This is a genomic window from Flavobacterium sp. CLA17 (assembly GCF_013112255.2).
GTDB lineage: Bacteria > Bacteroidota > Bacteroidia > Flavobacteriales > Flavobacteriaceae > Flavobacterium > Flavobacterium circumlabens.
The window spans coordinates 57,672-115,342 of record NZ_CP068294.1; the positions used below are offsets into that span (position 1 = coordinate 57,672).

The window sequence follows — 57,671 nt, forward strand, 5'->3', positions numbered from 1 at the left end:
AGGAGTTAGCGAAAAACTATTAGCCCCGGCCATATTTTTAATTCCATCGAATTCGATGGAATTAAAATCAGGATTGTTGAATTTTTCCCACAAGCCAATAAATTCAATGGTGCTTCTGTTTCTCATCCAGTTTTGTAAGATATAGTCACTACGTTCATCATCACGGTGTCTTGCAATATCTGTCAGGGAAATAAAATCCTCTTTATTATCCTCAAACAAAGCAACATCAATGCCTTTTACATTTATTTCTTATTTTTCGCCATTGTTTTTTTGAAAGAAAAGTATTAAACAATTTAGTGGCCAAATATACATCTTTATCTAAATGATTAATTTTTTTAAAAGATGAAAGTTTTAAAAAACTAAAAAAAAAAGCGCCACAATCTCTTGCAGCGCTTTTATATATTCTAAAATCAAGATAAACTTACACTCCTAACTTCTTGGCAATCTCAGCAGGAATTCCGCCTTTGTTTACCAACAAAGCGGTAGTTTTATATTTCACGAAATTTTTGGTTACAAACAAGAAACCTTTGTAGTCGTTTGTTTCTCCCCAGGAGTTTTTTACGATGTAATATTCTCTTCCGGTCTGATCTTTAGCAAGACCTATAATGTGCATTCCGTGGTCGTCTGTAGTGGTGTAATTGTCAAATGCAGCCTGACGCATTTCAGGTGTGATTTCCGGTTCCGGTTTTGGTCCGTTAAACATGTCTGCTTTTTCTTCGGCAGTCATATCATCGAATTTTTTGGTCGGAACATACGCAACACCATTTTTCCAGCTAAAGCTTTTTTCACTTACATCCGTTGCCCAGGCTACTGTGTATCCTTTTTTCAAAGCATTGTCGATAACGTCTGTCATATCGTTTACTTTTACATTGTACACCTGATCAAAAGACCAGTTGTCCGGCACAGCCATTAGTGTTTTTTGGTAATACGGCGCTGTTGTAAACGATGACATTTCGATATAATCATCAGGATTGATTCCTACTACTTCTTTCGCAAAAGATTGTGGCGTGTAATTTTTTCCTTTGTACGTAAAATTATCCGGCACTTTTCCTAAATACGAATCAATAACCGCTGCATACGCTTTTTGCCAGTTGGGTGTTAATTCTCCGTTTGGATTTTTTACCACAGCCGCCAAAACGCCTTCGATAAGCGCAGACATTTCTCCAAATTTATTTTTATCGGTTCCGTAGTTTAATCCTGTGTAGACTTCTCTAGGAACGGTTCCGTATTTTCTATACATATTAATTACATCGTGCAAGGCACCACCGTCACCCAAAGTAACTGCTCCGTGCATACGTACATAATTGATTCCTTTTTCAACATAAACATTTCTTGCCGAATAAATCTGAGACAATTCAACCGGCTGTTTTCCCAAACGAATCATTTCTGACTCTAAAAAAGAGTTGGTAGAATAACTCCAGCAGGTTCCTGAAGAGCCTTGTGTTTTTACAGAAGTTGTTCCTAAATTGATTTGTTCCGTGAATTTAAAGTTCTCTTTACTTTTATCACTCGCATTTAGTTTTAAGGAGTTTACCAAAACGTCCTGTGCAAAACAGCTGCTTGCTCCAACAAAAAATACCGAAGCCGCAAGTACCGATTTGAATGAAAATGGATTCATAAATTAATGTTTAAGGTTTGAATAAATTAGTCTGTGATGTTTCTAATTTGTTACAAAACAATTAAATTTTATGTAATTTATTGCCCTTCTGCGGTTAATATTTTCATAATCTTTTTATTAAGGCGTAAAATAGTACAAAATCTGCAAAAGCAGTTATTTTTGACAATCGGGAAAAAATAACAGTTCATAGTTTCTGAATTAGTAGTAATTTGGTTGCTGTAATTCCAACAATAATGTACGAACTCGAAAAAGAGAAATACTTAGGCAATACCAAAAACATTTACAACAACAGTCAGGGAATTGCCGTGGTAGAAACAGAGTATCAGCAGAAAGTTTTTGAAGGCTGGCACTCGCACAACAATGCTCACATTACGCTTTTCCTGAGAGGCGGCACGTCTGAAAAACGAAAAAATTCCAGTCTTGATGTCGGTCCCGGTTCGCTGTTGTTTTACCACAGCGATGAATTGCACCTGAACCATAATACGCTTTTTCCGTCTAAAAATATTAACCTCGAGATTGAAGAAAACGTACTCAGAGAACTTCAGATCAACGAATCCATTATCGAAAAATCGGTGCGGAACACCACTCTTACCAAATTTCTGATCCTTAAGATTTTTAAAGAATCCCTGGTTGCCGATACTTTTTCGGGCGATACGATCAACATGCTGTTTGCGCAACTATCCAACCCGAATGCGCATTTGGACCAATTCGAAAAAAGTCCGTTTTGGGTGAAAAGCTTAAAAGAATTACTCAACGATTGCTGGAACGAAAATCCAAATCTTCATGATCTGGCGCAGGTTTTAAATCTAAGTCCGATTACCATTTCAAAACATTTTCCTAAATATTTTGGCTGTACGCTTGGCGAATACATGCGCCGGATAAAAATAAACCGTTCGCTATCACTGATCGATTCGAAAGAAAACAATCTGACCGAAATTAGTTTTCAGTGCGGCTTTGCCGATCAGAGCCACTTTATACGGACGTTTAAAAATCAAACCGGGTTTCTTCCGAAACAATTTCAAAAATTATAGGAGAGGCAAATTTCATTCTATTTTTTGGTTTTAATGCGGGCTACATTTGTCTCATGTTAATCATTAAATCAAACTCAAATGGAAACGCTTACCGCCAAACAAAAAATATTTAATTTTCCGGTTACCAAAATCATTCTGGCCTTAGTTGTCTTTATGGCTTTCGTAATTATCGGACAGCAAATTGCCGCAAAATTACTTGGAATGACTGCCCTGAATAAAGACTTCAGAAATCTTTTTAAAGGAATTTTTGTTTCGGCCTTAGCCGTTACGAGTTATATTCTTTTCTTTACCTATTATGAAAAAAGAGCCGTAACCGAATTATCGTCAAAAAGACTGGCTCTAAATCTGATCACAGGAACTTTAATTGGTTTTGTGCTGCAGGCCCTAACGATTCTGGTAATTTACATTAGTGGAGGATTTAGTATTGTTGCCGTAAATCCGGTTTCATTTATTCTGATTCCGCTTACCGTGGCTTTTACAATTGCCATTATTGAAGAGATATTGGTTCGCGGTATTGTTTTCAGTATCATTGAGGAAAAACTGGGTACTTATATTGCCCTGAGTATTTCGGCTGTTTTATTTGGAGCCCTGCACATGGCAAATCCAAACAGCACTTTGCTTTCGGGAGTGTGTATTACGTTTGCCGGTTTCTTGCTGGGTGCCGCTTTTGTTTACAGCCGAAATTTATGGTTTCCGATTGCGCTGCATTTTGCGTGGAATTTTACCCAGTCGGGCATTTTTGGTGCGATCACTTCCGGAAACGAAAAAACCAAAAGTTTACTGGAAAGCAAAATACAGGGATCAGTCCTGTTAACCGGGGGAGAATTTGGGCCGGAAGGCAGTATACAAGCCACGCTGTTTTGTCTTATCGCAGCAATAGTGTTACTGGCTTTAAGTCACAAAGAAAACAAAATCATCAAACCTTACTGGAAAAAATAAACTACACCAATCACCAATAAAAAAGGGTCTATGAAATTTTCATAAACCCTTTTTTTAATAGGTTGTTATCGCAATAAAACGAAATGATTATTCTATTTCAGAAACTCTCATCGTATTTACCATTCCTTTATCTTTAATTGGCATTGCCGCAAGGTTAATTAAGTAATCTCCTTTTACAGCGTATCCTTTTTCAACTGCTATTCTGTTAACGTCAGTTACCGTATCATCTGTACTTTCGTCTTTATCATAGTAGTATGATTTTACTCCCCATAATAAATTCAATTGTGTTAAGATTCTTCTGTTTGAAGTAAATACCAAAATATGTGCTGAAGAAGGTCTCCACGCAGAAATCTGGAAAGCGGTATACCCACTGTTTGTTAACGTACAAATTGCTTTTGCGTTAATTTCATTCGCCAATAAAGCGGCCTGGTGACAAACTGTTTTAGTAATAAAACGTTTTGTTTTGATTTGCGGCGTATTTTGAGGAACATTGATAAGCGGAGAGTTTTCAACTGCTTCACAAATCTGAGTCATTTTCTGGATTACCTGTACCGGATAATTTCCTGTAGCAGTTTCTCCGGACAACATTACGGCATCAGCACCATCCATTACCGAGTTGGCAACGTCATTTACTTCTGCTCTTGTTGGCGTTAAACTGGTAATCATGGTTTCCATCATCTGAGTCGCAACGATAACCGGAATTCTGGCCGTTTTTGCTCTTCTGATCAGGTCTTTTTGTACTAATGGTACTTCGTGTGCAGGAAGTTCAACTCCTAAATCTCCACGGGCAACCATTAAGGCATCACAATACGCTACAATTTTATCCATGTTCTCAAGAGCTTCCGGCATTTCAATTTTAGCAATAATCGGAATTTTAACATCTGAATGTTGTGCAATCAATTCCTGTAAATCCTGTAAATCACGAGGCGTTTTCACGAATGAAAGCGCAATCCAGTCTACTTTTTGCTCAATAGCAAAAATAGCATCTGCAATATCTTTTTCAGTTAAAGCCGGTAAAGAAATCTTAGTGTTCGGAAGATTAACTCCTTTTTTAGATTTTAATTCTCCACCCTGAATTACTTTAGCTACAACTTCTGTTTTTTTATCTGTTGAAATAATTTCAAAAATAAGTTTACCGTCATCAAGCAAAATGCGCTCTCCCGGGTTCACATCATTTGGGAAATTCTGGTATTTCATGAATACTTTTGAAGCCGTTCCGATAATGTCTTCGGCAGTAGTAAAAGTGATAAGATCACCATCATTTACTACAGTTCCTTCTTCCATTATCCCCACTCTCAATTTTGGCCCCTGCAAATCTCCAAGGATTGCCGTAGTGTAACCAAACTCGTCATTAAGGCCTCTGATAATTCCAATTTTTTCTTTTACTCCTTCGTAATCAGCATGCGAAAAGTTAACTCTAAACACATTTACACCTGCGTCGATCATATCTTTGATAATCTCTCTAGTTCCACATGCAGGTCCAAGTGTGGCTACAATTTTGGTTTTTTTGTTTGTAAGCATTTTTTTTAAAAAATTAAATTGTTTTTTGACTTTATTTTGTTTGTATCCACAACATATATAGCTGCGATACTCTCTATTGCATTTAACTGTTGTTGGATTTCTGAATAATCAACAGCCTCGTCGCTGATATCGATTTTCAGGAAAAAATCTACTTTTTTGAATTCAGGAAGTAAATGAATTGTTGTAGAAACCTCACTCGTCTCATTGGAAAACAAATTCTGGAAATCATTTGTACTCACTGAAATGATTTCATTTTTATTCTGAATCAGATTCCATGAAACGGCCTTTTCAGAATCATAATAGTAAAATCTGGAAAAATTTGCTTCACCTTGCTTAGTCTGAGCGTGGATCTCGTTCTTGCTCTTACTTAAGCTTATCGGAAGTTTTTTATTGATAAAATAGGCCAGTCGGTAATCTTCTAAAGAAGTATGAATTGCCATTAAATAATAATCAATTTCGTCAAATTCGTCTAAATCCAATCTATGAATTGCCATATCATGAAAAATCAAGTTGTAAATATACTATTTCTAACGGAGCATCAATAGTTAAGATTAGCTTGTTTTTGTTAATTTATAAACGAAAACGTTGTAGCTTTAACAAAGCCATGCTATTTATGTAGTTATTTCTTATCTATTTTTTCCTGAAATGCAAAATAGGCACGCTGCGATGCTTTTTCTTCTGCTTTCTTTTTTGAAGTTGCTCTCGCTCTTGCAATTACTTTGTCGTCTATACTTAATTTTACGCCAAACAAACGTTGCCCGTCAATTCCGTTATCTTCAAAAATATCATAATGAAAGATTCTCTTTTCTTTCTGACACCATTCGATAACCAAACTTTTATAGCTAATTACTTTCCCTTCAAGTCGGGCGATATCAACATACGGAATGATGACTCTTTTTTGAATAAACTTTTCGCAAAAAGGGTATCCTCTATCCAGATAAATAGCGCCAATCAGGGATTCAAAAATATTACCATGAATATTTTCTCCAAAATGATGAATGGGCACTTTGCTTTCTACAAACCGAACTAAGTTCAGGTCTTTCCCTAATTCATTCAGATGTTCCCGGCTTACAATTTTTGAGCGCATCTTAGTCAGATAGCCTTCATCCCCATTAGGTGCCTTGTTAAACAAATGTGCTGCAATAACAGCACTTAACATGGCATCTCCTAAAAATTCTAAACGTTCGTAATTAATGGGGTGCCCGGATTCATCCAGCTTGTTAGAAGAGCGGTGTGTAAAAGCTTTCTTATAAAAACCTATCGAAGCGGGCTCAAAACCAAGTATTTTCTGAATAGTGTCAAAAAAAATCCCGTCTTCTAGAGAACGGGATTTTGAAAATATTTTTTTGATAAAATTCATAGACAAAACTAGTCAGCTAATTTTTTAAACAATACACAAGCATTGTGTCCACCAAAACCAAAAGTGTTACTCATCGCAACATTTACTTCTCTTTTCTGAGGTTTGTTTAAAGTCAGATTTAATGCAGGATCAATATTTTCATCCACAACCGTATGGTTAATCGTTGGAGGAACAATTCCGTGTTTCATTGCCAGGATAGAAGCAATTGCTTCAATAGCTCCGGCAGCACCCAGTAAATGTCCTGTCATCGATTTTGTAGAGTTGATATTGATGTTTTTGGCATGACTTCCGAAAACAGCACTAATTGCTTTTAGTTCGGCAACATCTCCTAATGGAGTAGAAGTTCCGTGAGTGTTGATGTGATCAACATCTTCAGGAGTCATTCCTGCGTCTCTTAATGTATTTTTCATTACTGCAATAACTCCAATTCCTTCCGGATGTGGTGCTGTTAAGTGGTACGCATCAGATGACATTCCGCCACCGCCAACTTCGCAATAAATTTTTGCTCCGCGTGCTTTAGCATGTTCGTATTCTTCAAGAACCAAAGCTCCTGCTCCTTCTCCTAAAACGAAACCGTCTCTGGTTCCATCAAAAGGTCTTGAAGCCGTTTCCGGACTTTCATTTCTGGTAGATAAAGCGTGCATAGAATTAAAACCTCCCATACCAGCAATCGTAATGGCAGCTTCTGAACCACCTGATACAATAACATCACACATTCCTAAACGAATGTAGTTGAAAGCATCTATTAAGGCATTTGCAGAAGAGGCACATGCAGAAACAGTAGTATAATTTGGACCCATATACCCGTTACGCATTGAAATATGCGCAGGAGCAATATCGGCAATCATTTTTGGAATAAAGAACGGATTGAATTTTGGAGTTCCGTCACCTTTAGCGTAATAAATTACTTCTTCCTGAAACGTTTCCAAACCTCCAATTCCTGCTCCCCAGATCACACCAACTCTTGTTTTGTCGATATTATCATTCGTAAGTCCGGCATCTTTAATGGCCTCATCACTTGCGGCAACAGCGTATTGGGCAAATTTATCCAATCTTCGGGATTCCTTGCGATCCATGTAATCTTCAATATTGAAGTTTTTTACTTCGCAAGCAAATTTCGTTTTATGCTTTTCTGTATCATAATACGTGATAGGAGCGGCTCCGCTAACTCCATTCAAAAGTGCCTCCCAATAATCCTGGATATTATTCCCGATAGGAGTAAGAGCACCTAATCCTGTTACAACAACTCGCTTTAACGTCATAAATATGTATTTTGTACTTTAAACAAATAAAACCCATGCTTTCTTAACTGTAGTGTTACTTTAAGAGCTATGGGTATTACAATATAAATATATCTTTTTGATTGAAAACCAATCGAATTTTAAATTTTAAAAAAATAATAACACCCGATTTCCATAAATTCCAATTTTAAAAAAACAAAACCAATTTTGGGATTTGGAATTTCAAATTTGAGTTTTTTAGAATTCGGGTGTGGTATTATTATTTTTTAGCTTCCTCGATATAAGAAATAGCTTGACCAACAGTAGCAATGTTTTCTGCTTGATCGTCTGGAATTTGGATATCAAATTCTTTTTCGAATTCCATAATAAGCTCAACAGTGTCTAATGAGTCAGCCCCTAAATCATTAGTGAAGCTTGCTTCTGTTACAACTTCGTTTTCGTCAACGCCTAATTTGTCTACGATAATCGCTTTTACTCTTGATGCAATGTCTGACATAATCTTTAATTTTAGAATTTAATTTGTTGGCAAAAATAAAAAACTTTATTTTAAAACAACTATTTAGTTTATAAATGTGATACTAATTTATAAAATTAATTTCAAGAAAGCCCTTTTAATACTATTTATTTTCGTTTTTTATTCCGTTTTTTGCATTCTCAAAATAAATTCGATTATGAAAAAAATTATTGTTTTTGCCTCAGGATCAGGGAGTAATGCCGAAAATATCATAAAACATTTTGCAAAAACGAAAATCGCAAAAGTCGTTTCGGTTTTTACCAATAATGCTTCGGCAAAAGTTATCGAAAGAGCCAAAAATTATCAAATTCCTGTCGAAATCTTCTCTAAAACAGAACTTTTAGAAAGAAATTTATTGCAAAAAATACAGGAAATCGATCCGGATCTGATTGTCCTTGCCGGCTTCTTATTGAAATTCCCGGACCATATAATTGAACAGTATCCTCATAAAATTATCAACATTCATCCTGCGCTTTTACCTAATTACGGGGGAAAAGGTATGTATGGAATGCACATTCACAGGGCAATAGTAAACAACAAAGAAAAAGAAACCGGAATCTCTATTCATTATGTAAATGAACATTATGATGAAGGCGGTATTATTTTTCAGAAAAATGTACTGCTGACAGAAGAAGATACACCGGAAACAGTGGCCGAAAAAATCCATGAATTGGAACAAAAGTATTTTCCGGAAATTATTTCCAGATTATTAGAATGTTAGATTTTTGGATCGTTAGATATTTAGACTTCTTAGATTGTTAGATTTTTGGATTATTAGACTCTTTAGATATTAGAAGTATTTAAGCATGCCTAATAGAAATACAGAAAGTCTAAAATCCTACATTCTAAGCTGTCTAAGATCCAGCAATCCAAAATCTAAAGATCCAGCAATCCAAAAATCTAACAATCTAAGAAGTCTAAATATCTAACGATCTAAGAAGTCTAAAAAAAATGAATCACGAAGTACATATATATACAGACGGCGCTGCAAAAGGAAATCCGGGTAACGGAGGTTATGGCGTAGTCATGGAATTGGTTGGAACACCGCATAAAAAAGAATTTTACGAAGGCTTTCGCCTGACAACAAACAACAGAATGGAACTTTTGGCGGTAATTGTTGGTTTGGAGAAATTAAAAAACCCAAATATGAAAGTACTTGTGATTTCTGATTCTAAATACGTCGTGGATTCCGTTGAAAAAAAATGGGTTTTAGGCTGGGAAAAAAAGAAATTTGCCGGCAGGAAAAATTCAGATTTATGGAAACGGTTTTTAGTGATCTACCGCAAACATCAGGTCGATTTTAAATGGATAAAAGGCCATAACAATCACCCGCAAAACGAACGTTGTGACCAACTGGCCGTTATGGCATCAATGCAGCCCAAACTTTCTGTAGATGTTTATTACGAAACCATCGGGTCTAAAGAATAAAAAAACGCATCTGCTGCGGCAAATGCGTTTTCTTTACTAACTTAAATTCTTATTTATTCTTTGTCTAAGTCTTTTGCTGCTTTAAATCCGGTCAAAAGTCCAATTCCTGCCATTATAAAGATAATAGATGGATAAACGGCACCATCTTCTAAAGAAGTGTAAGTGGTAATCAGCAACGCAAGAAAAATTCCAACGCCGCTGCCGATTAATAAAAAAGCCAGATTAACAACTAAGATTTTCCAGATCGGAACACCTTTTTCCCTGCCTTGCAAAAAAATGCTGGCATCGACACCTTTTTCTATAAGTGCCAAACGTTCCCGGTTTCTGGTGGAATAAATAAGATAAACAATCCCGAAGATCATTAGAAAAAAACTAAGTGGTACTAAAATTCCTGCTAACATAATATTTTGTTTTTAATTGATTGATACTTCATAAGACGAGAGGAGTTTTATTTAGGTTACAGATTTTAGTGAAAATTTCAATTTTTAAGTCCCAAATTCCAAAAAATACTGGTTATCAACTAATTTTGAGGCTTTAAAAATCTTATCAACGTTTATAAAACAATAAAGTTCGTATCGCCATTTTTGTCATCTCGACGAAGGAGAGATCACACGCGAAACCCGACAACGATTGTCGATTTACTTTGCAGAGCTTCTAGTGTGATCTCTCCTTCGTCGAGATGACAATATTGTGTTTAAACTTTGAATTCCTTGATTATATATTATAAGGAGGAATTTGGAATTTTATTTTTTGGAATTTCCTTTTGAGTCACCAATTAAAAAATTTGAATTTATTTTTCAAATCTTTGTAACCTAATTAAAGTAACTGTCGTCCTATATAATATGAGTACTTTAAATGATCAGCATTATATCAACAAAATTCTGCAGGGTGAGACCAATGCGTTTGCCGTGCTGGTAGATCGATATAAGGATATGATCTTTAGCCTGGCACTCAAAATGGTTAAAAACCGCGAGGAGGCCGAAGAAGTGGCACAAGATACTTTTATTAAGATTTACAATTCCTTAAGTAAGTTTAAAGGAGATTCTAAATTCTCAACCTGGAGTTATAAAATCGCCTACAATACCTGCTTAGACCGTTTGAAGAAAAATAAAAAAGAAGAAAACAATATCTCGATTGATGAGTTTTCGGCACATTTAATAAAAACAATGGACAATGCACTGAGTGCATTAGAAGACAAAGAACGAAAGCAGACCATTCAGAATTGTCTAAATTTACTGCCCGGAGAAGACAATATCATCCTGACTTTATTTTATTTTGACGATCAGAGTCTGGAAGAAATTGGAAAAATCATGAATATTTCAGCCAACAATGCTAAAGTAAAATTATTCAGAAGCAGACAAAAACTGGCTGTTATCCTTAAGAAGCAATTAGAACCCGAAATACTGGAGTATTATGACAGAGCGCGATAAAAACATAGAAAATCTTATTGATAAAATGATGGCCGAAAACACTTTGGAATCACCATCTATTGACTTCACTTCAAAAATAATGACTCAGGTTTTAGCGGCTGAAAAGAGCAAAATCAAAGCCTACCAACCTTTGATTTCCAAAACAACCTGGATACTTATGGGTGCAGGTTTAGCTGCTTTGATTGCTTATTCGCTTTATTCCAGTAGCGACACTTCTGCTTTAGAAACCTCTCAATTGTATTTAAATTTAGATAAAGCTTCTGCCCTATTTTCAGGAATTCATTTTTCTAAAAACATATTGTATGGGGTTTTAATCGTTCCTTTTATGATCTTAATTCAGATTGGGGTTTTGAAAAATTATTTTGACAAGAAGTATGAGTTGTAGATTTAATCTTTTTTAACTTATTTGAAATTCAAATTGTTGTAATTTTGTTAGGTCTTTAATTTTAATCAAATGATACAAAAAACCATCACTCCCAAAGATAAAATTGTCAATCTTTCTTTTGAGATTCCAAAAAATTATATTGGAAAAGCATTGACAGTATCAATTGATTTCGAAGACGAAAGCGATCAGAATGAAATAGAATTATCTAAAGAAGATTTTTTAAAATGGATAAAAACTGCTGAAAAATCTCCAACAATGTCTTTAGAAATGTTTAATGAAAAATGGGAAGAGAAAAAGCTGAAAATACAAAACAATATACGTTAGATATTTCTGAACATTATTTTCTGAATTTAGAAGAAATTGTAAATTACATCGCATTCGAAAAACATCAGCCTTTAAATGCAATTAAAGTTGGTAATGGAATAAATAAAGCAATGGCTAAGATAATCCATAATCCTTTACTTTATTCCGAATGTGAAAATATTCCAACTAAAACCAAAATTTACAGGGAAGCTTCTTATAAAACATGGCTCATTATATTTAAGATAAAGAAAAACCACATTACAATTCTTGGTGTTTTGAGCGGAAAGAGAAAAGCTTCTTCTTTTAGAAAAATCAGATAGAAATTTTAAAGCTTTTTTCAAAAATAAAACTTGCGATTCAAATCCGGAAATCCTATTTTAAGCACTCTATTGAATCAAATATAATTTACTCATTTACAATAGTTTTAGACCCGAAAACGATATTGTTTTTTTATGAAAATTTTGAGAGTGTAAACCGTTGCAATATTGTAACTTATGAAGTATCTTTGCACCCTAATTCGAAATTCATAAAATGAATAAATTATTGATTGTTGGAACAGTTGCTTTCGACGCGATTGAAACTCCTTTCGGAAAAACAGATAAAATTTTAGGTGGTGCTGCGACGTACATTGGTTTATCAGCATCTTTTTTTAACCTGCAATCGGCCATTGTTTCTGTAGTTGGTGACGATTTTCCTCAAGAACATTTAGATTTACTGACTTCAAAAAATATTGATATCTCCGGTATCGAAATTGTAAAAGGCGGAAAAACCTTTTTCTGGAGCGGTTTATACCACAACGATTTAAACTCCAGAGACACTCTGGTTACGGAACTTAACGTTTTAGCTGATTTTCAGCCTAAAGTTCCTCAAAACTTCAAAGATGCTGATGTTGTCATGTTAGGAAACTTACATCCGCTGGTACAAAGCAGTGTTTTGGATCAAATGGAGAAAAAACCAAAATTAGTAGTTTTAGATACTATGAATTTCTGGATGGACTGCGCTTTACCGGAATTACTTGAAGTAATTAAACGTGTAGACGTTATCACAATAAACGACGAAGAAGCAAGACAGCTTTCGGGAGAATATTCATTAGTAAAGGCGGCGAACAAAATCCAGGAATTGGGACCAAAATATGTGGTGATCAAAAAAGGAGAACACGGCGCACTTTTATTCCACAACAGAGAAGTATTTTTTGCACCGGCATTACCTTTAGAAGATGTTTTTGATCCAACAGGAGCCGGAGACACTTTCGCAGGAGGTTTTTCAGGATTTATTGCACAAAGTGAAAACATTTCGTTCGGGAACATGAAAAACGCAATTATTTATGGTTCAAATCTCGCTTCATTCTGCGTAGAGAAATTTGGAACCGAAAGGATGCAAACATTAAGCAAAGCTGAAGTAGCGATTCGATTACAGCAATTTAAATCGTTAACTCAGTTTGACATAGAAATATAATGCCTGAGAGCCTCGATAAAACGGGGCTTTTTTTATTACGTTAATACACACAACTTACAACAACAACACAAATACAAAAAAAATGAGCGACGCGTTAAAACACGAATGTGGTATAGCCTTAGTTAGACTTCTGAAACCGCTTGAATATTACAAAGAGAAATACGGAACTGCTTTTTACGGGATACAAAAAATGTACCTGATGATGGAGAAGCAGCACAACCGTGGTCAGGATGGTGCAGGTTTTGCAAGCATCAAACTTGATGTTGAAGCCGGACAACGCTACATCAGCAGAGTTCGTTCGAATCATTCACAACCCATCCAGGATGTTTTTGCACAGATCAATGACCGCATCAATGAAGAAATGACTGCACATCCTGAATATGCCAATGATGTTGAAAAACAAAAAGCGAACATACCTTATATAGGAGAGTTATTTTTAGGTCACGTTCGTTACGGGACTTTCGGTAAAAACAGTATCGAAAGCGTACATCCCTTTTTACGTCAGAGTAACTGGATGCACCGTAATCTTATTTTGGCAGGTAACTTTAATATGACGAATGTTAAAGAACTTTTCGAAAACTTGGTAGAGCTTGGACAGCATCCGAAAGAAATGGCTGATACCGTTACTGTAATGGAAAAGATAGGTCACTTTCTTGACAAAGAGGTAATGCAATTGTATCAGGACTGCAAACAAGAAGGCTATTCTAAAAGAGAAGCTTCTCCTGTTATTGCAGAACGTCTGGATATCGCAAAAATATTGGCCCGTTCGGCTAAAAATTTAGATGGAGGGTATGCAATGGCCGGTTTATTGGGTCATGGTGACGCTTTCGTTTTCAGAGACCCTGCAGGAATTCGTCCGGCATACTTTTATCAGGATGATGAAGTTGTGGTAGTCGCTTCTGAACGTCCTGTGATTCAAACTGTATTTAATGTTCCTTTTGAAAGTGTTCAGGAAATCGATCCGGGAAATGCTTTAATCATCAAAAAAAGCGGAAAAGTTTCGATGGAGCAAATCCTGGAACCAACTGTTAAAAAAGCCTGTTCTTTTGAACGAATTTATTTCTCAAGAGGAAGTGATGCTGAAATTTATCAGGAACGTAAAAACCTTGGTAAATTAATTTTGCCTGCTGTTCTTAAATCCATTGACAGTGATACAGATAATACTGTTTTTTCATACATCCCGAATACAGCTGAAACTTCTTTTTATGGTTTAGTAGAAGCTGCGCAGGATTTCCTGAATCAGCGTAAAAACAATTATATCTTAGAAAATAGAAATACACTTACTGCAGAAACCTTACAGGAATTATTAGCTGTAAAAATCCGCACAGAGAAAGTAGCGATTAAAGATGCCAAGCTAAGAACTTTTATTACCGAAGACAGCAGCCGTGATGATTTAGTAGCACACGTTTATGATGTGACTTACGGAGTGATTAAGCCTACGGACAATCTGGTTATTATTGATGATAGTATTGTTCGCGGTACGACTCTTAAAATGAGCATCATTAAAATGATGGATCGTCTAAAACCAAAACGCATCGTAATCGTTTCTTCAGCTCCGCAGATCCGTTATCCGGATTGTTATGGAATTGACATGGCAAAATTAGAAGGTCTTGTTGCTTTTAGAGCAGCACTGGCTTTATTGAAAGAAAGAAACTTATACCATATAGTAGACGAGGTTTACATTAAATGTAAAGCACAGGAAAACTTTGCTGATACAGATGTTGTCAATTATGTAACGGCTATCTATGATCAGTTTACGCCGGAAGAGGTTTCAGATAAAATTGCCGAAATGTTGAGTTCTCCGGAAATCAATGCTGAAGTAAAAATCATTTTCCAAAAAGTAGAGGATTTACATATCGCATGTCCTAAGAATCTGGGAGATTGGTATTTCACCGGAGATTATCCTACACCAGGTGGAAATCGTGTTGTAAACAGAGCTTTCATGAACTTTTATGAAGGAAAAGACGCAAGAGCGTATTAGACAATTATTAACAAAAGGTTAATTTGTGCATTTCATCGGTTTTTTTTGCCGTTAATCCTAAATGTTTGGCAAAATAGAAAAGCTACAATACTTTTGGGAAACCATAACATTAGTAGGTTAAGTTTATGGTAGATTTGGGGCAAAAAGGGTGGAAGCAATTCCACCTTTTTTATTGGAATAAAGTCAAGGATTTATTCAAAGTAAGAAATTACGTATTTCATCGAGTTTATTTGCATTTCATCTAAAATATTTGGCATTACAATACTGCTATCCTACATTTACTACACCATAACATTAGTAGGTTAAGTATATGGTAGATTTGGGGCAAAAAAGGTGGAAGAAATTCCGCCTTTTTTATTGGAATAAACTCTGGTGTGATGTGAAAAAGAGAATAGAGAATAGAGAATAGAATCAAGACGAGAGAGAGAATAGAATAAAGAAAATAGAGAGAAGAAAAATATAGACAAAAAAAAGACGGACAACCTTCAGGCTGTCCGTCTTTTTTCTTTATTCTATGCTCTACTATTTATCTAAAGCAAATCTTCTTGCTACTTCTGTCCAGTTAATTACACTGAAGAACGCTTCAATATAATCCGGTCTTCTGTTTTGGTAGTTTAAGTAGTAAGCATGTTCCCAAACATCCATTCCTAAGATTGGAGTTCCACCGTTACCAGCAACTTCTGGCATTAATGGGTTGTCTTGATTTGGAGTACCTACAACTTCTAACTTTCCTCCTTTTTGCACTGTTAACCAAGCCCATCCTGAACCGAATTGTGTAGCACCTGCTTTAGCAAACTTAGCTTTAAATTCTTCAAAAGTTCCAAAAGAAGCTTCGATTGCAGCCAATAAATCACCAGTTGGTAATCCGCCTCCGTCCGGAGACATCACTGTCCAGAACAAGTTGTGGTTGTAGAAACCTCCACCATTGTTACGAACCGCAGCGTTTGTTTTATCTAAGTTAATTAAGATATTTTCTATTGTTTTACCTTCTAAATCTGTTCCCGCAATTGCAGCGTTAAGATTTGTTGTGTAGGCATTATGATGTTTTGAATGGTGAATTTCCATTGTACGGGCATCAATATGTGGTTCTAATGCATCATATGCATAAGGTAATTGTGGTAATTCAAAAGCCATGATATTATGATTTTATGGTTTATAATAATTTATTCCAAATTTAAACATTTAACTTTGGAATAGAAAATACTATTTCGTTATAATTTGATTTAATTAATTGACAATCTGATTTTTTAAGGTTTAAATAGCTGTAAATCTTTATTTTCCATTAAAAGTCGTCATTGTGTTTTCTAATCCGGCAGTTCCGAATGACCTGATAATTTCTGAAGCAACTTCTAAACGTTCCGGCAGTTTTGCTTTTTCTTCTTCGTCCCAATCTCCTAAAACGTAATCAACCTGCTGTCCTTTTTTAAACTGATCACTGATCCCAAATCTGAAACGGGTGTATTGCTGTGTATTTAAAACGAGATTGATATTCTTTAATCCGTTATGACCTCCGTCACTGCCTTTTGGTTTGATTCGGATGGTTCCGAAAGACAGGTTTAAATCGTCTGTAATGACCAAAATATTCTCTAATGGAATGTTTTCCTTATCCATCCAGTATTTAACGGCTTTACCGCTTAAATTCATGTAAGTGTTTGGTTTAAGCAGAAAAAAGGTTCTCCCTTTAAATTTATATTCTGCCAGTGCACCCAATTTTACGGTTTCGAAAGAAAGACTTTCTTTTCTGGCTAAAAAATCCAGTACTTTAAATCCAATGTTGTGTCGTGTATTTACGTATTCGGCTCCTATGTTTCCTAGTCCTACGATTAAATATTTCTTCATATAATCTGTGTTCTCTTCTTTTTGTATTGATGAAAACAGTTTTGTTATCCATTTTATCATGTCTGCAAAAATAGGGTTAATTTGGTAATTAGAAAATGTGTCAATTAGATAATTTGAATTGCGCATGGGTTTAACTGCAAAGAACGCAATCCCGATAACTATCGGGATACGCTAAGTGCGCTAAAAATGGTAGGCAGATGACATGGATTTAAATGGATTTGTGCCGATTTTATTTTGCTTTGTTAGCTTTTTGCTTGCATTTTTGTCATCCTGAGCGAAGTTGAAGGACGGCAAAGTACTTCATTTTAGATTGTCGAGCTCCTTGTGTAGCTTCGACTTCGCTCAGCCTGACATCTGTAGCCTTGTCATTTTTTGTACCTCTGAACCTTTGCAACTTTGCAACTTTGAACCTTTTTCCTTATAAAACTAAATTTTCCGGCTAGCCCTGAGACAGAAGCGGAATCCTTTTTCTTGCTTCTTTAACAAGGAAAAGATATAGCGGATGGCAGGAATATCTCGTGTTGAAAAATCTGAAATTTCTGCTTCTAAAAAAAATGCTGATTTTATTGCGCGTAGGTTTAACCGCAAAGAACGCAAGGTTTTTTTGCGCAAGGTTCGCTGGTGCATGCGGATGGTGCTGGTTAAACGGATTTACGCGGTTTTTTGTAGGGACTTCTCCTGAGGATTTTGGATTGCTCAGTCTGCTATATTGAAGATAATTCTTTCTTAGAACCTTAGTACCTCAGCATCTCAGAACCTCTAAAAACAAAAAAAGCACCAATCTTTCGATTGATGCTTTTGTATTGAATTTGAAAAAAATTATTTTTTCTTTCCTTTTGCAGGAGCTTTTGCAGCTTTTGCAGCCTCTTGAGCAGCTTTCATAGCAGCACGAGAGATTCTTACCTGAGCAACAACAGTGTTTTCCGGGTGCATCACTTTGTAGTCTGGCGTACCAACTTTAGTAACATATAATTTGTTACCCATTTCAAGTGGCGTAATGTCAGCTTCAACAAAATCAGGAAGATTTTTAGGTAAAGCTTTTACTTTTAATTTACGAGTGTTCAAACGTAAAACACCACCTGCAAGAACACCTTTTGATGTACCTACAACTTTTACAGGAACTTCCATAGTGATTTCTTTGTCATCAAATAACTGAAAGAAGTCAATGTGTAAAATTTTGTCAGATACCGGGTGAACCTGAATATCCTGTAAAATTGCATTGAATGATTTTCCTTTTCCAAGCTCAATCACAACTGTGTGTGCGTTTGGAGTGTAAACCAAGTTTTTGAATGCCGCAGCCTCCGCTGAGAAATGTACTGCCTGATTTCCTCCGTATAACACGCAAGGAACCGCTCCAGCATTACGTAAGGCTTTAGTTGACACTTTGCCCACGCTTTCTCTTTCTGATCCTTTAATTGTAATCGATTTCATTGTAAAAAAATATAGTTATTAATAAATATTCAACTGCTTTAAGCTTTAAGCACTAGGCTTTAGGCTTTTTTAAAAATGAGTAACAAAGCTTATGGCTTACAGCCTAAAGCGTATTGCTTCTTACATTATAAATTTTCCACTAATGGAATTGTTGTGGTGCACCATGTGCATAACTTCAGCAAAAAGAGGCGCACAACTCACTACTCTTATTTTCTTTGATTCTTTCTTTAACGGAATAGAATCGGTAACGATTAACTCGCTTAATTTTGAGTTTTCTATTTTTTCGTAGGCGTCACCGGATAAAATAGCGTGTGTACAAATTGCTCTAACGCTTAATGCTCCTTTTTCGATCATTAAATCGGCAGCTTTCGCTAATGTTCCACCCGTATCGATCATATCGTCTACCAATATTACGTTACGGCCTTTTACTTCACCAATCAGTTCCATGGTATCGATAACGTTGGCTGCTTTTCTTTGTTTGTAACAGATTACTACATCTGATTCCAGAAACTTAGAGTACGCATATGCTCTTTTTGAACCTCCCATATCCGGAGATGCAATGGTCAGATTTTCTAATCCTAAACTTTCTACGTATGGTAAAAAGATGGTCGAGGCAAATAAATGATCTACCGGTTTTTCGAAAAACCCCTGAATTTGATCTGCGTGCAAATCCATTGTCATTACTCTTGTTGCTCCGGCAGCATCTAATAAATTAGCTACTAATTTTGCTCCAATCGGAACTCTCGGTTTGTCTTTTCTGTCCTGCCTTGCCCAACCGAAGTATGGCATAACAGCTGTAATATGTCTTGCTGATGCGCGTTTTGCAGCATCAATCATTAATAACAATTCCATCAAATTATCGGCTGTTGGAAATGTTGAGCACACGATAAAAACACGTAATCCTCTGATTGATTCTTCGTAAGATGGCTGAAACTCACCATCACTGTACGTTGACATCGTTACTTTTCCTAACGGAATCCCGTATTGTTCTGCAATTTTTTCTGCAAGATAAACACTTTGTGAACAAGCAAAAATTTTAGCTTCTGGTTCTAGGTGCGACATTATAATTTGTTGTTTTTGCTCCGCTGCGCTTAGTACAATCAAGCTTCACCATTTTCGGTAAAACAAAATAAATATAAATGCCTCGGGTGTAGTTAGTTGTGTGTGCGTCGTTTTAACGAGGTGCAAATTTATAAAATTTATTGGACACTGAAAGGAAAATTTTAAGTATTTTTAGTAGCACATTTAATTTTATTTTTTACATTTGCACCGTGTTAAAGGAATGATGCCATTTATGACTTCATTTTATTGCGTTAAAATAATCAATTTTGATTGTTTTTTCGTCTGCTAAGCCCGGATGGCGGAATTGGTAGACGCGCTGGTCTCAAACACCTGTGGGAAACCGTGCCGGTTCGACTCCGGCTCCGGGTACAAAAACCTCTTCTTAACGGAAGAGGTTTTTTTGGTTTTATACGTTTTTTTTAGAATATAAACTTTTTAGGATTTTGATACGTATTCCAAAATCTTAACAATTCAATTTTGCTGTCTTCCGAAACCTTGTAATACAAAGTAATTTGTTTTGTTACCGAAACCTGATATGTTAGCAGTTCTATTAAATGATCCGTTTTTTCTATAAAATTATAAACATCTTGCAACGTCCAATCACTCTCTAAATATTCAATGTTCTTCCAATAATCAATTTTGGCAATATCTGTCCATATTATTTTCACCATGGATTACCTATTAAATAAATGTGGAAATCGTTTTTTGGTTTTTTCCATAACATCTTGGTGCGAATGTATTCTTCCATTGGCAACATCTTCTAAAGCTTCATCTATGGCCGCTTTTTGGTTATCACTTAATAAAGATTCGTCATCTTCTTCGTTTAACGGAATAACAACAAAAGAGCGCCCTTTACTTCTATGAATTATCAATTTTTCAGATTCAGCAAGGTCAAGATATTTTTTAATATTCCCTCTAAACTCTGTTACACTAACTGTTTTCATAATCGTATTTTTTACAAATGTACGCTTTTCTGTACGTCAATGTGTTTTCCGTATTTAAATTACCTCACAACTCGCCTCATGCAAAACAGGAAAATTACACGAGTTCGCAATAAAACACAACTGATTTGCTTTCTGATGTAGTCCTAGAGCTAATTCTATTTGTTCCGGATCTGAAATCTTTGCTTTAGGATTTAATCGAACTTCTGTAAAACGTCCGCTTCCGTCTGGTGAGACTTCCAGTGTTGCTTCGGCATGATCTGAATATTCCAGAACTTCTATTCCGTTTTGTGAGCAGACATATAAGTATGACATCATGTGGCAGGAAACCAGACTGCTCAACAGTAAATCTTCGGGATTGTATACTTGCGGATCACCTTTAAAGGCTTTTGCTGCGGAAACATTTAAAACAGGTTTCCCTTCAATTTTAATTTGATGACTTTTATTGTACAACTTTGAAACTGATTCTTGTTCTTTTTTTGAAGTCCAATTGAGTTCTGCTTTGAATAGATGTTTCATTTTGCTTTAGTTTACTTTGCTAAGTTACCATTTTTATATAGCTACTATTAATTAATCGCGCTAAGTCGCAGATTCGCAAAGTTTTTTCTGCCACTAATTTCACGAATTTTCACTAATTAAAATTAACCATCCTGATTTGTGTAAATTAGTGCAATTCGTGGCAAACTTTACTCAATAAAAAACCTCAAAAGCATAACTTTCGAGGTTTCTTAGAGAATTACTAAACTAATAAACAAATTCTAAAACTATTTTTTTACAGAAAATTTAAAAGTAGTTTTAGTTTTATAATTTTCTCCCGGGTTTAAAACCGTTGTCGGGAAGTTTTTCTGGTTTGGAGAATCCGGATAATGCTCTGTTTCTAAACAAAGTCCGGTTCTGTGTGCATATTTTCCGCCGTCGCGTGTTGGTAAAGTTCCGTCAAGGAAATTCCCGGAGTAAAACTGAATTCCAGGTTCGTCGGTTGTCATTTCCAGCACTCTTCCACTTGCAGCGTGGTACACTTTTGCTACGATTGTTTTTCCTTTTTCAGGATTGTTCAGTACCCAGCAATGATCATATCCTTTTCCTCTTTCTAATTGCTCGTTCTTCACTTCGATGTCTTTTCCAATTAATTTTGGTGTTCTGAAATCGAAAGGCGTATTAGCAACATCCTCTAATTTTCCTGTCGGAATAAGCGTTGCATCCACCGGAACTAATTGATCAGCATTTAAAGTCAATTCGTGATCTAAGATTGTTTTCGAAAAATCTCCGGATAAATTGAAGTATGAATGTTGTGTCAAATTCACAATTGTTTTCTTATCGGTTGATGCTTCATAAAGCACTTCCAGCTCATTATCATTTGTCAGCGTATAGGTTACAAAAACCTGTAAGTTTCCGGGATACCCTTCTTCTAAATCTTTACTTAAATACGATAATTTCAAAGAAGCTGTATTTCCTGATTTTACCTCATCGGCTTTCCAAACAACATTGAAAAATCCCTGCGGCCCACCGTGCAAAGCATTTGGCGCATTATTGATGGCTAATTGATACTCTTTTCCGTCTAAAGAGAATTTCCCTTTAGCGATTCTATTTCCGTATCTTCCGATCAAAGCTCCGAAAAACGGATTCTCTTTCTCGTATTGTGCCAAAGAATTAAATCCGATTACTACATTTTCAGAAACTCCCTCTTTATTTGGTACTTTCAAATCTGTAATTCTTCCACCAAAAGTGATGATGTCGACTTCCATCCCATTTTGGTTTTTTAATTTGTAACTATCGACTTTTTCTCCTTTTGCAGTGGTTCCGTAAGCTGATTTTTCAATTGTAATCGTAGCTTTTTCATCTGTTAAAACTGCTTTTGCATCTGTTTTTTTATCGCTTTTGCATTGAACTGAAACCGCAGCCAAACTCAAAAGGCTAATTCCAAAAACGCAACGTTTTAATACATTCATAAATGATATTTTTTAGTTTTGGTTAAATGTTAGATGTTAAAAGTTAAAAATAGCAAATTAAAATTCAAGATAAAACCTTTGCCACTTTGAACCTTTGCACCTTAATTAAAGTCCATGCTGAAACAGATGATAATATGCTTCATTCGCATTGATTTTATCTTTAAAGTCCCTTACCGTAGTCCTTTCATCAATAACTAATAATTCGATTCCGGCGATATCTGCAAAATCTTCCATATATTCTGTCGTGATGGCCTGACTATAAACCGTGTGATGTGCTCCACCGGCTAGAATCCAGGCGGTTGCTGCGATATCAAGATTTGGTTTACAGTCCCATAAAACTCTCGCCACCGGTAATTTTGGTAAATCTGCCAATGGTTTAATGGCTTCCACTTCGTTTACAATCAAACGGAAACGATTCCCCATATCTACTAAAGAAACATTGATTGCCGCTCCAGCAGGTGAATTGAATACCAAACGGGCGGGATCTTCTTTTCCTCCAATTCCTAACGGATGCACCTCGCAGGAAGGTTTTGACTCTGCAATTGACGGGCAAATTTCCAACATATGCGATCCCAAAACGTATGATTTCTGAGGCGTGAAATGATAGGTATAATCTTCCATGAAGGAAGTTCCTCCTTCAAGACCCACGTTCATAACTTTTAATGCACGAACCATTGCAGCCGTTTTCCAGTCGCCTTCGCCACCAAAACCGTAACCATCCGCCATTAATCTTTGTGTCGCAATTCCTGGTAATTGTTTCCAGGCTCCAAGGTTTTCAAATGTATCTGTAAAAGCTCCAAAACCTCCTTCTTCAAGGAAAGCTCTTAAGCCTAATTCTATTTTTGCTGCTTCAACTAATGAACTTCTTTGTGCTCCGCCTTCTTTTAAAGAATCGGTTAAAGAATAAGATGATTCGTAAATGGCTAATAAATCGTTTAATTGTTGCTCTGTTACCTTATCAATATGTTTCGTCACATCTGAAGAATCATATCCGTTAACCGACATTCCAAAACGAATCTGGGCTTCTACTTTATCGCCTTCTGTAACGGCAACCTCACGCATATTGTCTCCGATGCGGGCTACTTTTAAGTTTTGAAGTTCGTCCCATCCTAAAGCTACTCTTGTCCACACTCCTAATTTGTTTAAAACACGTGGATCTTCCCAATGTCCAACCACCACTTTACGTTTTTTACGCATTCTGGACATGATAAAACCAAATTCACGATCTCCGTGAGCGGATTGATTCAGGTTCATGAAATCCATGTCGATAGTTCCCCACGGAATTTCAGCATTGTATTGTGTGTGTAAATGGCACAGGGGTTTCTTTAGAATGCTTAATCCTCCAATCCACATTTTAGCTGGAGAAAAAGTATGCATCCAGGCAATAAGACCGATACAGTTTTTAGTGGAATTTGCTTCTAAACATAAATCTAAAATTTGCTTAGGCGATTTTAAGGTGTCTTTGCAAATTATTTTTACCGGAATGTGTGATGAAGCGTCTAAACCTTTTGCCATAATTGCAGCATGTTCCGCTACTAATTTTAAAGTTTCCGGTCCGTATAATTCCTGGCTTCCTACTACAAACCAAACTTCTTTTTGAGATATATCTATCATGTCTTTTTATTTTGTTTCAAGTTTTCTTTGTTTCAAGTTGTTGAACCGTCTAAAATCTTTGTTATTTTATTGTCTTTTTTATTCTTGTTTCAAGTTTCAGGTTTCACGTTCCAACAACTTGAAACAAAAAAAACCTGAAACCTAAAACAAAATTTTCTATTGCCCGTAATACGAATCTTTTCCGTGTTTACGATTGTAATGTTTTTTTATCAGGGAATCTTTCAATCTTGGTGCGTTTGGATTTATCTGTAAAGTCAGGTAGGCCATTTCGGCTACGACTTCTAAAACCTTGCTGTTGTAAACTGCTTTGGCTGCATTTTTTCCCCAGGCAAAAGGACCGTGGTTTCCAATCAAAATCATTTCTACTTCTTCGTAGGAAAGGTTTTTTTCCTTGAAACAATCCAGAATCTGAATTCCGGTATTGTGTTCGTAATTTCCTTCGATGAGCGAATCGGCCATCGGGGGCGCACACGGAATGTCTGACGTTAAATGATCGGCATGTGTGGTTCCGAAAATCGGAATATCACGTTGCGACTGTGCCCAGGCCACAGAATAAGTGGCATGAGTATGAGCCACTCCACCAATATTTGGCCAGTTTTTGTATAAATAAGCATGTGTTTTGGTGTCTGATGACGGACGCATGGTTCCTTCAATAATGTTATTATCAAAATCAACAATCACAATATCTTCCGGTTTTAAATCTTCGTAAGGAACGCCGCTTGGTTTAATGGCAAAAACACCATTTTCTCTATCCACCGCGCTTACATTTCCAAAGGTATATACGACCAGATTCAATGCATTTAACTGCATGTTGGCTTCGTAACATTCCTGCTTTAAATCTTTATAACGAGAACTCATGTTGTGGTAATTTAATAGTTGGGTCTTCGTAAGCACTTAACTGATCGTATGCCAAAAGCAATTTATGATAAGCTGCTACTTTATTTAATTGAGGAAAATATTCTCCGTCAAAATCACTTCCTATTTTTTGACTTGCTTCAATTACATTCGGATAAATTCCTGCCGCAACGGCTGCGTAAATTGCCGCTCCCAAAGCCGGAGTCTGATCTGATGCTGCAATTTTAATGGGTTTGTTTAAAACATTCGCCAAAGTCTGCATGATAAAAGGCGATTTTCTGGCAACGCCTCCAATTCCGATAACGCTGTCAATTTTTACACCTTCTTCTTCAAAACGATCCACGATTTTTTTCGCTCCAAAGCAAATTGCGTTTACCAATGCTTTGAAAATATGAGGCGCTTTTGTTCCTAAAGATAAATTCGAAATTGCGCTTTTTAATTCCTGATTGGCGTCTGGAGTTCTTCTTCCGTTAATCCAGTCCAAAGCAATTGGAAGACTGTCTGAAACCGGGATTTTTTCTGCTTCTTTTGTCAGTTCCACAATTAATTTATCGCTGAATTCTTCTCTTAATTGTTCTTTCTGAGTGTCACTTAAAATAGAAGAAGAATCTAATAAATGATCGGTTGGCCAAAGCAATAATTCTTTGTACCAGGCCAATAAATCGCCAAAAGCAGATTGTCCTGCCTCTAAACCGATATAACCCGGAATTACGGATCCGTCAACTTGTCCGCAGATTCCGCGAACGGTTTTGGTCCCTACTTCTTCTTTCGAACCTACTAAAATATCGCAGGTTGAAGTTCCCATAACGCGAACTAAGGTGTTCTCGCCAATTTTTGCTCCAACAGCTCCGGAATGTGCATCGAAAGTTCCTACGGCTACGATTGTATCTGTCGAAAGTCCTAAACGATCTGCCCATTCTTTGCTTAAATTTCCGGCAACTACATCTGATGTATACGTTTCATCATATAAATTACCGCGAAGTGTTGCCAGATACGGATGTAATTTTTCTAAGAATTCCACTGGTGGTAAACCATTCCAGTCTTCGTGCCACATCGCTTTATGACCCGCGGCGCAACGGCTTCTTTTGAATGTCTTTAAATCTTTATCTTCAATTAATAAATACGTCATTAAATCGCAGTGCTCCATCCAGGTGTGCGCCGCATTTCTAACGGCTTCATCTTCTCTGGCAATGTGCAGGATTTTCGCCCAAAACCATTCCGATGAATAAATTCCGCCTACATATTTTGTTACGTTTTCTCCGCCCCAGCTTACTGCCAGTTCATTGATTTCGTTTGCTTCATTTATCGAGGTATGATCTTTCCATAATACCATCATTGCATTCGGATTTTCTTCAAAACCTTTTGTCAATGCCAACGGAATTCCTTCTTTGGTTACAGGAACGGGAGAAGACCCGGTGGTATCAATACAAATTCCGCGTACTTGAAACGGATCAACTCCGCTCTCTTTTACAACAGTTTGTATCGTAATTTCTAAACCTTCAATATGGTCCAGAGGATGCTGACGAAACTGATTTACAGCTGCGTCACAATATTGCTTGTTTTTCCATCTTTTATAAGGAGAAACATTGGATGCCAGCTCTTGTCCATTTTCAGTATCTATCAGCATCGCCCGAACAGAATCTGTTCCGTAGTCCAATCCTATAACGTAATTTTTCATGCGAAATTCATTTTATAATAATGACAAATATAAATATAAATAATTTATAAGTGTGTAAAAAACACTTAATAAAAATAAGGGCTTGTATTTTTGCAAATAATGCATCAAAACAAGGATTTAGGATAAAAACAAAAAATAAACGTTTCATTTACATTTATTCTGTTGCGATTATTTCATCTTAATTTTCAAAACCGTAACCGAGTATGCCGGGAAATCGTATTTAACCTTGCTTCCGTATACCTTAAATTCACTTTCTTTCGGACTGATTTTAGTTGGAGTTTCAAAAGAATTCTCATCGTTTATTCCGTCTCCTTTTAAAATTATGGCCGTTCCTTTTGCTTCTAATTTGGCTCCTTTTAAATCAATTGTCACATTCTGAGACGCTGCTGAAGTGTTCACAATCTTCAGAATTACTTCCTTCGAATTGACATCTTTTACTGCAGATGCAAACAACTCATTTTGTCCCGTGACTGCTTTTCCGTCTTTTGTAATATTGATTAAATCGGTTCCTTTATTATTAGAGAATAATTTCTGAACATAATAATTTGGTGTTCCGTAGGATTGTAAGTTGTTGAACCAAATCATATCAGGTGTCCATTGCCAGCCTTCTACGTGAGCCAATAACGGCGCATAAGATGTCAGGTGAACCACCTCAGCATTACGCTCCATTCCGGTCATAAAAGCAGCTTCAGAAAAAGCACACTCCCAGTTGTTTTTATTGTCCGGACTTGCAATTGCTACACTTTGCGCTGCATATTCTCCGGCAAAAATCTTTGGTCCTTTACGGTCGTAATTGTCGTAACGGGTTGCATTTTTACGGAACCAGGCCGGATCTTTGTAATAGTGCTCGTCAACGATTTCGGCGTTTAGTTTTTTAAGCTCTTTCATGCCGTAATCAAAATAATCTCCGTCAGGAAATGGTCCTGTTCCGGAAACGATTGTAATGTTTGGATATTTATCTTTAATGGCTTTTTGGAACACTTTGAAACGTTCGATATAATCCGGTCCCCATTGCTCATTTCCAACTCCGATATGTTTTAAATTAAATGGTTTTGGATGTCCCATATCAGCTCTCACTTTTCCCCACGCTGTTGTTTGATCGCCATTTGCAAATTCAATTAAATCTAAAGCATCTTGTACATACGGATCGATTTGATCCATCGGAACTAATTCTCCTGTATTGAACTGACAAGCCATTCCGCAACTTAAAATGGGTAATGGAGCAGCGCCTATATCTTCAGAAAGTTGGAAATATTCAAAGAAACCTAAACCAAAACTCTGGAAATAATCCGGTGCCGGACGGTGTGCAAATTCCATATTCCAACGGTTTATTGCCGTTTCTCTTTCTTCGACTTTTCCAACTGATTTTTTCCATTGGTAACGTTCTGCCAAAGTTCTTCCTTCCACAATACATCCGCCCGGAAAGCGCAAAAACCCTGGCTTCAAATCGTATAATAATTGTACAAGATCAGACCGCATCCCGTTTTTTCTTCCTTTCCAGGTATCTTCCGGAAACAACGAAATATTATCTAAATCGATAACTCCGTTTCCTTCAAAAGTAATTTTCAGTTTTGTCTTAGCTTCTGTTGATGTAGAGGTTAACTGAGCAGTATAATCTGTCCAGTCTTTTGATGTTGGAGCAATCGAAGTTTCGCCTAAAACTTTATTATCCTTATCTATAAATTGAAATTTGATCTTGGTAATGTTTCCTGATAATTTTGAAGCTTTTAAAGACAGATTGTATTTGAGGCCTTTCTTAATTCCCATTCCTCTAAAACCTTCATTAATCAATTCATAACCGCTTGCATCTTTAAGAGTAACCCTGCAATAATTATGATTGGTTCCTTGGTTTGAATACTGAACTACAGTGGCAATTCCGGATTGCTGATTTAATTTATGACGGTCGCTGTTGGGTTCATTCCATCCCATCATTGGAAACAGAAATTCGAAAGATCTGTTTTTAATCATTTCTGCATATAAACCTCCATCAGCAGCAAAATTGATGTCTTCAAAAAACACTCCGTACATCGTTGGCTGAATTTTGGTTACTGTTTTTGCAACATCAACCTGAAGATTATTTTTTTGTGCCGAAGCATAAAAGCCGTTCAGCAATAAACCACAAAGGGTAATTTTAGTAATTAAATTGGACTTCATTTTTATTTAATTTTTTGTTTTATGGCACGCGGATGACGCGGATAAAAACGGATTTTTATTTTTGTTATGTTGAATGTTTTCTCACAGATTTAGCAGATCGAGCAGATTTTTTTAATCCTTTAATCTATGGCATTATCTTTATTCTATACTCTATTCTCTTTACTCTTAATTCTTATAATCCAACCAAACTTTCATTTTTCCAACTCCTCTGTTTGACCAGCTGTAATAGGGTATTGCTTTGAATTTTGAATTTTCAATCACGTTTACACCTTGCAATAAATTAGGTTCTTTTTTTACTTTGAAAGTATCTCCGGATGCTACATTTATTTTATCGAAATTGCTTTTGTTGTCGATTTCTTCAACGGCGTAAACGATTGGTCCGTATTCTAAAGAAACTTTATTTTTATTGGTTTCTACTTTTGCATTTGTTTCTACTTCCTGGACTTCCATTGGGAAATTAAGCTGGATTTTATCTCCTTTTTTCCAATTTCTGGTAATCTTGAAATAACCGGCTTCCGGCTGAATAGCTAATGTTTCTCCATTCAGATTAATGGTTGCTTTTTGGGTGGATGCTTTTTTATAAGAATATAAATCGCCCGGCAAAACTTCATTTCTTGCCCAACCCGGAACTCTCAGTTTGATCGTGAATTGACTTTCTTTTTTCGGGTTAACTGAGATCGCTACTTTTCCGTTCCAAGGATATCCGGTTTGCTGTGAAATCTGTAGATCGGTTTTTCCTAAAGTGAAGGATGCGTTGTTCGAAGCATACAAATTCACATATAGAACATCTTTTGATTTTGAATAAATCAATCCCGGAATCGAAGGCACAAATCGAATTAAATTTGTTGGACAGCAAGAGCAATCAAACCAAGCCTGACGTGTGCAAGATCCTCTGTTTGATTTGAAAACGCCATCAGATTCTAAGGCATTTGGATAGAAAAATTCTTTTCCGTCTAATGAAATTCCGGAGATTAATCCGTTATACATGGTCCTTTCGATCACGTCAAAATATTGCGATTTCCCCGTCAAATTATGTAGTCTGTGGTTCCAATATACATCACCAATTGCTGCACAGGTTTCGTTATATGCGGTTAAATTTGGCAATTCGTAATTGGTTCCAAAAGCTTCTCCGTCATGTCTGGAACCAATTCCACCTGTGATATACATTTTTTTGCTGACCATGTTATTCCACAAATTGTTTACGGCTTCGGTATAGGCTTTGTCTTTTGTTATGGCGGCAATATCGGTCATTCCGGCGTACATGTAAACGGCTCTTACGGCGTGGCCAACGACTTCGTTTTGCTGTACCACCGGAATATGATCCTGTGCATATTCGCCATATAATTTATGATTGTTGGGATTTCCGCGATTGTCGAGAAAGTATTTTGCCAGTTTCAGATACGCTTCTTTTCCGGTAATTTGATACAGTTTGATCAAACCTGTTTCTACAATCTGATGCCCTGGAACTCCTTTTACCTGACCTGGTTTGTCGCCAAAAGTTTTGACTAACAAATCTGCATTTTTAATAGCAATATCAAGGAAATTTCTTTTCCCCGTAGCTTCATAATGTACGACAGCGGCTTCAATCAAATGTCCCGAATTATAGCATTCGTGACTGATTTGTAATGATTCCCAACGTTTTCCTTCGATAACCGGAACCCAGGGCGCTGGCGGTTTTGCCGGATTTATTGTCCTCCACGTGGTCAAGTAACCGTCCTTTTCCTGACCAATTTTTACAATGGCAATCAAGGAATCTAAAACGCGATCTAATTTTGGGTTTGGTGCGCTGATTAAGGTATTCGAAGCGCCTTCGATAATCTTATAAACATCGGTATCATCAAAAGGCATTTGCCCTCTCACTTCTCCTGTTTTTTGTTTTCCTGCAATTAAGAAATTCTCAAAACGGCCTTCTTCATTACATTTTTGAATGGCGTATGCAATCGTAATTTCCTGGACTCTTTTAATTATAGGCAACCAAAAAGAATCGGTCAGTTTTACATTCTGAATGTTGACCGGTTCAATTTCGTAACCTGCTTTTAAGGCCGAAGTTTTATTCAATACTACGACATCATTCTTTGTTTCTTTACAGGAAATCAGAATGAGAAGTGATAGGAAAATAGCTACTATGTGAAACGTATATTTTTTCATTGCATTGAATATTCTATTTTAAAACCGGCCATAAATCTGCATCCCATTGTATTTCTTTGACCACTAATCTTGGTGTTCCGTTGGTTTTCTTTTCGTAAGCGTGGTAAAAAATATAATCTTTACCGTCAAACGTATAGACGCTGTTATGGCCTGTGCCAAAGTAATTTTCATCGCCCTGAACTACGATACTTCCGCCGCCTTCATTTAAAGATTTTCCGTCTTTATCGACATAAGGCCCGGTTACATTTTTAGACCTTCCAACAACCACTTTATAGGTGCTTTTTTCTCCGCGACAGCATAAATCCCAGGAAAGGAATTGATAATAATAGCCGTTTTTCTTAAAAATAAAAGGGGCTTCCAGTGCGCCATCGCCCGGGTCAGAATCGGGTAATTCGAAAGTTCTTTTGCGCTTAGCGATTGTATGCCATTCCTGTGGCTGAGCTATTGATTTTAAATCAGGATTTAGTTTTACCATCTTCAATCCTTCCCAAAAAGAACCAAATGATAACCACGGCGTATTATTTTCATCGAAAATTAAGTTCGGATCTATGGCGTTCCACATATCGCGATTGGGCTGTGACTCAATGACAATTCCCTGATCGACCCATTTGTATTTTTTGTCTTTTGGATCTAATGTTGTGTTTGTCACAACACCAATTGCCGAAGTATTTTTGGCGAAAGCCGAAACGGAATAATACAGATAATAAACATTGTTATGCAAAGAAATATCCGGTGCCCAAATATGGTTTTTGAAATCAGCTGCAACACCATCTGCCCAAACCGGTTTGTCTTTAAAAACGGGAGGTTCGGGATTCCAGCTTTTTAAATCTTTCGAACTGAAAACACTGATTCCTTTACCGGTGCAATACAGATAATAGGTTTCTTTTTGTTTAATAACAACGGGGTCGTGCACTACTATTTCCTGCGCAAATGAAACCGAAGCCATCAGGAAGGTTAGAATATAAAGTGCCTGTTTTATGTTTTTGTAAATCATATAATTGATTTGTTTGTGAAATGTAAAATGTGACCGCGACTGAGACTAAAAACTGTTACTGTAACCTTTTTTCTTAACCATATAAGTGATATAAGATCATTTAAGTTTGGACTGTAAACTGTGACTGTAAACTTTTTAAATCATATAAGAAAACTGTGACTGTAAACTGTAAACTGCGACTGAAAACTAAAAAACTATTGAATTCCTTCAGAAGTCATCACCACTCGTTTCATAGTTCCGTCTTTGTTGTAATATAATTTGTCTACACAAACCGATCTTCTGAAACTTCCTCCGTTTGGAATTGATGCTCCGTTGTGATAAATAAAATACGATTGTCCTTTAAAATCTATTATCGATTGATGGTTGGTGTTACTGTTTCCGGCTAATTCATTCAAAATTCCTTTGAATTCCCACGGACCTGTAATGGACTTGCTCATGGCGTAGGCAATTTTCTCCGGAAACTCATACGCGTATGATAAATAATACCAGTTTTTATGTTTGTGAATCCACGGTGCTTCTGTAAAATGCGGCAAATCGATGTGCTGAATTGGTCCGTCAAGTTCAATCATGTTTTCTTTTAATTTGGCATAATGGCAAGAGGTGTTTCCCCAAAACAAATAGGCTTGTCCATCACCATCGATATAGACCGTCGGATCAATGTCGTCCCAGCTTATATCGGTAAATTTTGTCATGTCATTTGTAATTAAAGCTTTTCCTAAGGCATCTTTAAACGGTCCTGTTGGACTATCTGAAACTGCAATTCCAATTGATTTTCCGTCTATACTTCCGTGGTGAACGGTTACATACCAATAAAATTTTCCATTTCTTTCAATTACCTGCGAAGCCCATGCATCGCCTTTTGCCCATGCAAAATCTGTTACTTTTAGGGGCACCGGATGTGATTCCCATTTTTTCATATCTGATGAAGAATACACCACCCATTCGTTCATTTTATAAAAATTAAAATCGTTTGGTGCTTCGTCATGACCGGCGTACAAATACACTTTGTCTTTGTAAACCAATGCTGCAGGATCGCCTGTATACTGCTCTTTGATAATTGGATTATTGAATTTTGCAGGATCGATTTGGTTTTTATTAGACTGTGCCTGAACTGTCGGACCACAGGTAAGCAAAACTAAAAGTGATAGGCATGTAATTGTATTTTTCATTATGATTTATTTTGGCATTTTTATTTAAACACATAGAGACATAGCATTCTTTGTGTTGAAAAAGGCGTCTCACTTTATTTAAATGCAGATAGATCTGTAATTTATTTGAAGTGAAACATCTAATACGATTTGTTAAGCTATGTTTCTATGTGTTAAATATTTTTTCCCGCAGATTTGGCAGATCAAGCAGATTTTCTAATCTTTTTTAATCCTTTAATCTGTGGCTATTACTTTTTGTCTGGTCCCGAGGCTTGGGGATTGGGATTTAAAAAAAAATTGGGATTTTAATTTATCTTTTTACCCCAAACCGGTAATCCGCCTGATGTTAAACCTGAATAGGTCAAAGTCACTTTTCTGGTGGCTAATTCCCAATCCCAGGCATCGGTTACATTACATTTTACTCCGTTTATAGTCAGGATTTTTTTGGTGCTGTCATACGACCACGTTCCATTAGCGTCCCCGCTTACTTTTTTATCTGCGGTTAAATAAAGGGTTACTGATTTTTGAATGGTTTTGTATTGATAATTCATGGTTATTTGTTCCCAGGTTCCAACAAAACTGGCTTCAGAAATTGTCGTGGCTGGTACTCCGGCATAACGTTCCGGATCAACGACCGGCCATCCATCTTCTGTCCATTGTATACCACGAACGTGTCCCATCATCACGGCATTCGAAACTGCAATTCCCGGAACTCCTTCCGGTAAACGTGCTTGCGAGGTATAAAACCACTGTTTGGTTTCCAGATTCTGAAAAATTCCGCAATGTGAAATTCCAACCCAACCCGTGTGATTCTTAAAGGAATACGGATGAGTCAACATCGGCAGGCAATCAGCTCCGTTGGTAATACTAATTCCGCTGATTGTCAAATACGGTCCTAAAATGCTTTTTGAACGAGCAACACGCGTGTTATAGGCAACCGATAATTCATCATAAGCCAAGAACAAATAATAATACTGAGTGTCCGGATTATAGATAATTTCCGGTCCTTCCAGTGCCTGCCAACGGTTTGTATTTACATTTCCTCGTCCTGCAATTCGCACTCCGTAATCGTCAATTGTCTTTAATTTATACGGTTTCCCTGTAGTTGGATTCAGTTTTAAAGCTGCGATTCCGGAATGCCATGAACCGTAAATTAAATACTGATCGCCTTCAGGAGTCTGAATAAAACTGGGATCAATGGCGTTGAATTTAAAATAAGCATCCCAATCATTTCCTCCGTTTCGAACATAACTTTTTACGCCGTCCGGTTCAGAACAAACTACCATTCCTTTATCTGTCCAATTGTTTGAAGCCAGATCATTTGTCTCGGCTAAACCAATAAAAGCGCGTTCTGTCCAGGAAGTATTGGTGTCTGTTCCTACAATAGGATTTGTAACCACAATGCTGTAATACATTCTATAAATATTTCCGACTTTTCGAACGCAGGGTGCCCAGTATCCATAATTCGGATTTGTAATGGCGGGTAATGCCGGAGACATTCTGGCTCTTTTTTTATTCAGGGAATCTTTTACCCAGGCCGGAGCTTCGGTCATGGATGATCCCATAAATTCCCAATTGATTAAATCTTTCGATCTTCTGTAAAAAAAATGTCCGTGTCCATCCGTTGCATTTCCATAAGAAGCATCGGTTTGATACATATAATAGTATTCTCCGCTTTTTTCAACTGAGGGATCATGTACGTTGGCCAAATTCCATTGTGCTCTGCTTCCCCAGCCTGATATTGCCGTATAATTGTCGGCGTACGTTGGCCCGGGAAAACCAGGTGTTACCACAACCGGAGGCACTACTACAGGATCCGGATTATTGTTTACCGGATCATCACCTGAACAACTCGTTAACGCAACTGCAATTAAAAATAGTCCGAGGCACGAAGCCATTTTTAAAATGGAATTTGATTTTTTCATTTTTATATTTTTATTTTCCCTCTAACACCACTACTGAGAAAGGAGGAATTGTGATTTCTAATTTTCCCTTTTTGTTTTCGAAACCTTTAAAAACCGTTGGTACAATTTTGTCTGGTGCATCGAATGAATTGTAATCCTGCAATTTTGCTGATGTTATAATCATTCCTTTGAAAGCTTTTACTCCAAGATCGTTTACATCAATTTCTATTTTATTTTGATTTTTTGCGTCAACATTTACTAGTGAAATATGAACCGATCCGCTTTTGTCTTTTGAAGCTGAAGCCGATACTGCCGGAAGTGTTTCTCCATTAAAAGTATATGACGGCGATTGAAAACTTACCGGTAATAACTTAGCATCCTGGTGCACGCTGTACATTTTCATGACATGATACGTTGGCGTTGTAATCATTTTTGCTTTGTCTGTAAGAATTACGGCTTGCAAAACGTTTACGCATTGTGCTAAGTTTGCCATACGGACTCTATCAGCGTGATTGTTGAATATGTTAAGCGTTGCTCCGGCTAAAACTGCATCTCTCATGGTATTTTGCTGGTATAAAAATCCCGGATTTGTCCCTTTTTCTACTTCGTACCAGGCTCCCCATTCGTCTACAATCATGGCTACTTTTTTCTCCGGATCGTATTTATCCATTACAGCTGCATGTTTGGTAACCAATTCTTCCATTTTTAGCGCCGATTGCATGGTATGGAAATAACCGTCTTCGGTAAAGTTTACACCGTCGCCTTTTTTACCCCAATCGATTACGGCATAATGATGAACCCCTAATCCTCCTAACATATTTAAAGGAATGTTTTTCATTAAAACTTCTGTCCAGTTATAATCGGCACTGTTGGATCCTGAAGCGATACGGGTAATTCCGCCTGTATTTTCCCAATCCGACATGAAAGTGGCGTATTTGCGGTATTCATTCGCATAATATTCTGCTGTCATATTTCCACCGCAACCCCAGGCTTCATTTCCGATTCCCCAGAATTTTACTTTCCATGGTTCCGTTCTTCCGTTCTTTTTACGTAAATCACTCATTGGACTTTTACCACTAAAATTGGTGTACTGTACCCAATCTGCTAATTCCTGAACGGTTCCGCTGCCTACATTTCCTGATAAATACGGTTCTGCTCCAAGCAATTCACACATATTCAGAAAATCATGTGTTCCAAAACTGTTGTCTTCTGTTACTCCTCCCCACCATTGGTTTACGATTGTTGGTCTTTCCTGTTGCGGTCCAATACCGTCTTTCCAGTGATAGGTATCCGCAAAACATCCGCCAGGCCATCTTAAATTCGGAATTTTTAATTCTTTTAAAGCTTTGATAATATCATTTCTAACTCCTTTTGTATTTGGAATTTTTGAGGTGTCTCCCACAAAAAAACCTCCGTAAATAGAACGTCCTAAATGTTCTGCAAAATGGCCGTAGATATTTTTGTTGATTGTCGGAGCATCGGCCGCATTCTTTATCGTAACAACTGTGGTCTGATTTTGAGCGAAACTTACCTGATTGCAAATGGTAATAAGAAATGTGATTAAAAGTGCTTTTTTCATAGTATGTTTTATAAGTTATAAAAGAGGAAAGCTTTATGAGACTTTCCTCTGAATGGTATTTTTAATAAGAAAGTGCTGGCCATCCTGATGACCACGTGAAATATACAATTTCCAGTTTAGGATTTCCATTGTCGGCTCCGTCATAATAATGAACGGATCCTTTTTGAGTTCCTGTAATTCTGGATAAATGACCAGGGCCAATATAATTTCCTTGTGTAGCTAAAACGGTCGTTCCGCCACCGTTCTTTAAATTGACTCCATTTTTATCAACATATGGCCCAAACGGACTTGTTGAACGGCCTACTACAATATAATAGGTGCTGTTTACGCCATTGCAGCAAGAGCCCCGGTTAACGAACATATAGTAGTAACTTCCTTCTTTGATTAAACAAGGGGCTTCCCAACTGGCACTGCTTCCGCCCGCAACAATGGTTCTGCTTCCTGTAGTTTTTCCTGTTGAAGGATTAATCTGGATGACTCCAATTCCGGCATGCCAGGAACCATAAGCCATATAAACATTACTTCCGTCGACTAAAATTGAAGGATCAATTGCGTTTACATCTGACGCTGAAGAGGATGAAACAACCACACCTCTGTCTGTCCAGTTTGTACCTGCCGAAGCACTTATTGCAGGAGCAGTTACTAACCCAATTGCTGATGTTGCAGAACCAAAAGTGGAGCATGAATAATACATATTCCATCTATTGTTAAACCATGCTACATCCGGTGCCCAGAATGTTTTTACAAAACCCGGTACATATCCTTTGATCCAACCCGGAGTTGAAGTAAAAACTGATGTTCCCCAAGTCCAGCTTGTTAAATTTGTAGAATACGTCATTGGGATATTATCGCCTGTCGTAAAAACATAATAATTGACTCCGCTTTTTACAATTGTACTTGGATCGTGTGAAGGCACGGTTCCGGCAACTGTTTTGGCTGTTAAACTTTTTATTTGAGAATTTTGAGTTTTTACAGCTGCATCCTCGTTTGAAGGGATTACAACATCTTCATTTTGACAACTTACTAATAATACTGCTAATAAAACCAAACTTGTAATTGTTTTCATTTTTTATAATTTTAGTTACTGTTACTAATTATCTCTGTACAGTCTCAGTCTCAGTTTTCAGTTTTCAGTCTCTACTGAAGACTGAGACTGGGACCGAGACTGAAAACTTAATAACTCTCATTCTGTTTTGTTCCCGGATTATTATCCATTTCTAATTGCGGAATTGGATAAAATTCTCTTCCCTGCGTATAAGAATTAAACTCGGCATCTCTGGATTTTAACCAGGCTAGTTTTGTAGGATTCTGTAACCATCCCCAACGGCGAATGTCGTCAAAACGGTGGCCTTCAAGAGGGAATTCCAAAAACCTTTCATGACCAATTTGTTCTCTCATTTCGACTTGCGACATTCCTGGTTTTGTACTGTTTAAATCCGGTAAACCAACTCTGTTTCTTACCATTTGAATGTATCCGTATGCTCCCGGAGTATCACCTGTTTCGTTTAAACATTCGGCATACATTAAAAGGATATCGGCATATCTTAATAGACGTTCATTTATACCGGAACGCCAATCGTATTCATCTGCAAATTCACCATCTGAATTTTGGTATTTTCTACAAAATATATCATTTAAATCTCCCGGACTGGAAGCATAGAAAGTTGCAAAGTCCTTACCATACAATTTCATTCCGCCCGGCTTGTTATAAAATATAGTGGCATCCAAACGAGGGTCAAGATCTCCTGTTTTTGTTTTTTCATCATGAAATTCATTAAACAATGCCCATGATGGCTGAACATCTGTCCAGCCAAAAGCTCTTGGTGCATAGGTAATTGCTCTTGCCGAAGTTTTTCCCCAACCTGAAGCCGGAGCACCGCCCCAACCTAAGTCAACACCACCTGCATCCCTGCTAAATTGTACTTCAAAAAGAGATTCAGAATTATTTTCGTTAGCAGTAGTAAAATTATCACGATAGTTTGACACTAAAGAGTACACTCCTAAATCTATAACTTGTCTAAAAGCGATTTTAGCATTAGGGAAATCTTTGGTAAATAAAAACGATTTTCCTAAATATCCTAAAGCAGCACCTTTTGTTGCACGTCCTTTCTGGCCTGCGTCTAAACCTGAAATACCAGTATAAGAAACAGGTAATAATTCGGCCGCCGCTTTAAAGTCTGCAATAACCTGAGCCCACGCTTCTGCTTCTGTTTTTTGAGGATAATATACTGCCAGTTCTGTTGGTACCGGTACATTTTTAAACAAATTAGCGGCATGAAAAAGATACAATCCTCTTAAAAAATAAGCTTGTCCTAAGATTCTGTTTTTAAGTCCTTCATCTGCAAAACTAATTTTAGGCACATTTGTTAAAACCTGATTCGCACGGTAAACTCCCTGATAATAGGTTTCAAATGCCCATCCGTATATTGAGGCATCGGCAACATTTGAGTTAAAGTGACCTGCATTATACATGGAACCCCAAGGGCTATTGGTACGGGCATCATCAGATCTTGCATCTAATAATAATGGTGTACTTCTCATGTACGTTCCATCTGTTAATAAACTTCCATAGGCAGCATTTACACCTTCAATGGCGTCCTGATCTGTTTTCCAAAATGAATCTACTGCATTATTATTTGGGTCAATTTGAGTCAAATCTTCATTTTCAACACAGCTTGTTGTTACAACAGCCAGTGAAAAGAAAATTGCTATATAATTATATATTTTATATTTCATTTTAATACGTTTTAATGGGTTAAACCAGTTTAGAAATTTACCTCTACTCCTAAAGAAATAGTTCTTGGATTTGGAAAAGATCCTGCATCATATCCTCTCGAAAGCAATCCATCACTGGTAAAGTCCGGATCATAACCTGTATATTTTGTAATCGTCCATAAGTTTTGACCATTAACATATACTCTTGCTTTTTGGATAAATTTATCTTTCATCGGAATATTGAAACCCAACTCCATTGTTTGCAATCTAATATAATCGCCACTTTCAATAAATCGATTAGAGTCTCTGCCATTTCCGTTAGGGTCACCAATAACGGGTGCAGGAACATTTGTATTTGTATTTGTCGGAGTCCAATAGTTAAGTTCATCTGTACTGTGGTTTCCATATTGTCCTGCCATTAGATTACGATACATGGCATTAAAAACTTTATTTCCTCCGCTGCCTTGCCAAAACATTGAGAAATCAAAATTTTCATAAGATCCGCTAAAGTTCACTCCAAAACCATACTTTGGAATTGAGACTCCCTGAAAAGTTCTATCGGCATCCGTAATAATTCCGTCACCGTTTACATCTTTAAATTTAACATCTCCGGGAGCGGCACCTGTTTGTTTTGGAGAAGAAGCCACTTCGGCAGCATTTTGAAAAATACCAATTGCTTCCCATGCAAAAAGTTCACCAACAGATCTTCCTACTTCTGTTTTTGAAACTGCTCCGTAAAGAGGGTTTCCGTTTACTCCAATTTTGGTTACTTCATTTTTTAACGTTCCAAAATTGGCTGAGATATCGTATTTAAATTTACGATGATGATTACTGTATGATGCTGTAAACTCAAAACCTTTATTTTGCATGTCTCCTGCATTAGTAAAAATACTGGCCGGGAAAGCACCATTAGAATAAGGTAAAGGAACACTAACCAACATATCTGTAACTTTTTTTATAAAATACTCTCCTGTAAATTGCAAGTCATTATCAAAAAATCCTAACTCTAATGCAATGTTTTTACTGGTTGTTTTTTCCCAGTGTACATTAGGATCAAGTGCTGCAATCACAGTTGTTCCGGGAGCAAGCTCATTATTAAAATCATAACCGGCAAAACTGTTTACTGTTGAAGCAAAAAAGTACTGCGGAATTGTATTGTTTCCTATTGTACCATAACCTCCTCTAAGTTTAATATTGCTCACCCACATTGGTAAATGCAAAAACTTTTCATTACTAATTTTCCAACCTCCTGAAAAAGAGTAGAAGTTTGCGGAATTATTGATTTCACTAAAAAGAGATGTTCTGTCTTGTCTGAAATTAGCTTGTAACAAATACCTGTCATCATACGCATAATTTAATCTGCTGATGTATGATATTCCTGTAATGGTAAATTTATATTCGCTGGCATTTCTTGCATCAGCAAACTGAAGCATTGGAATTTCTCCAGGCGTATAACCAACACCTCTAGAATTATATCGATGATAGTCTCTTCTTTCCTGAATCCATCCTGCAAGAGCATCAATTTTATGTTTTCCCAGTGAAATTTCGTAGGTCAATAAATTATTCATGAACGTTCTTAGCTCATTACCTGTTTCTGTATCTAAAGAAGCTTCATCGTTTGTAGTAATATAATACCATCCTAAATCACTTGGCGGTATAAATTTTCTGTTTTCCCAATCTGTTCTGTCATAACTTACATCCAATTTGTATTTAAGCCCTTTAACAATTTCAATTTCTCCCCAGATATCTCCAACAAAACGATTTCTTTTACCATTGTTAGTGATCAGATTATTATATCCAATAGGGTTCATTGAGATCGCTCTTTGTGTCAGGTTATCTGTTCCTCCATAACCACCTAATCTGTTGGCATCGTAAACAGGCATTGTTGGTACAGCACCTAACATATCACTGATAAATGTCTGTCCTGCATTATATTCGTTAAAAATTTCCTTATCAGATTGCGTGTAAGCAATTTTTGCCCCGTATTTGAATTTTCCTTTTTTACCGGACAAATTCAAATTCGTTGACAACCTTTCATAATCTTGTGGTGTTTTTAAGTAGCTTGTGTTTTTGAAATAATCAACATTAAAGCTGTACGAAATATTTTCTGCCCCTCCTGCCAATGTAAGTGCCTGATTTTGTACTACACCGGTTTGCATCGATTCTTTTTGCCAGTCTGTATCAACATTTGAAATGTACGATGAACTTGCGGGATTATTTCCAGGTGCAATATTTACCGGAACTCCTGCTCTAACATCTCTGTTTCTTTCGGCTTCGCTTGTAATTTTTTGATAACCCAAACGATCTGTTACATCCCATCTTTTAGTAACATTCTGAAGTCCTACAATAGATTTGAATTTAACATCTGTTTTACCTGCTTTACCTTTTTTAGTCGTAATAATAACCACTCCATTTGCTCCGCGAACACCATAAATAGCTGCTGAAGAAGCATCTTTAAGAACCTGCATGGATTCTATTTCTCCTGGTGCAAAATCATTCGGAGCGTCAACCATAATACCATCAATAACAAAAAGAGGATTGTTGTTGGTAAAGGAAGTTATCCCTCTAATTTTGACATTTACAAAACCACCCGGCTCTCCAGATGATTGTACTGTTACTCCCGGAACCTGTCCCTGAAGCATTTTGGCAGCATCGTATGTTACGGTTTTTTTAGCCGATTCCATATTAACAACACTTACAGATCCGGTTAAATCTGATTTCTTTTGTGTTCCGTAACCAATTACGACTACTTCATTTAATTTGTTAGTGTCTTCACCTAAAACCGCATTTACCTTAGATTGATTTCCTACTGTTAATTCCTGGTTCTGAAATCCTATAAATGAAAAAACTAAAACATCATTTGGCGATGCTTTAATCGAATATTCTCCATCAAAACCGGTGGTTGAAACTGTTCTGGTTCCTTTTATCAAAATGTTCACACCCGGCAAAGGCAATTTGTCCTGAGCCGAAGTAACAACTCCGCTAATCACTTTGTCCTGAGCCGACATTTGATGAGCGGAAAATAATAGCATCATGAATGCTACAAGCCATTCTTTTTTTGGCAATAAATAATTGCAATAAAAAAATAATTTTTGGTTTGTTATCATATTGGTTAGTTTAAGTTAGTTAGTGTATAATTATAAGTGTTGATTTTACATTTGTAAATTTAACTAAAAAAAAAGCTTAAAAACAAATTAATATCATAAAAAAAAGTGCTTAAAAAAACGCATATCGCAAATTAAAGATGTTTACACTATTTAAAGCTTAATGTTTTTTTCAAAAAAAAAGGTCTTTCCTTAAGGTTATTTGTGTAAAAACTACACTTTTACGCGAAAAGCCACTTTTTAAGCAAAAAATGACTTTTTTTAAAAAAATAACAAAGGAGCTGTTTTATAACTGTTTGAATGTGGTAACGTGCTTTTTTTGTAAAAATAAACTGATTTATAACTCTTTGTTTTACGGTTCAATTGAATCGTTTTAAAAAAAACTATTCTTTACTATCCTGTTTTTTGTTTAAAAAAATCATAAAAAACAAAAATGGATGTTAATTTTGCGCTAGAAGACGCTTTTTTAACTTTATTCTTGAATAGGTATTGTTTTAAGTGTGAAACCTACATTAATAAATTATGAAACCGATTAGGAAGTTTATATATTTACAATAAAAAATTGAGTATGCTAAACAGTTATAGCTCTGCCGATAAAGTCTTGTTAGCAGTAGATTGTATCATTTTTGGATTCGACCTTGAGGGTTTAAAAATCCTTTTAATCAAGAGAGATTTTGAACCGGAAAAAGGAAAATGGTCCTTAATTGGTGGGTTTTTAAAACGAGATGAAGTATTAGATGATGCGGCAATCAGAATCTTAAATACCTATACAGGTTTTAACGATATTTATATGGAGCAATTATATGCTTACAGTGAAATTGATCGTGATCCTGTTGAAAGAACCATTTCAGTTTCCTATTATGCTTTGATTAATATTGAAAATCATAATGCCGAGCTGATCAAAAATTATCATGCGCAATGGTTTAGTATTGCCGATGCTCCTCATTTAATCTTTGACCATAACGAAATGGTTCAGCAAGCCATTAGAAGACTTCGTTACAGGACTTCGATAAAACCAATTGGATTTGAATTGCTCCCTGAAAAGTTTACCATGCGACAATTATTAGAATTATACGAAGCAATTTTGAGCAAGGAATTAGACAAACGAAACTTTATCAGCAAGATTAATTCTTTAGAAATCCTGAATAAATTAGAAGAAAAAGATATGGCATCTTCCCGTAAAGGGTCTTATCTGTATACTTTCAATAAAGAAAAATATGAAGAGAAATTACTGAATGATTTTGTATTGAATTTATAAAAATTGGTTTACCCACGGATTTTACGGATGAAACGGGTTAGCGCAGATTATATTTATCAGAGAACGGATTAAGTTCTCTCGCAAATTTAGCAGATGGAAGACTTAAAAAAATCCGCTCAATCTTCTAAATCTGCGGGAAAAACAATTTTTTCGAATAAAAACAAAACCCTGAAAGCTACAAACTTTCAGGGTTTTTTCTTCAATAAAACTACTATAAAAATTATTGCCTTTAAGTTTGCCCCTCCCGATAGCTATCGGGATAAAGGATTAAAAAATCTGTGACAATCTGTGTAATCTGTGGCTGAAAATAATACTAGCTATTTCCTTTTTGATAATCAGCCAGAAAAGTAGCTAAACCAATATCCGTCAAAGGATGTTTTAACAAACCTTCAATTGCACTTAAGGGGCCCGTGATAACATCAGATCCTAATTTTGCACAATTGATAATATGCATCACATTACGAACGGAAGCTGCTAGTATTTGAGTTTCAAAACCATAATTATCATAAATCAATCTAATATCTTCAATCAGTACCATTCCGTCAGTCGAAATATCATCTAAACGTCCAATAAAGGGTGAAACATAAGTTGCGCCGGCCTTTGCTGCCAACAAAGCCTGTCCGGCCGAAAATATTAAAGTACAATTGGTTCTGATTCCTTTATTCGAAAAATATCGGATTGCTTTTACACCCTCTTTTATCATTGGGATTTTCACCACAATCTGCGGATGCAAAGCTGCTAATTTTTCTCCTTCGGCAACCATTCCTTCAAAATCTGTTGAGATCACCTCAGCACTTACGTCACCGTCAACCAATTCGCAAATCTTTACATAATGGTCTAAAATATGCTGCGCTCCTGTAATTCCTTCTTTTGCCATTAACGACGGATTAGTGGTTACACCATCTAAAACTCCCAAATCATTGGCTTCTTTAATATCTTTTAAATTCGCTGTGTCTATAAAAAATTTCATCTTTTCTTTTATTTTGAAAGGTTATAATTATTCTCTTTTAAATATTTAAGGATTTCTTCGCAGACATTTTTACTTGTAAATCCAAATTTCTGATCTAAAACTGATGCAGGGGCCGAATAGCCAAAATGATCTAAGCCAAATACTTTTCCGTTACTGCCAACTAAACTTTCCAGGTTAACAGGAAGTCCCGCCGTAAGTCCAAACACTAAGGCATTCTTTGGAATAATACTTTCCTGGTATTCTTTTGATTGTGATCTGAAAAGTCCTTCTGAAATAACAGAAGCAACGTTTATGTTTATTTTAAAACGCTCTTCCAGCTCAGTTGCAGCTTCTGTAAGTGTGGCAACTTCTGAGCCGTTTGCGATTAAAGTAATGTCAGGATTTGAATTTGATTTTACCAGATAACCTCCTTTTTTGGCTTGCGAAGCTTCATCAAATCTGGAGTTTCCATTTGTTGGAAGAGCTGCAATATCTTGCCTCGAAAGGATTAAACCTGTCGGTGTTTTTTTGTTTTCAAGTGCCATTTGCCAGGCTACAGAAGTTTCAATGGCATCTGCAGGACGCAAGGCCAGCAAACTTTGATCGCCGGAATGATTTTTAATTTTTTCCAGTAATCGAAGCTGAGCTTCCTGTTCAATTGGCTGATGTGTAGGACCATCTTCACCTACTCGGAAAGAATCATGTGTCCAGATATATTTTACAGGTAATTCCTGAATTGCCGCCAAACGAATGGCTGGTTTCATATAATCTGAAAACACAAAAAATGTTGCCACAACAGGAATCACACCGCCGTGAAGCGCAATTCCGTTTGCAATGGCCGCCATCGTTAATTCGGCAACACCGGCTTGTAAAAAACCGCCTTTAAAATTATTTTTTTGCAGAACAGATGATTTTTTAAGGAAACCGTCTGTCTTATCGCTATTCGATAAATCGGCAGAAGACACAATCATATTTTCTACATTTTCAGCTAAATATCCTAAAACGGACGCCGATGCATCACGAGTTGCTGCATTTGCTTTTTGAACAATACTGCCAAAATCCAAAACCGGTAAATCTCCGTTAAAAAACTGTTGCATCTTTTGAGCTAATTCCTGGTTCTGACTTTCCCAAGCTGAAATTTGTATTTTCCTATTGGCCGCTTCTGCTGTTTTATTGGCTAAAATAGTTTTGTAATGCGCTGCAACAGCATCATAAACTGCAAATGAATCTTCCGGATTTCCTCCCAGATTTAATATTGTTTTTTCGAAGCTGGCTTTTGTAGCGCCAATTGGTTTACCGTGCAATTCGCATTGTCCTTCATACATCGTTCCATCGGCGGTAACGCAGCCTTTTCCCATTATAGTTCTTCCGATAATCAAAGTTGGTCTTTCTAATTCGGCGTGGGCTGCGTTTAATGCGGATCGAATATGCGCATGATTATTACCTTCAATTGTAATTACTTTCCAGCCCCAGGCTTCATATTTCATCGCTGTATTTTCGGTTGTAACTTCATCTGTCATGGACGAAAGCTGTACATCATTCGAATCATAAAACATAATAAAATTATTCAATCCTAAATGTCCTGCAATTCGTCCGGCTCCCTGCGAAATTTCCTCCTGAACGCCGCCATCAGTAATAAAACCGTATATTTTATGATCGAATAAATTTTCAAATCTCGCCGATAAAAACTTGGCGGCAATTGCTGCTCCAACGCCCATTGCATGACCCTGTCCTAATGGCCCTGAAGTATTTTCGACGCCTCTTTTAACATCAATTTCAGGATGTCCGGGAGTTACCGAACCCCATTGTCTGAAATTTTCAAGATCTGATTTTTCGTAGTTTCCAAGCAAATGATATTGTGCATACATTAAAGCCGAAAGATGTCCTGCATCCATAAAAAAACGATCCCTGAAAATCCAGTTCATGTCAGTTGGATCGTATTTTAAATATTCGGAATATAGCATGTGCATAAAATCTGCGCCTCCCATTGCTCCTCCGGGATGACCTGAATTTGCTTTCTCGACCATCGAAATGGCCAAAGCTCTTATATTATCTGCCGATAACTGGTCTATTTTGTTATTCATTTTAAGCTGTAGTTTGGTTTGTTTTATAGTGGTTTTTTATTTGTTTTTAGCTCATAATAACGAACGCAAAACGAAACAAATAATAAGTGTGAAATTTACATTTACAAATGTATGTAAAATAATTCTACAAAAACAAAAAAATTGTTTCCTTATTTTTTTAATCAAAAATTTGATGATTTACTACTTATAAACAAATTTATTTATCACATAACCAGTAATACGCGAAAAACTCATTTTTTATCTCTTACAGCGAATTCCGGATGGTTAAGGACGATTTATTCTCAATCTGTTCTTTATTCCCTTTCAAAACCATTTCGGCCAAAATTTTTCCCATAGCTTCAAAATGAGTTGAAATTGTCGTAATTCCATTGGCTGCAATTTTTTTGAGTGGCGTTTCATTGTAAGAGATAATACCAAAATCGCTACCTAATTTTAAGCTTTGCTTTCCGGCATTTTCAATAACTTTTACCAGATCCCGATCATTCGGAATAATATAAAGATCTCCTGTTGTGATTTCTCTTGCGGTAAATTCGGTGATGATTTCGTAGTTAAAATGATAGGCGTCACAAAAATCCTCAAAACCTGATTTCATACCAAGGGGTTCCCTGAATCCCGGAAAAATCAAAATGAGTTTTTTGTATTTATTCAATCTGGATTTCGCTTTAAACAATCCTTCAAAAATATCTTTCTGATGATTTTGATAAATTGCGGGATACGATTTTAAGTTCTCATTGGTCTGATCCAGTATGATTACTTCATTTACTGGTAGGGTTTTTATAAAATTTACTACATCGTTTAAGTTCGTCGGCATAATAATGTATTTGGTGTAATTTCCGTTGCTGTCATTTATTAGCTTCTGAAATACTTTGACATTAAAATGATGAAAGAAAATATCGACCTGAACATTCTTTCCAATGTTTTTCAGGAACGAATTGTAAATGTCTTCTTTGAAAATATTCAATTCATCAAAAAGTAAAAAAATTCTATGTTTCAGGGTAGTTTCAACGCTTTTTACATAATAGCCTTTACCTGGAATGGCATAAATAATCCCTCTTTTTTTAAGTTCATCGTAAGCTTGTAAAACCGTGTCGCGCGATAATGAAAAAGCCAGGCAAACTTTATTGACGGATGGCAATCTGTCTCCTTTTTTTAATTTTTCTTCTTCGATAGCTTTCTCAATTGAAAGAATTATCTGCTTATATTTTGGGAGCCCTAAATTGTTTTGTACAGAAATTACGTTCATAAAAAATAGTTTTTGGATGCAAGATACAAAAACTGGTAGGTACTGGTATGTGATTTTTCGAAATGTTTCTATTTTTGAATTTCATTTTTGGTAAAAATTATATGAAAATAAAACAGATATCTCATTTTCAGAATCTATCTGACTACAAATTGTTTGGTTTAATGCCTGACAACGAAGAAATCTATTCTTTCGAATTGACAAACAAAAACGGAATGAAAGTTCAGATCGTCAATTACGGAGCAACCGTAACTTCTTTGCAGGTTCCGCTTTCAAATGGTACCCTGAAAGACGTTGTTCTGGGTTTTGACAATCTTGAGGCGTACCTGGATTCTTATACCTTACCAAGCGCACCTTATTTCGGAACTACTGTTGGTCGTTATGCCGGAAGAATACACAATGGTTCTTTTGTTCTAAATAATACAACTTTTAAGCTGCCGGCCAATAATAATGGTAATACGCTGCATGGCGGTACTTTTGGTTTTGGAAGAAAAGTATGGAATGTGGTCAATGTAACTTCCGGTGAAAATCCGTCGATTACTTTTGGTCTTTTAAGCGAAGACTCGGACGAAAATTTTCCGGGAGAAATGCATGTCTACCTGACGTATACGGTAACGGAAGAAAACGAATTAAAATTAGAATATAAAGCGACAACAACGGAAGATACTATTATTAACCTGACACACCACAGTTATTTCAACCTCAACGGTCATGATTCGAGCGTTTTAGATCAGGAGATATTTATCAAATCGGTCAAAATGCTGGAAACGGATGAGAACAATATTCCGACAGGGAATTTAACGGATCTTACGAATCATGCTTTCGACTTCAGGACACCAAAAAAATGCCCATTTCCGATTGATAATTCTTTTGTCGTGAATTCGAAAACAGAGGTTGTTGCAAGATTAATCAGCTTAGAAAACAATTTACAAATGAACGTTTATACCGATCAGCCCAGTGTTCATATCTATGTTGGCGGGAATTGTTTTGGCAGGCTAAAAGGAAAGCAAGATGCGGCTTATCATCCGTCAAGCGGAATTTGTTTTGAGACACAAAATTTTCCGGATGCACCCAATCATAAAAATTTTCCGAATTCGATCCTGAAAAAAGGAGAAGAATACAGTCAGAAAACGGTTTATCGATTTGAAAATATAAATTAAGATTCTAGAACAACTACAGCACAACGCTTTACAATTACAAAATAATGAATGACATTTTAATACAGGATACAACGGCATTTTTTGAGAAATCATTTGGTTCTTCTCCTCAAAAAACCGTGCTTTCTCCGGGAAGAATAAACATTATCGGAGAACATATCGATTATAATGACGGTTATGTTTTACCGGCAGCAATTGACAAAGTAATCTGCTTTGCTTTTGAGAAAAACAATACCAAAAAATCTAAAATAATCGCCATCGATTTAAACGAAGAATTTGAGGTCGATCTTACGCAGGAAATTAAGTTAAGTGATGTTGTCTGGACCAATTATATTCTTGGTGTAATCAAACAATTACAGGATAATGGTTTTTCTTTTGAAGGTTTCAACTGTGTTTTCAGCAGTAATATTCCGGTTGGTTCTGGGCTGTCTTCTTCTGCGGCTTTAGAATGCGGGATGCTTTTTGGCATTGCAGCACTTTTCGATCTTACGATTACAAAAGTTGACATTGCCTTAATGGGTCAAAAAGCGGAACACTGGGTAGGTATCAATTGCGGAATTATGGACCAGTTTTCAAGTGTTCACGGAATTGAAGATAAAGTGATCAAATTAGATTGCAATACATTGGAATTTGAATATCACGATGCTAATTTCAAAGATTATTCATTAATCTTAATGGACAGTAATGTAAAACATTCGCTTTTCACTTCTGAATACAATACCAGAAGACTTGAATGTGAAGAAGGTTTATCAATCATAAAAAATTATTTTCCGGAAGTAAAAAGTTTTAGAAATTGTACCGAAGAACAGCTTTTGAGCATTCAGGATAAAATGAATCCGACTGTTTTTAAAAGAGTACATTTTGTTATCAAAGAAATTAACCGTGTCATAAAAGCTTGTGAGGCATTAGATAACGGGAATATTGAACTTTTGGGAGCGTTACTTTTTGAGACGCATTACGGGTTATCGCAGGAATATGAAGTAAGTTGTGCAGAGCTGGATATGCTGGTGGATACAGCAAAAGCAGATGATTCTGTGATCGGTTCCCGATTGATGGGAGGGGGTTTTGGTGGGTGTACCATAAATTTAATAAAAAAAGGTTGCGAAAATGAGGCTAAACGTAAGTTTTCAAATCTTTATTTAGATACATTTGGGATTGAATTAAAATTTTATGATGTAAAAATCTCAAACGGAACAACACTACTTTAATACCACTAGCAGTACAATGAAAAATTTTGACATTACCGAAGATCCTCACAGACGTTTCAATCCACTAATCAACGAATGGGTTTTAGTATCACCCCATCGTGCAAAACGTCCATGGCAAGGGCAAAACGAAACTATTTCAACCGAAGCTTTGCCAAATTACGACCCCACTTGCTACCTCTGTCCGGGGAATGTTCGTGCCAATGGAGTCAGCAATCCCAAATACGAAAGCAGTTTTGTATTTGAAAATGATTTCGCCGCAATGAAGCAGGATGAAATTATGTTTGAAGAAGATATTAAACATACTTTTTTTAAAGCACAACCGGAACGCGGAATTTCGCGAGTGGTTTGTTTTTCACCAAGACATGATCTAACCTTACCGGAAATGAATATTGACGGAATTGAAAATATCATTACAACCTGGCAAAAAGAGTACACTGATTTAGGAAACATCAAATACATCAATCACGTTCAGATTTTCGAAAATAAAGGAAGTGTAATGGGCTGCAGCAACCCGCACCCGCACGGACAAATCTGGGCACAGTCTTCCTTACCGACCCAGGTAGAAAAAACGCAAAAAAACCTGAAAGCTTATTTTGACAAAAACGGTAAGACGATGCTGGCAGATTACCTGCAGGCCGAACTAAGATCCGGGGAACGCATTGTAATCGAGAACGATCATTTTGTGGCACTGGTTCCGTTTTGGGCTACATGGCCTTATGAAACTATGATTATCAGTAAAAGAACTTTTGGAAAAATCACAGATTTTACTGCTGACGAAACGACTTCTTTTGCAACAATCCTAAAACAGCTGACCTCAAAGTACGATAACGTATTCAATACTTCTTTTCCATATTCATCAGGAATTCACCAATCTCCGACAGATGGTCTGGAACATGCCGAGTGGCATTTTCACATGCATTTTTATCCGCCTTTATTGCGATCTGCAACGGTTAAGAAATTCATGGTTGGGTACGAAATGTTAGGAGAATCACAAAGGGACATTACTCCTGAAAAAAGTGCAGAAATTTTAAGACAATTGTCAGATGTTCACTATAAAACGAAACTAAAAGCAGACTAAAATTGCATTTAATGTAATAATGTAGTTATAAATGTTAAAAACACATTTATTTTTGGTGTGGAAATGTTTTTTTGTCTTATTTTTGGCTTTGGGTCATTTTTTCACAAAAAAATAACGAAATAAAAACACATCCTATATTTTAAACCGTATTAAATAATAAAACAAACAATCACCTTTACTAATTTTTAAACTATTACTAACAATGAACCAGAACCTTGCTTTCGCAGATTATGCGGTTTTTATTATCTATTTTATCGTAGTGACAACCTACGGTTTTACTATTTACCACAAACGTAAAAAAGACGAACAAGATGCTAAAGCTTACTTTTTGGCTGAAGGGAATTTAACCTGGTGGGCTATTGGAGCGTCTTTAATTGCTTCTAATATTTCTGCTGAGCAATTCATCGGAATGAGTGGGGAAGGTTTCTTTTTAGGAATTGCAGTTGCTGCTTACGAATGGTTAGCGGCTGTTGCTTTAATTATTGTAGCGGTTTGGTTTATTCCGGTTTATCTTAAAAATAAGATTTACACCATGCCACAATTCTTAAAAACGCGTTATAATGAATCGACTGCATTGATTATGGCCGTTTTCTGGTTGTTTTTGTATGTATTTGTAAACTTAACTTCTATTTTATATTTGGGTGCGGTTGCCATTAACGGACTTGCAGGCGGAGAATACCTGCATGTAATCATGGTTGGACTGGCTTTATTCGCTTTATTGATTTCCTTAGGAGGAATGAAGGTAGTAGCGTATACAGACGTTATTCAGGTAGCCGTTTTAATTATTGGTGGTTTAGTGACCTCTTATATTGCACTAACAACCGTTGGACAATATTTTGGCGTTGGCGAAAATGCTATCGCAGGTTTTAAAGTTTTAATGAGAGAAGCTCCGGAGCATTTCAAAATGATTATTCCAAAACCAACGGCAACTTCCTCTCAACTTGATATTGACAAATATTTGACTTTCCCGGGTTTGATGTCTTACCTTGCCGGTATCTGGATTATCAACCTGAATTACTGGGGTTGTAACCAATACATTACACAAAGAGCTTTGGGTGCAGATTTACAAACAGCCCGTACAGGTATTTTATTTGCCGGTATGTTAAAATTATTAATGCCTTTAATCGTAATGTTACCGGGTATTGCTGCTTATGTTTTATATCAAAACGGACATTTACCACAATTAGTGGGAGGAAAAGACGGCGCTTACTCTGCTGTATTGACTTTCCTGCCAACAGGTTTAAAAGGACTTTCCGTAGCGGCCTTGACTGCTGCAATTGTAGCCTCATTAGCCGGAAAAGTAAACAGTATCTCGACAATCTATACTTTAGATATTCATAAAAAATACATCCAGAAAGAAGCGGGTGAAAAACAACAGGTAAACATTGGCAGAATTGCCGTTTTTGCTGCAATGCTTCTGGCTGTTCTGTTTACATGGAATGACATCCTGGGAATTGGCGGAGTTGGTGGATTTACTTATATCCAAAAATATACCGGATTTATCAGCCCCGGAGTTTTTGCCATGTTCTTTCTTGGTATGTTCTGGAAAAGAACTACCGGAACTGCAGCGATTGTGGGTGTAATTTTAGGATTTGTGTTGTCTGTATTGTTCAACGAATATGCTCCGATGCTGTTTGGAAACGAAACTTTGTTATACACGGCTTATCCTAACGGAAAAGGTGCTTTCGAAATTCCTTTCCATATCTGTATGGGATTATCATTCTTCTTTACGATGTTAGCTATGATTGCAATTAGTTTTGCAGGACCAAAAGTAAATCCTAAAGCATTTGAAATAGATTCTGAAATGTTTAAAGTTAAACCACAAACTACGGTTTTAATCGTAATTACCTTATTGATTATTGTGGCATTATATGTTAAATTCTGGTAGTATAATTTTTTACTATATTATTTTTTGAAGAAAGAAGAGGATATCAAAAACGATATCCTTTTTTTTATTTACAATGATTTTACTTAGTTTTAGACCCTTAATAATTAACCAATAAAAATGAAAAAATTAATCATTGCATGCTTCTTTATTTCAGGAGTTGTGTTTGCGCAAGACATGAAAGTCGTTCAGGGAAACTTTGATTTTTTAAAAGATCAAAAAGAAATCAACACCGAATTTGATTATAGTAATTTTACTATGATGAAAGAAAAAAAATCAGAAGCACAATATGTTGAAGAACATAAAGCCGATTTAGATGAGAAAGCAAAAGGGAACGGAAATCTTTGGCAAAAGCGATGGATTGTGGCAAAACAACAAATCTGGACTCCAAAATTTCTGGAAATCGGAAACATTGTTTTGTCTAAAGCGGGTAAAGATGTCAATTTTCAGGAAGGATTAAAAACTCCGTATACTTTAATTGTTCAAACCGTATGGCTTTACCCAGGCTGGGATGCCGGAATTATGAAACAACCTGCAAAAGTTACTACAAACTTAAAGTTTGTTGAAACAGCAAACAAATCAAATGTCTTACTGGAAATAACAAGCGAAGAGGCTCCGGGAGATCAGTGGGGAAGCAACTTTAATAATGAAACCAGAATTGGAGAAGGATATGCAAAAACGGCAAAATCATTATCTAAACTTTTATTGAAAAAAGCATTCAAATAAAATCAAAAAAAAAGCCCTGATCACTCAGGGCTTTGTTCTTTTTGCATATTCAGTAAATACGCCATATTCCTGATCACATGATCATGTTTCTTTACAAACGGATTCTCCTCGTTCCAAACATAACCTGCCAAAACAGAGCATATTTTTTCTTTTACTTCCGGATTTTCCGGTTGGTGAAAAAACAGCGTTTGCAGGTTTCCGGTGTACCATTCTTTCACGTAAGTGGTAAAAACAGCAATTCCGCGTTTCATGTAGGCAGTAAATTCAACTTCCCAGTCTACTGCAATTCCTTGAGATTCTTTCAGGTATAATTTTGCGGCCAGCATTCCGGATTCAGTTGCAAAAGCAACTCCCGATGAAAAAACAGGATCCAGAAATTCAGAACTGTTTCCTGTCAGGGCAAAACCGTCTCCGTACATTCTTTTTACAGCCCTCGAATAATTCTCCAGCTTCACCGGCTCAAATAAAAACTCGGTTCCTTTAAATCTTTTGATATAATAATCAGATTTTTGAATCGCATTTCGCAAAGCCTCGGCATTATCTTTATTTTCAGATAATGAATTGATGAAATCCGTCGGACCAACAACACCTAAACTAGTATTTCCATTCGAAAACGGAATTACCCATAACCAGACTTCGGTTTCCAGAATATCAAACGAAATCTGGGTTCCTTCCTCTCCTTCCGGTCTGTTAATATCTTTTACGTGTGCAAATATCGAAGAATGCGGATCTAGTTGTGATGGCGTATCCAGATCTAAAAGTCGGGGTAAAACACGTCCGTATCCACTGGAATCGATAATGAAATTGGCGTGGATTTCTTTCAGGTTTCCGTCCTTATCTTTTACGATTGTTTTGGATTTTTTCCCTTCAAAAGAAACTTCCAGTACTTCCGATTCAAACTCGAGATCAATTCCTTTTCGAATTACTTCCTGTGCCATTGTATCGTCAAAGTCAGCTCTTGGCACCTGCCAGGTCCAATCCCAGCCTTCACCAAATTTTTTACTGAAATCAAAAACACAAATCTCTTCTCCTCTTATAAAACGGGCCCCTAATTTCTTTTCAAAATTCATGGCGTCAAGACTCTCAAAAAGCTCTGCCTCTGCAAAATGATCCATAACTCTCGGGATCAGGCTTTCGCCGACAACAAGTCTCGGAAATTTTGTTTTTTCCACAACTTTTATCCTGACGTTATTTTTATGAAGATACGATGCCGAAACGCATCCAGAAGGTCCTGCGCCTATTATTAAAACATCTACAAACTCCTTTGTCATATTAGAAATGTTATGATTTATTAACTTACATTTGCCATCATCAAAATAACTACATTTATTTTGATAAATAAAATTAAATTAGCACAATCAAAACCGGTTTAATGAATACAATTAATGAATATTTAAGTTTAGCAGAATTCGAGTCTATTATCTTTGGAAATAATAAAGTTGTTGTTAGCGATATTGTTTTAAACAGAGTAAATGAAAGCTTTAATTTTTTAAAGGAATTTTCGGGAAACAAAGTAATATACGGAGTAAATACGGGCTTTGGACCAATGGCTCAATACCGGATTAAAGAATCCGACCAGATTCAGTTACAATATAATTTAATTAGAAGCCACTCTTCCGGAACAGGAAAACCTTTGAGTCCTGTATGTGCAAAAGCAGCCATCCTGGCACGACTTAATACGCTTTCATTAGGAAATTCAGGCGTTCACCCGTCAGTAATTCATTTAATGGCCGAGCTGATTAACAGAGATATTACCCCTTTGATTTTTGAACACGGTGGTGTTGGTGCGAGTGGGGATTTAGTACAATTGTCACATCTGGCTTTAGTTTTAATCGGCGAAGGCGAAGTTTTTTATAAAGGAGACAGAAGACCAACTCAGGAAGTTTTCGAAATTGAAGGTTTAAAACCCATTCAGGTAGAAATCAGAGAAGGTCTTGCGTTGATCAACGGAACTTCGGTTATGACCGGAATTGGAGTGGTAAATGTACATCATGCCAATAAACTATTAGACTGGTCATTAAAATGTTCCTGCGCCATTAACGAATTGGTTCAGGCGTATGACGATCACTTTTCTGAAGAATTAAACCAAACCAAACGTCATAAAGGACAACAGGAAGTTGCGGCAAGAATGAGACAAAATCTTTCGGACAGTACTTTAATCCGTAAAAGAGAAGATCACTTATATTCAGGAGAAAATACCGAAGAAATTTTCAAAGAAAAAGTTCAGGAGTATTATTCCTTACGTTGCGTACCTCAAATTTTAGGTCCGGTTTTAGAAACGATCAATAATGTTGCTTCTATTCTGGAGGACGAATTTAACTCCGCAAACGACAACCCGATTATTGATGTAAAAAACAAACACGTTTATCACGGAGGTAATTTCCACGGCGATTATATTTCGCTTGAAATGGATAAATTAAAAATCGTTATTACCAAATTAACGATGCTGGCAGAACGTCAGTTGAATTATTTATTGAATTCGAAAATCAACGAAATACTTCCTCCATTTGTAAATTTGGGAACATTAGGATTTAATTTCGGAATGCAGGGTGTTCAGTTTACCGCTACCTCAACCACTGCCGAAAGCCAGATGCTGTCGAACCCAATGTATGTGCACAGTATTCCGAACAACAATGACAATCAGGATATTGTAAGCATGGGGACAAATGCTGCCGTGATTACCTCAAAAGTAATCGAAAATGCTTTTGAAGTATTAAGTATTGAAATGATTACAATCGTTCAGGCAATTGATTATTTAGGTCAAAAAGATAAAATTTCATCTGTTACCAAAAAATGGTACGATGATGTTCGAAATATAGTTCCGACATTTAAGGAAGATCAGGTGATGTATCCTTTTGTTCAAAACGTAAAAGATTACCTTATAAACAGTTAATCCGTACACATTTATTAATCTTGAATCTTAAATCCATGAAAAAATCTTTCCTTTTTTTATTGTTATTATTTATTCAGTTTGTTAATAGTCAGGAATTGGCTTTGGTCAAAAAAAATGCTAAAATTGGATATCTTTCCAAAGACGGAAGTTTTAAAATCGAGCCGCAATACAAAGCTGCCAAAAGTTTTTCTGAAGGTTTGGCTGCTGTGGAAGATAATGGAAAATGGGGTTTTATTGACAGTAAGGGAACATGGGTAATTCCTGCTGATTTTAAGGATGTCAAGAATTTTAACAGTGGAATTGCCATTGTTCAAAAAGACAAAGACTGGGTTTATATTAATACAAAGGGAGAAATTCAAAAAGCACCGGTTTCTGATAAAGTATTTGATTTTAATGATGGGGTCGCGTTTTTCAGACAGAACGCCAAAGTTGGATTGATTAATCCTAAAATGACAATCGTTTTAGACCCGAAATACGACCAGATCAAACCTTTCGAAAATGGTTTTGCAAGAGTGGAACTGAATAAAAAATGGGGAATCATTACTAGTGCCGGGAAAGAAGTAGTAGAACCTGTTTACGATGAAATAGGCAATTATTTTAAAAACACAACCTGGGCACGAAAAGATAAAACTTTTGGAATTGTAAGTGCCGGAAATTTTATTCCGGTTGAAGGTGCTGAAAAAATCTGGGATTTTGAAACACAAGATTTAACGTATGCGAAAAAGAACGGAAAAATTGGATTCATTGACTTAAAAGGAAACTGGGCAATTCTGCCTATTTATGATAAAGCAAGAGCATTCTCGAAAAATTTAGCTCCTGTTTGTGTGGGATCGAAATGGGGCTACATTAACCCGAAAGCAGAATTCATTATT

General features: G+C 36.5%; 49 protein-coding genes, 1 tRNA gene and 1 pseudogene (2 of these 51 cut by a window edge). 19 read left to right on the top strand and 32 right to left on the bottom strand.

The features are described 5' to 3' along the window. A pseudogene (locus tag HAV12_RS00230) lies at positions 1-246 on the bottom strand (KilA-N domain-containing protein) (it extends 564 nt beyond the left edge of the window). 175 nt (positions 247-421) lie between these two features. Next, entirely contained in the window at positions 422-1,618 is a 1,197-nt protein-coding gene (locus HAV12_RS00235; RefSeq protein WP_171567970.1) for an aminopeptidase C, read from the bottom strand. A 233-nt stretch (positions 1,619-1,851) separates the two neighbouring features. Here HAV12_RS00235 and HAV12_RS00240 point away from each other — a divergent pair, with 233 nt between their 5' ends. Together HAV12_RS00240 and HAV12_RS00245 are read left to right on the top strand one after the other, a co-directional pair. Further along, the gene (locus tag HAV12_RS00240) at positions 1,852-2,649 is read left to right on the top strand and encodes an AraC family transcriptional regulator (protein ID WP_171567971.1); all 798 of its coding nucleotides are present in this window, start codon (positions 1,852-1,854) and stop codon (positions 2,647-2,649) included. Positions 2,650-2,727: 78 nt separating this feature from the next. Continuing rightward, entirely contained in the window at positions 2,728-3,588 is an 861-nt protein-coding gene (locus HAV12_RS00245) for a CPBP family intramembrane glutamic endopeptidase (RefSeq protein ID WP_171567972.1), read from the top strand. 87 nt (positions 3,589-3,675) lie between these two features. Here the strand turns inward: HAV12_RS00245 and pyk are convergent, their stop codons facing one another. From pyk to HAV12_RS00270, 5 genes are all read right to left on the bottom strand, one after another. After that, positions 3,676-5,109: a pyruvate kinase gene (pyk, locus tag HAV12_RS00250; protein WP_171567973.1), complete on the bottom strand. Its 1,434-nt coding sequence runs from the start codon at positions 5,107-5,109 to the stop codon at positions 3,676-3,678. Between the two features lie 5 nt (positions 5,110-5,114). Then, positions 5,115-5,603, bottom strand: a complete 489-nt coding sequence (locus HAV12_RS00255; RefSeq protein WP_171567974.1) for an IPExxxVDY family protein — start codon at positions 5,601-5,603, stop codon at positions 5,115-5,117. Between the two features lie 125 nt (positions 5,604-5,728). After that, positions 5,729-6,469 (bottom strand): ribonuclease III, encoded by a 741-nt coding sequence (gene rnc, locus HAV12_RS00260; protein ID WP_171567975.1) that lies wholly within the window; start codon positions 6,467-6,469, stop codon positions 5,729-5,731. 8 nt (positions 6,470-6,477) lie between these two features. Continuing rightward, complete coding sequence (fabF, locus tag HAV12_RS00265; protein ID WP_132032577.1) at positions 6,478-7,731, bottom strand: beta-ketoacyl-ACP synthase II; 1,254 nt, start codon at positions 7,729-7,731, stop codon at positions 6,478-6,480. 238 nt (positions 7,732-7,969) lie between these two features. Continuing rightward, on the bottom strand, positions 7,970-8,206 hold the full coding sequence (locus tag HAV12_RS00270; protein WP_007137004.1) for an acyl carrier protein: 237 nt from the start codon (positions 8,204-8,206) through the stop codon (positions 7,970-7,972). A 175-nt stretch (positions 8,207-8,381) separates the two neighbouring features. On the opposite strand from HAV12_RS00270, the gene purN reads away from it, so the two are divergent. Both purN and rnhA read left to right on the top strand, forming a co-directional pair. After that, positions 8,382-8,945 carry a phosphoribosylglycinamide formyltransferase gene (purN, locus tag HAV12_RS00275; RefSeq protein WP_171567976.1) on the top strand — a complete coding sequence of 188 codons (564 nt, stop codon included), beginning with the start codon at positions 8,382-8,384 and terminating at the stop codon, positions 8,943-8,945. A 230-nt stretch (positions 8,946-9,175) separates the two neighbouring features. Then, positions 9,176-9,652 (top strand): ribonuclease HI, encoded by a 477-nt coding sequence (gene rnhA / locus HAV12_RS00280; protein WP_132032581.1) that lies wholly within the window; start codon positions 9,176-9,178, stop codon positions 9,650-9,652. A 53-nt stretch (positions 9,653-9,705) separates the two neighbouring features. Here rnhA and HAV12_RS00285 read toward each other — a convergent pair whose 3' ends face one another. Continuing rightward, positions 9,706-10,053 (bottom strand): DUF6249 domain-containing protein, encoded by a 348-nt coding sequence (locus tag HAV12_RS00285; protein WP_132032583.1) that lies wholly within the window; start codon positions 10,051-10,053, stop codon positions 9,706-9,708. 441 nt (positions 10,054-10,494) lie between these two features. On the opposite strand from HAV12_RS00285, the gene HAV12_RS00290 reads away from it, so the two are divergent. From HAV12_RS00290 to HAV12_RS00315, 6 genes are all read left to right on the top strand, one after another. Continuing rightward, a complete protein-coding gene (locus tag HAV12_RS00290) occupies positions 10,495-11,082 on the top strand; it encodes an RNA polymerase sigma factor (RefSeq protein WP_171567977.1) in 588 nt (195 codons plus the stop codon). Next, positions 11,066-11,467: a hypothetical protein gene (locus HAV12_RS00295; protein ID WP_132032587.1), complete on the top strand. Its 402-nt coding sequence runs from the start codon at positions 11,066-11,068 to the stop codon at positions 11,465-11,467. The genes HAV12_RS00290 and HAV12_RS00295 overlap by 17 nt, the downstream gene beginning before the upstream one ends. Positions 11,468-11,536: 69 nt before the next feature. Continuing rightward, positions 11,537-11,791: a hypothetical protein gene (locus HAV12_RS00300; protein WP_132032589.1), complete on the top strand. Its 255-nt coding sequence runs from the start codon at positions 11,537-11,539 to the stop codon at positions 11,789-11,791. Then, positions 11,749-12,090: a type II toxin-antitoxin system RelE/ParE family toxin gene (locus HAV12_RS00305; RefSeq protein WP_171567978.1), complete on the top strand. Its 342-nt coding sequence runs from the start codon at positions 11,749-11,751 to the stop codon at positions 12,088-12,090. The genes HAV12_RS00300 and HAV12_RS00305 overlap by 43 nt, the downstream gene beginning before the upstream one ends. A gap of 211 nt (positions 12,091-12,301) precedes the next feature. Continuing rightward, entirely contained in the window at positions 12,302-13,225 is a 924-nt protein-coding gene (locus tag HAV12_RS00310; protein ID WP_171567979.1) for a PfkB family carbohydrate kinase, read from the top strand. 82 nt (positions 13,226-13,307) lie between these two features. After that, positions 13,308-15,206: an amidophosphoribosyltransferase gene (locus HAV12_RS00315; RefSeq protein WP_171567980.1), complete on the top strand. Its 1,899-nt coding sequence runs from the start codon at positions 13,308-13,310 to the stop codon at positions 15,204-15,206. 522 nt (positions 15,207-15,728) lie between these two features. On the opposite strand, the gene HAV12_RS00320 is transcribed toward HAV12_RS00315, so the two are convergent. The 4 genes from HAV12_RS00320 to HAV12_RS00335 all read right to left on the bottom strand — a co-directional run bounded on the left by HAV12_RS00320 (position 15,729) and on the right by HAV12_RS00335 (position 19,538). Beyond that, on the bottom strand, positions 15,729-16,340 hold the full coding sequence (locus tag HAV12_RS00320; RefSeq protein WP_132032597.1) for a superoxide dismutase: 612 nt from the start codon (positions 16,338-16,340) through the stop codon (positions 15,729-15,731). A 138-nt stretch (positions 16,341-16,478) separates the two neighbouring features. Beyond that, positions 16,479-17,105: an aminoacyl-tRNA hydrolase gene (gene pth, locus HAV12_RS00325; protein WP_171567981.1), complete on the bottom strand. Its 627-nt coding sequence runs from the start codon at positions 17,103-17,105 to the stop codon at positions 16,479-16,481. Positions 17,106-17,864: 759 nt separating this feature from the next. Beyond that, positions 17,865-18,476 (bottom strand): 50S ribosomal protein L25/general stress protein Ctc, encoded by a 612-nt coding sequence (locus HAV12_RS00330; protein WP_132032601.1) that lies wholly within the window; start codon positions 18,474-18,476, stop codon positions 17,865-17,867. A 120-nt stretch (positions 18,477-18,596) separates the two neighbouring features. Next, positions 18,597-19,538 carry a ribose-phosphate pyrophosphokinase gene (locus tag HAV12_RS00335; protein ID WP_132032603.1) on the bottom strand — a complete coding sequence of 314 codons (942 nt, stop codon included), beginning with the start codon at positions 19,536-19,538 and terminating at the stop codon, positions 18,597-18,599. A gap of 289 nt (positions 19,539-19,827) precedes the next feature. On the opposite strand from HAV12_RS00335, the gene HAV12_RS00340 reads away from it, so the two are divergent. Continuing rightward, a tRNA-Leu gene (locus HAV12_RS00340) sits at positions 19,828-19,907 on the top strand. Positions 19,908-19,957: 50 nt separating this feature from the next. Here the strand turns inward: HAV12_RS00340 and HAV12_RS00345 are convergent. The 16 genes from HAV12_RS00345 to HAV12_RS00420 all read right to left on the bottom strand — a co-directional run bounded on the left by HAV12_RS00345 (position 19,958) and on the right by HAV12_RS00420 (position 42,324). Continuing rightward, on the bottom strand, positions 19,958-20,209 hold the full coding sequence (locus HAV12_RS00345) for a type II toxin-antitoxin system RelE/ParE family toxin (protein WP_171567983.1): 252 nt from the start codon (positions 20,207-20,209) through the stop codon (positions 19,958-19,960). Between the two features lie 3 nt (positions 20,210-20,212). Beyond that, the gene (locus tag HAV12_RS00350) at positions 20,213-20,482 is read right to left on the bottom strand and encodes a type II toxin-antitoxin system Phd/YefM family antitoxin (RefSeq protein WP_171567984.1); all 270 of its coding nucleotides are present in this window, start codon (positions 20,480-20,482) and stop codon (positions 20,213-20,215) included. A 54-nt stretch (positions 20,483-20,536) separates the two neighbouring features. Beyond that, positions 20,537-20,998, bottom strand: a complete 462-nt coding sequence (locus HAV12_RS00355) for an OsmC family protein (RefSeq protein WP_171567985.1) — start codon at positions 20,996-20,998, stop codon at positions 20,537-20,539. Between the two features lie 245 nt (positions 20,999-21,243). Beyond that, positions 21,244-22,428 carry an aldose epimerase family protein gene (locus HAV12_RS00360; RefSeq protein WP_171567986.1) on the bottom strand — a complete coding sequence of 395 codons (1,185 nt, stop codon included), beginning with the start codon at positions 22,426-22,428 and terminating at the stop codon, positions 21,244-21,246. Between the two features lie 105 nt (positions 22,429-22,533). Next, positions 22,534-24,042, bottom strand: coding sequence for an L-arabinose isomerase (gene araA, locus HAV12_RS00365; RefSeq protein WP_132032631.1), 1,509 nt, complete (start codon positions 24,040-24,042; stop codon positions 22,534-22,536). A 156-nt stretch (positions 24,043-24,198) separates the two neighbouring features. Beyond that, a complete protein-coding gene (locus tag HAV12_RS00370; protein ID WP_171567987.1) occupies positions 24,199-24,900 on the bottom strand; it encodes an L-ribulose-5-phosphate 4-epimerase in 702 nt (233 codons plus the stop codon). Then, on the bottom strand, positions 24,884-26,575 hold the full coding sequence (locus HAV12_RS00375; protein WP_171567988.1) for a ribulokinase: 1,692 nt from the start codon (positions 26,573-26,575) through the stop codon (positions 24,884-24,886). The genes HAV12_RS00370 and HAV12_RS00375 overlap by 17 nt, the downstream gene beginning before the upstream one ends. A gap of 168 nt (positions 26,576-26,743) precedes the next feature. After that, positions 26,744-28,729: an alpha-L-arabinofuranosidase C-terminal domain-containing protein gene (locus HAV12_RS00380; RefSeq protein ID WP_171567989.1), complete on the bottom strand. Its 1,986-nt coding sequence runs from the start codon at positions 28,727-28,729 to the stop codon at positions 26,744-26,746. A 165-nt stretch (positions 28,730-28,894) separates the two neighbouring features. Beyond that, positions 28,895-30,877, bottom strand: a complete 1,983-nt coding sequence (locus tag HAV12_RS00385; RefSeq protein ID WP_171567990.1) for a glycoside hydrolase family 127 protein — start codon at positions 30,875-30,877, stop codon at positions 28,895-28,897. 13 nt (positions 30,878-30,890) lie between these two features. Continuing rightward, positions 30,891-31,871 carry an arabinan endo-1,5-alpha-L-arabinosidase gene (locus HAV12_RS00390; RefSeq protein ID WP_370528473.1) on the bottom strand — a complete coding sequence of 327 codons (981 nt, stop codon included), beginning with the start codon at positions 31,869-31,871 and terminating at the stop codon, positions 30,891-30,893. Positions 31,872-32,065: 194 nt separating this feature from the next. Continuing rightward, positions 32,066-33,040: a glycoside hydrolase family 43 protein gene (locus tag HAV12_RS00395; protein WP_171567991.1), complete on the bottom strand. Its 975-nt coding sequence runs from the start codon at positions 33,038-33,040 to the stop codon at positions 32,066-32,068. A gap of 284 nt (positions 33,041-33,324) precedes the next feature. Further along, positions 33,325-34,944: an arabinan endo-1,5-alpha-L-arabinosidase gene (locus HAV12_RS00400; protein WP_171567992.1), complete on the bottom strand. Its 1,620-nt coding sequence runs from the start codon at positions 34,942-34,944 to the stop codon at positions 33,325-33,327. Positions 34,945-34,954: 10 nt separating this feature from the next. Then, complete coding sequence (locus tag HAV12_RS00405; protein WP_171567993.1) at positions 34,955-36,502, bottom strand: alpha-N-arabinofuranosidase; 1,548 nt, start codon at positions 36,500-36,502, stop codon at positions 34,955-34,957. Between the two features lie 61 nt (positions 36,503-36,563). Beyond that, positions 36,564-37,568 carry an arabinan endo-1,5-alpha-L-arabinosidase gene (locus tag HAV12_RS00410; RefSeq protein ID WP_171567994.1) on the bottom strand — a complete coding sequence of 335 codons (1,005 nt, stop codon included), beginning with the start codon at positions 37,566-37,568 and terminating at the stop codon, positions 36,564-36,566. 107 nt (positions 37,569-37,675) lie between these two features. Beyond that, positions 37,676-39,238: a RagB/SusD family nutrient uptake outer membrane protein gene (locus tag HAV12_RS00415; RefSeq protein WP_171567995.1), complete on the bottom strand. Its 1,563-nt coding sequence runs from the start codon at positions 39,236-39,238 to the stop codon at positions 37,676-37,678. A 29-nt stretch (positions 39,239-39,267) separates the two neighbouring features. After that, on the bottom strand, positions 39,268-42,324 hold the full coding sequence (locus tag HAV12_RS00420; RefSeq protein ID WP_171567996.1) for a TonB-dependent receptor: 3,057 nt from the start codon (positions 42,322-42,324) through the stop codon (positions 39,268-39,270). A gap of 565 nt (positions 42,325-42,889) precedes the next feature. Between HAV12_RS00420 and HAV12_RS00425 the strand changes: the two genes are divergently transcribed. Continuing rightward, on the top strand, positions 42,890-43,579 hold the full coding sequence (locus tag HAV12_RS00425) for an NUDIX domain-containing protein (RefSeq protein ID WP_132032655.1): 690 nt from the start codon (positions 42,890-42,892) through the stop codon (positions 43,577-43,579). Between the two features lie 313 nt (positions 43,580-43,892). On the opposite strand, the gene fsa is transcribed toward HAV12_RS00425, so the two are convergent. The 3 genes from fsa to HAV12_RS00440 all read right to left on the bottom strand — a co-directional run bounded on the left by fsa (position 43,893) and on the right by HAV12_RS00440 (position 47,855). Continuing rightward, the gene (gene fsa, locus HAV12_RS00430) at positions 43,893-44,549 is read right to left on the bottom strand and encodes a fructose-6-phosphate aldolase (RefSeq protein ID WP_132032657.1); all 657 of its coding nucleotides are present in this window, start codon (positions 44,547-44,549) and stop codon (positions 43,893-43,895) included. 8 nt (positions 44,550-44,557) lie between these two features. Beyond that, a complete protein-coding gene (locus HAV12_RS00435) occupies positions 44,558-46,612 on the bottom strand; it encodes a transketolase (RefSeq protein ID WP_171567998.1) in 2,055 nt (684 codons plus the stop codon). Between the two features lie 244 nt (positions 46,613-46,856). Next, positions 46,857-47,855 (bottom strand): GntR family transcriptional regulator, encoded by a 999-nt coding sequence (locus HAV12_RS00440; RefSeq protein WP_132032661.1) that lies wholly within the window; start codon positions 47,853-47,855, stop codon positions 46,857-46,859. Positions 47,856-47,956: 101 nt separating this feature from the next. On the opposite strand from HAV12_RS00440, the gene HAV12_RS00445 reads away from it, so the two are divergent. From HAV12_RS00445 to HAV12_RS00465, 5 genes are all read left to right on the top strand, one after another. Further along, entirely contained in the window at positions 47,957-49,012 is a 1,056-nt protein-coding gene (locus tag HAV12_RS00445) for an aldose epimerase family protein (RefSeq protein ID WP_171567999.1), read from the top strand. Between the two features lie 44 nt (positions 49,013-49,056). Further along, entirely contained in the window at positions 49,057-50,217 is a 1,161-nt protein-coding gene (gene galK / locus HAV12_RS00450) for a galactokinase (protein ID WP_171568000.1), read from the top strand. 16 nt (positions 50,218-50,233) lie between these two features. After that, a complete protein-coding gene (locus HAV12_RS00455; protein WP_171568001.1) occupies positions 50,234-51,295 on the top strand; it encodes a UDP-glucose--hexose-1-phosphate uridylyltransferase in 1,062 nt (353 codons plus the stop codon). A gap of 202 nt (positions 51,296-51,497) precedes the next feature. Beyond that, positions 51,498-53,183: a sodium/sugar symporter gene (locus tag HAV12_RS00460; RefSeq protein WP_171568002.1), complete on the top strand. Its 1,686-nt coding sequence runs from the start codon at positions 51,498-51,500 to the stop codon at positions 53,181-53,183. 117 nt (positions 53,184-53,300) lie between these two features. Next, positions 53,301-53,906: a hypothetical protein gene (locus HAV12_RS00465; protein WP_132032671.1), complete on the top strand. Its 606-nt coding sequence runs from the start codon at positions 53,301-53,303 to the stop codon at positions 53,904-53,906. 20 nt (positions 53,907-53,926) lie between these two features. Here the strand turns inward: HAV12_RS00465 and HAV12_RS00470 are convergent, their stop codons facing one another. Beyond that, the gene (locus tag HAV12_RS00470) at positions 53,927-55,177 is read right to left on the bottom strand and encodes an NAD(P)/FAD-dependent oxidoreductase (RefSeq protein WP_171568003.1); all 1,251 of its coding nucleotides are present in this window, start codon (positions 55,175-55,177) and stop codon (positions 53,927-53,929) included. A gap of 101 nt (positions 55,178-55,278) precedes the next feature. Between HAV12_RS00470 and hutH the strand changes: the two genes are divergently transcribed. After that, entirely contained in the window at positions 55,279-56,799 is a 1,521-nt protein-coding gene (hutH, locus tag HAV12_RS00475) for a histidine ammonia-lyase (protein ID WP_171568004.1), read from the top strand. Between the two features lie 35 nt (positions 56,800-56,834). Continuing rightward, positions 56,835-57,671, top strand: partial view of a WG repeat-containing protein gene (locus HAV12_RS00480; protein ID WP_171568005.1) — the 5' portion only. It continues 375 nt past the right edge of the window; only the first 837 of its 1,212 coding nucleotides appear in the window; the start codon lies at positions 56,835-56,837; its stop codon lies beyond the right edge, outside the window.

What these genes read in the sequence shown, in the direction of transcription:
- HAV12_RS00235 (WP_171567970.1), bottom strand. Translation starts at nt 1,618, where the DNA reads ATGAATCCATTTTCATTCAAATCGGTACTTGCGGCTTCGGTATTTTTT.
- HAV12_RS00240 (WP_171567971.1), top strand. Translation starts at nt 1,852, where the DNA reads ATGTACGAACTCGAAAAAGAGAAATACTTAGGCAATACCAAAAACATT.
- HAV12_RS00245 (WP_171567972.1), top strand. Translation starts at nt 2,728, where the DNA reads ATGGAAACGCTTACCGCCAAACAAAAAATATTTAATTTTCCGGTTACC.
- pyk (WP_171567973.1), bottom strand. Translation starts at nt 5,109, where the DNA reads ATGCTTACAAACAAAAAAACCAAAATTGTAGCCACACTTGGACCTGCA.
- HAV12_RS00255 (WP_171567974.1), bottom strand. Translation starts at nt 5,603, where the DNA reads ATGGCAATTCATAGATTGGATTTAGACGAATTTGACGAAATTGATTAT.
- rnc (WP_171567975.1), bottom strand. Translation starts at nt 6,469, where the DNA reads ATGAATTTTATCAAAAAAATATTTTCAAAATCCCGTTCTCTAGAAGAC.
- fabF (WP_132032577.1), bottom strand. Translation starts at nt 7,731, where the DNA reads ATGACGTTAAAGCGAGTTGTTGTAACAGGATTAGGTGCTCTTACTCCT.
- HAV12_RS00270 (WP_007137004.1), bottom strand. Translation starts at nt 8,206, where the DNA reads ATGTCAGACATTGCATCAAGAGTAAAAGCGATTATCGTAGACAAATTA.
- purN (WP_171567976.1), top strand. Translation starts at nt 8,382, where the DNA reads ATGAAAAAAATTATTGTTTTTGCCTCAGGATCAGGGAGTAATGCCGAA.
- rnhA (WP_132032581.1), top strand. Translation starts at nt 9,176, where the DNA reads ATGAATCACGAAGTACATATATATACAGACGGCGCTGCAAAAGGAAAT.
- HAV12_RS00285 (WP_132032583.1), bottom strand. Translation starts at nt 10,053, where the DNA reads ATGTTAGCAGGAATTTTAGTACCACTTAGTTTTTTTCTAATGATCTTC.
- HAV12_RS00290 (WP_171567977.1), top strand. Translation starts at nt 10,495, where the DNA reads ATGAGTACTTTAAATGATCAGCATTATATCAACAAAATTCTGCAGGGT.
- HAV12_RS00295 (WP_132032587.1), top strand. Translation starts at nt 11,066, where the DNA reads ATGACAGAGCGCGATAAAAACATAGAAAATCTTATTGATAAAATGATG.
- HAV12_RS00300 (WP_132032589.1), top strand. Translation starts at nt 11,537, where the DNA reads ATGATACAAAAAACCATCACTCCCAAAGATAAAATTGTCAATCTTTCT.
- HAV12_RS00305 (WP_171567978.1), top strand. Translation starts at nt 11,749, where the DNA reads ATGGGAAGAGAAAAAGCTGAAAATACAAAACAATATACGTTAGATATT.
- HAV12_RS00310 (WP_171567979.1), top strand. Translation starts at nt 12,302, where the DNA reads ATGAATAAATTATTGATTGTTGGAACAGTTGCTTTCGACGCGATTGAA.
- HAV12_RS00315 (WP_171567980.1), top strand. Translation starts at nt 13,308, where the DNA reads ATGAGCGACGCGTTAAAACACGAATGTGGTATAGCCTTAGTTAGACTT.
- HAV12_RS00320 (WP_132032597.1), bottom strand. Translation starts at nt 16,340, where the DNA reads ATGGCTTTTGAATTACCACAATTACCTTATGCATATGATGCATTAGAA.
- pth (WP_171567981.1), bottom strand. Translation starts at nt 17,105, where the DNA reads ATGATAAAATGGATAACAAAACTGTTTTCATCAATACAAAAAGAAGAG.
- HAV12_RS00330 (WP_132032601.1), bottom strand. Translation starts at nt 18,476, where the DNA reads ATGAAATCGATTACAATTAAAGGATCAGAAAGAGAAAGCGTGGGCAAA.
- HAV12_RS00335 (WP_132032603.1), bottom strand. Translation starts at nt 19,538, where the DNA reads ATGTCGCACCTAGAACCAGAAGCTAAAATTTTTGCTTGTTCACAAAGT.
- HAV12_RS00345 (WP_171567983.1), bottom strand. Translation starts at nt 20,209, where the DNA reads ATGGTGAAAATAATATGGACAGATATTGCCAAAATTGATTATTGGAAG.
- HAV12_RS00350 (WP_171567984.1), bottom strand. Translation starts at nt 20,482, where the DNA reads ATGAAAACAGTTAGTGTAACAGAGTTTAGAGGGAATATTAAAAAATAT.
- HAV12_RS00355 (WP_171567985.1), bottom strand. Translation starts at nt 20,998, where the DNA reads ATGAAACATCTATTCAAAGCAGAACTCAATTGGACTTCAAAAAAAGAA.
- HAV12_RS00360 (WP_171567986.1), bottom strand. Translation starts at nt 22,428, where the DNA reads ATGAATGTATTAAAACGTTGCGTTTTTGGAATTAGCCTTTTGAGTTTG.
- araA (WP_132032631.1), bottom strand. Translation starts at nt 24,042, where the DNA reads ATGATAGATATATCTCAAAAAGAAGTTTGGTTTGTAGTAGGAAGCCAG.
- HAV12_RS00370 (WP_171567987.1), bottom strand. Translation starts at nt 24,900, where the DNA reads ATGAGTTCTCGTTATAAAGATTTAAAGCAGGAATGTTACGAAGCCAAC.
- HAV12_RS00375 (WP_171567988.1), bottom strand. Translation starts at nt 26,575, where the DNA reads ATGAAAAATTACGTTATAGGATTGGACTACGGAACAGATTCTGTTCGG.
- HAV12_RS00380 (WP_171567989.1), bottom strand. Translation starts at nt 28,729, where the DNA reads ATGAAGTCCAATTTAATTACTAAAATTACCCTTTGTGGTTTATTGCTG.
- HAV12_RS00385 (WP_171567990.1), bottom strand. Translation starts at nt 30,877, where the DNA reads ATGAAAAAATATACGTTTCACATAGTAGCTATTTTCCTATCACTTCTC.
- HAV12_RS00390 (WP_370528473.1), bottom strand. Translation starts at nt 31,871, where the DNA reads ATGATTTACAAAAACATAAAACAGGCACTTTATATTCTAACCTTCCTG.
- HAV12_RS00395 (WP_171567991.1), bottom strand. Translation starts at nt 33,040, where the DNA reads ATGAAAAATACAATTACATGCCTATCACTTTTAGTTTTGCTTACCTGT.
- HAV12_RS00400 (WP_171567992.1), bottom strand. Translation starts at nt 34,944, where the DNA reads ATGAAAAAATCAAATTCCATTTTAAAAATGGCTTCGTGCCTCGGACTA.
- HAV12_RS00405 (WP_171567993.1), bottom strand. Translation starts at nt 36,502, where the DNA reads ATGAAAAAAGCACTTTTAATCACATTTCTTATTACCATTTGCAATCAG.
- HAV12_RS00410 (WP_171567994.1), bottom strand. Translation starts at nt 37,568, where the DNA reads ATGAAAACAATTACAAGTTTGGTTTTATTAGCAGTATTATTAGTAAGT.
- HAV12_RS00415 (WP_171567995.1), bottom strand. Translation starts at nt 39,238, where the DNA reads ATGAAATATAAAATATATAATTATATAGCAATTTTCTTTTCACTGGCT.
- HAV12_RS00420 (WP_171567996.1), bottom strand. Translation starts at nt 42,324, where the DNA reads ATGATAACAAACCAAAAATTATTTTTTTATTGCAATTATTTATTGCCA.
- HAV12_RS00425 (WP_132032655.1), top strand. Translation starts at nt 42,890, where the DNA reads ATGCTAAACAGTTATAGCTCTGCCGATAAAGTCTTGTTAGCAGTAGAT.
- fsa (WP_132032657.1), bottom strand. Translation starts at nt 44,549, where the DNA reads ATGAAATTTTTTATAGACACAGCGAATTTAAAAGATATTAAAGAAGCC.
- HAV12_RS00435 (WP_171567998.1), bottom strand. Translation starts at nt 46,612, where the DNA reads ATGAATAACAAAATAGACCAGTTATCGGCAGATAATATAAGAGCTTTG.
- HAV12_RS00440 (WP_132032661.1), bottom strand. Translation starts at nt 47,855, where the DNA reads ATGAACGTAATTTCTGTACAAAACAATTTAGGGCTCCCAAAATATAAG.
- HAV12_RS00445 (WP_171567999.1), top strand. Translation starts at nt 47,957, where the DNA reads ATGAAAATAAAACAGATATCTCATTTTCAGAATCTATCTGACTACAAA.
- galK (WP_171568000.1), top strand. Translation starts at nt 49,057, where the DNA reads ATGAATGACATTTTAATACAGGATACAACGGCATTTTTTGAGAAATCA.
- HAV12_RS00455 (WP_171568001.1), top strand. Translation starts at nt 50,234, where the DNA reads ATGAAAAATTTTGACATTACCGAAGATCCTCACAGACGTTTCAATCCA.
- HAV12_RS00460 (WP_171568002.1), top strand. Translation starts at nt 51,498, where the DNA reads ATGAACCAGAACCTTGCTTTCGCAGATTATGCGGTTTTTATTATCTAT.
- HAV12_RS00465 (WP_132032671.1), top strand. Translation starts at nt 53,301, where the DNA reads ATGAAAAAATTAATCATTGCATGCTTCTTTATTTCAGGAGTTGTGTTT.
- HAV12_RS00470 (WP_171568003.1), bottom strand. Translation starts at nt 55,177, where the DNA reads ATGACAAAGGAGTTTGTAGATGTTTTAATAATAGGCGCAGGACCTTCT.
- hutH (WP_171568004.1), top strand. Translation starts at nt 55,279, where the DNA reads ATGAATACAATTAATGAATATTTAAGTTTAGCAGAATTCGAGTCTATT.